Origin of the sequence: Dyella sp. AtDHG13, assembly GCF_003201105.1 — a bacterium.
In the GTDB taxonomy this organism is placed as follows: domain Bacteria; phylum Pseudomonadota; class Gammaproteobacteria; order Xanthomonadales; family Rhodanobacteraceae; genus Dyella; species Dyella jiangningensis_B.
In genome coordinates, this window is record NZ_QICJ01000007.1 from 173,015 (window position 1) to 228,557 (window position 55,543).

Genomic DNA, 55,543 nt, shown 5'->3' on the forward strand with positions numbered 1-55,543 from the left:
CAGCGGACGCAGGAAGGCAAAGTCGCGCCCGATGGCCGAGGGCGATTCCCATTTGAAACCGCCATCGCCGATGGCCACGGCGTAAAGACCCGAACCCGGCCGCGAGAAACTCGGGTCAGGCGGCGTGTCGGGCAGCAGCACCTTGCCGGAGCGACCGACTTCGGTGCCCGCCAGGTAGGCTACGACGAAATTCTGCAGGCGATCCTGCAGCCCCTTGCGCGAACTGTCGGCAGCCGTACGCATGAGCGTAAGGCCGACCACGCCAAGGAATGCCGCCAGCACGAAGCCGGTGGCCAGCGCCGCGCGCGCCGCCAGTGAAAACGGGCGGCGCGGCGGGGGCTGATCATTCGTCTTCGGCTTCGCTGCGAGGGATGGCAAAGCGGTATCCGCGTCCACGTACCGTCTCGATGGGCTTGAGGTTGCCTTCCGGGTCCAGCTTCCTGCGCAGACGGCCGATGAAGACCTCCAGCACGTTGGAATCGCGATCGAAATCCTGCTGGTAGATGTGCTCGGTCAGATCGGCCTTGGAGACCAGCTCGCCGGCGTGCAGCATCAGGTATTCGAGCACCTTGTACTCGTAGCTGGTCAGGTCGACCGGCTTGCCTTCCACGGTCACCGTCTGCGCGGTGGTGTCCAGCTTGATCGGACCGCAGGCCAGCACCGGCTTGGACCAGCCGCTGGCGCGGCGCACCAGCGCGTTGATGCGCGCGAGCAGCTCTTCGACGTGGAACGGCTTGACGAGGTAGTCGTCGGCGCCGTGCTTGAGGCCTTCCACCTTGTCCTGCCAGCCGCCGCGGGCGGTGAGGATCAGGATGGGATAACGCTGGCCGGCCTCGCGCAGGGACTTGATCAGGTCCATGCCCGACATCTTGGGCAGGCCCAGGTCGATGATGGCCAGATCGAACGGCACTTCGCGCCCCAGGTACATGCCTTCCTCGCCGTCCTGGGCCGCATCGACGGCAAAACCATCGCGCTTCAGGCGTGCGGCGAGGGTCTCGCGCAGGGGCGCCTCGTCCTCAACCAAAAGAATGCGCATCAGTGTTTCTCCTTGTTGCTTCCGCCGTCAGTGGACGGGTTCTTGGTCGGATCGCCAGAAGCCGGTGCCTTGCTGGCTTCGGTGGTTACGGTCACCACGCGCACGTGCCCCGTGGGTGTGAGCACCTTGACGCGATGTTCGAACGAACTGCGGCCCCGGCGCACGGTGCTGGCGGACAATACCTTGCCGCCGGTCTCGTGCTGCACCTGGGTAACGGCCTGCTCCAGCGACATGGCCGGCTCGCTGGATTGTGCCGCCCACGCGCCCGCGCCTGTCGAGCAGGCCAGCAGCAGGATCAGGGGGCGCAGGATTGTTTTCATTTTGTTAAACAAGCCTGTAGCACCAGCGGGGCGGTTTCCATCGTCGTTCAGACTATGGACTCGGGGCTGAATATTGACCTGACAAACCTGAACGGTCACGCGGCAACCCGGGCCGGCGCCATGGCCTGCTCGATCAGGCCCCAGCCGGCCCCCGGCAGGTGCGCCCCCTCGCTCAGCCGGCGGCGGAAACCGCGCGCCCCGGGCTCGCCCTGGTACAGGCCCAGCAGGTGACGGCTGATGTGCTTGAGCGCCGTGCCCCGGGCCAGTTCGGCCTCGATGTAAGGCCGCATGTGCATGAGCACGTCTTCGCGGGTCGGCAGCGGCTCACCGTAGAGCGCGGCCTCGACGCGGGCGAGTACATAGGGGTCGTGATACGCCGCGCGCCCCAGCATCACGCCGTCCACCTGCCGCAGATGCGCCTGCACCTGCTCCACCGTGGTGATGCCTCCGTTGATCACCACCACCAGCTGCGGGAATTCGCGCTTGAGGCGGTACACGCGCTCGTAGTCGAGCGGCGGGATTTCCCGGTTTTCCTTGGGGCTCAGGCCCTGCAGCCACGCCTTGCGGGCATGCACGACCAGCACCTCGACGCCGGCGGCGATCATGGTCTCCGTGAAGTGTTGCAGATCGGCGTACTCGTCCTGGTCATCCACGCCGATTCGGCATTTGACCGTGACCGGCACATCCACCGCATTGCGCATCGCCTTCACGCAGTCGCCCACCAGCGCCGGCTCGCGCATCAGGCACGCGCCGAAGCGGCCGGACTGCACGCGGTCCGAGGGGCAACCCACGTTGAGGTTGATCTCGTCATAGCCCGCCTCCGCGCCATAGCGCGCGGCGATGGCCAGCTCCGCCGGCTCGCTGCCGCCCAGCTGCAGCGCCACGGGGTGTTCCTGCTGGCTATGCTCCAGCAGGCGCAGCTGCTTGCCACGCACCAGCGCGGCGCTGGTCACCATCTCGGTATACAGGCGCGCATGCGGGGACAGCAGCCGGTGGAAATAGCGGCAGTGGCGGTCAGTCCAGTCCATCATGGGTGCGACGGACAGGCGGACGTCGGTGGGGGCGAGGCTGTGCATGGAGCGCATTTTAGCCGCTTGTCCATGGCGCACGCCCGATAGGCGGCACCCATCTGCGAAAAGGCCCCCGGGTGGGGGCCTTCGACGTCGCCAGGGTGCAGGCCACTCAATCGGCCTTGGCGATGGGAATCAGCCTGGCGTAGTCGGCCTGGGCCAAGGTCAGTTCGCGCTTCTCGTAGACGCGCATGTCGATGTCGTGGTGATACACCGTCAACACCACCGGTTCGGGCTGCTGCTTCTGCAACTGATCGACCAGCTGGCCCACCCAGCGGATCGGCTGCCCGTTGATCCGCTCGATCTGGTCGGTGCTGTGCAGGCCCATCCAGCCTTGGGGCGTTACCGAATCGACGAAAACGCGCTGGTGGCCATCGGTGGTCAGCTTCAGCTGGCGGGTGCCGTCCTTGACGGTAAGGAAGTTACCGCTATAGGTCAGGTGGCCATCCGGCCCCGGCTCGGCGGTTTGCGCAAGGGCGGGCAGCGCCGCCATCGCCACGAGACCGCTCATCAACAAAGACAATGACTTCATGACACGTTCTCCTCCTGAGTCGTGGGAAATCCAGTATCCAAGCCCTGAACGCCATGGCGTGAGCCGTGAAGCTCCCGAAAGCGCGCCAAGACGGTAGCACCGCAGGACGCGGGGAATGTCAATGGATCGTGTGAAGCCGCGACGCGACAGCGCACCGCACCCGGCCAACGGCATGAACTGGGCACCCGCCGATGGCATAATGGACGCTTGCGCTGCATCCCCGGCAGCACTCGTCAGGCGCAGCGGATTCCGCCTTCCCCACACGAGTCCGGCGTTGGCCCCAGGGCTGGCACCGCGCCTGCAGCATCCCTGAATCCTTAGGACGGTAACCGGCAATGGTGGCATTGGCGACGGAGCACGTGATCGACGTGCACCACTGGAACGACAGTCTCTTCAGCTTCCGCACCACGCGTGATCCCGGCTTCCGCTTCGACAGCGGACAGTTCGTGATGATCGGCCTGGAAGTGGATGGCCGCCCGCTGATGCGCGCGTATTCCATCGCCAGCGCGAACTACGAGGAGCATCTGGAGTTCTTCAGCATCAAGGTGCCCAACGGGCCGCTCACCTCGCGCCTGCAGCACCTCAAGCCCGGTGATCCACTGATCGTCAGCCGCAAGCCGACCGGCACGCTGGTGCTCAACGATCTCAAGCCGGGCAAGCGCCTGTACCTGCTGGGCACGGGCACGGGCCTGGCACCGTTCATGAGCCTGGTGCGCGATCCGGAAACCTACGAGCGCTACGAGAAGATCGTGATCGCGCACGGCGTGCGCAACGTCAACGACCTGGCCTACAGGGATTACCTCGAGAACGAGCTGCCGCAGCACGAATACCTCGGCGAGCTGGTGCGCGAGAAGCTGATCTACTACCCGACGGTGACGCGCGAAGCGTTCCGCAACCAGGGCCGCATCACCGACAACATCGTCAACGGTTCGATGAGCGAGGCCATCGGCCTGCCGCCGCTCGATCCCACGACCGACCGCGTGATGCTGTGCGGCAGCCCCACCATGCTGGACGACACCTGCGCCCTGCTGGACGAACGCGGTTTCCAGGTATCGCCGCGCACGCGCGAGCCGGGCGACTACGTGATCGAGCGCGCCTTCGTCGAGAAGTAAGCGACAGCGTCGTGCTTTTCGCGGGAGCGCAGGCCTGCGCTCCCGCTTTCGTTTCCGACCTGGCGATTACTGCCAGATCGTATACACGCGGCCGGTGCACACGCCTTCCACGCTGCGCCGATAGACCTGCCCCACGCGCTCGCCGGGTACGGCTTCGAATCCCGGAAAATACGGGCCATAAGCCTCCAGCGACTCGGTGAGCAGGGTCGCGCTCACTGCATTGATGCGCAGACCGCGCGGCAGCTCCGTGGCCGCCGAGCGCACGAAGCCTTCGATGGCGGCGTTCACGGTGGTGGCATTCGTGCCCAGCTTGATCGGCTCGACCGCGGTGATGCCGCTGGTCAGCGTGAACGAGCCGCCGTCGCGCAGATGCGGGATGCCCGCGATCACCACGTTCACCTGTCCCATCAGCTTGTCCTGCAGGCCGGACAGGAACTGCGCGGGCGTGGTCTGCGCCAGCTCGCCGAAGTGGACATTGCCTGCCGTGGTGACCACCGCATCGAGCTGACCCACCTCGCGGTACATGCGCTCCACGCTGTCCATGTCGGTCAGGTCGACGCGCACGTCGCCGGACTGGCGGCCCGCGCGGATAAGTTCATGGTGCGGGGCAAGCGCGCCGGCCACCGCCGTGCCGACCGTACCGCTGGCGCCGATAAGCAGAATTCGCATGTGATGGAACCTCGATGGGTGCGTCCCGGTGTGGGTCGCCATGCCGTGAGTCTCCGCCACGCCCATCCTCCAATAAACATGCCATGATTCGACCCATTCCAAACCATGGGTTGTTAAAGCATGGATACGCTGGCGAGCATGGCCATGTTCGTTCGGGTGGTGGACACCGGCAGCTTCGCGGCGGCGGCCGAGGCGAGCGGCGTGTCCCCGACCATGGCCGGCAAGCACATCCGCGCCATCGAGGAACGGCTGGGCGCACGCCTGCTCCATCGCACCACGCGCCGCCAGCAACTCACCGAGGTCGGCAAGCTCTACTACGAGCGCTGCAAGCTGGTGCTGGCGGATGTGGAGCTGGCTGAGCGCAGCGCGCACGAACTGCAGGCCACGCCGCGCGGCAAGCTGCGCATCACTGCACCCATGAGCTTCGGCAGCCGCCGGCTGACGCCCGCGCTCACCGAATACCTGCAGCGCTATCCCGATGTCAGCGTGGAGCTGTCGCTGGACAACCGCGTCTACGACCTGGTCGGCGAAGGCTATGAGCTGGGCATCCGCATCGGCGCCGTGGATGACCCTCAGCTCGTCGCGCGACCCTTGCAGCCCTATCGCATGCTGCTGGCCGCATCGCCGCCCTACCTGGCGAAGCACGGCACGCCGACACGTCCTGAGGAACTGTCCAAGCACGTCTGCCTGGGCCTGACCAACTGGCGCCGCCGCGATCAGTGGCGGTTGCTGGGACCCAACGGTGAGGAATGCGACGTGCCGGTGCAGGGGCGCCTCTCCGTCGACCATGGCGATGCCCTGCGCGTGGCGGCGTTGCATGGGGCGGGCATCGTGCTGCAGCCGGAAGTGCTGCTTGCGGACGATCTCGCCGAAGGTCGCCTGATGGCGGTCTTGCCCGAGTGGGCGCCTCCGGCCACGCCGATGCATCTGCTCTACGCGCAGGATCGCCGGCCGACGGCCAAGTTGCGCAGCATGATCGAGTTTTTGCTGGAGCGCTTTGGGGCCTGAGGGACCATTTCAACGTCCCTCGCAAACGCTCATATCCCCCACCGTCATTCCGGCGTAGGCCGGAATCCAGTGGCCTAGGCGCACGGTTTTCGCGAAAGAGCCAGACGCTTTGACGTCACGCGACAACCGGCCGTTTCCGTCACTGGATTCCGGCCTACGCCGGAATGACGGTGAGGGCATTGAACGTTCGGGCGAGACGTTGAACAGCCTTCAACACACCGCGCACCATCAATCGCGCACGCGCCCCTGCCCTTCATTGTCCCAATAGCCGAACACACGCCGCGCAATGAGCTTGTACAAACGCTTGCCCGTCGCGCGCCATACGCGCGCAGGCGGAGCGGGTGTGGCGAGGATGGCGCGCTGGCGTAGCGTCAACGCCTCCGGGCAATACGTGCGCTTGTGCTTGAGCAGATGGCGCACGTCTTCGCGCGCCAGCAGGCGGAACAGCGTGCCGCGTTTGCCGCGTGTCCAGGCGATCTGGAAATCGACCAGGGCGGGACGGCCATCGGCGCGCACCAGCCAGTTCGGTTCCTTGGCCAGGTCGTTGTGCACGATGCCGCGGCGATGCAGCCGCGCGAGCAAGCGTAGCGCCTCGCGGTAGTACGCCCGGTCATGCGGTCGTGCCTGCTGCATCGGCGCGCCGGCAATGTAGCTGCGCAGCAGCTCCTGCCCGTCCCAGCCCAGCAGCGCGGGCACGCCGTCGATGCCATCGAGCTTCGCCAGCGCGCGTGCTTCGCGTGCGGCGGCGCGGCGTGCGACAGGGCGCGCCCACCAGCGCGCCGCGGTGACATCGCGACGGATCACGCGCACGCCGGCCCGTTCGGTCATTTCGATACGACCGAGTTCATCGGCTTTCAAAAGCATGTCGCGTGAGGTGTCCACAAAAGCATCGGGCATCGACCAGGATCAGCACCTCCATTGTCGCCGAACCGGCCCATGCGCGGCGCATCGCCTAGCCGATATGCTGCGCCGTCGGACACGGAGCACACCATGCTGGAGATCGCGCTGTACGTACTGGCCGCGCTGCTGATGATCGGCGGCCTCGCCGGCAACATCCTGCCCGCGCTGCCGGGCATACCGATGATCTTCGGCGGCATCTGGCTGGTGGCGGCGGTGGATCGGTACCGGCACCTGGGCACGTGGTGGCTGGTGGTGATCGGCGCGCTGGGCGCGTTCGGCGTGCTGATGGATTTCGTGTCGGCCTCGCTGGGCGCCAAGCGGGTGGGCGCCAGCCGGCTGGCCCTGTGGGGCGCGGGGCTGGGCACCGTGGTGGGCATGTTCTTCGGCCTGGTCGGCCTGATCGTGGGACCCTTCCTGGGCGCCCTGCTGGGCGAGCTGGCCTCCGGCACCAGCGTGCTGCACTCAGCGCACGTGGGCGTGGCGACCTGGCTGGGCCTGCTGTTTGGCACCTTGGTCAAACTGGAGATCTCCTTCGTGATGATCGGCCTGTTCGGCTTCGCCATGCTGTTCGGCTGAGCCGGGCGCCGGCGGCGCGACCTTCGGCACATGGCCGGCCCGCGCCCGCCCCTATAGGCTCGGGGCACTTCACTACGGGGAAAAACTCATGTCCAAACGTCTTGCCCTGGCGCTGGCGGTTTCGCTGGCCGCCGTCGGTTCCGCCCAGGCGGAAACCAAGTCGCCCACCTGGATCGAACGCAGCAACGCCGACGCCCAGGTGTTGCTGGACGTGATGGCGAAGTTCAATCCCGAGTTCGCCTCGCAGATCGGCGTGCCGGGTTTCGACGACAAGGTCGTCGACCTGAAGCCGGACGTCGACGCCCGTTCGCGCGCCGCGTTCGTCGACGCCAAGGCGAAGCTGGAGAAGATGCTCGCCGATGAGAAGGACGCCAACGTCCGCCAGGATCTGCAGATCATGATCAAGGCGGTCGACCAGCAGGTCGAAGGCATCGATCTGAACCACAAATACATGCTGCCTTACGTCGACGTGGGCCAGCAGATCTTCCAGGGCGAGTTCGCCCTGCTGAAGGACGACGTGGACGCCAAGCGCCGCCCGTCCGCCGCCAAGCGCCTTGAGTGCTACGTGGGCAAGGCACCGGGCTGCACGCCGCTGATCGATCTGGCCAAGGCGCAGACGCAAGCGCGCATCGGCGAGAAGGGCCTGATTGGTCCGTACAAGAACGAAGTGGAGCAGAAGCTCAGCAACTCGCAGCGCTACGCCCAGGGCATCCGCCAGCTGTTCGCCAAGTACAAGCTGGACGACGCCGACAGCAAGGCCGCGCTCGACGCGCTGGACAGCCAGCTCAAGGATTACGACGCCTGGACGCGCGCCACCATCGTGCCGCGCGCACGCGCGGACTTCCGCCTGCCCGAACCGCTGTACGCCTACAACCTCAAGCAGGTCGGCATCGACATTGCGCCGGAGCAGCTGATCAAGGAAGCCCAGTTCGAGTTCACCGAGCTGCGCTCGATGATGCAGATGATGGCGCCGGTGGTGGCCAAGGCCGAGAACATCCAGGCCACCGACTACCGCGACGTGCTGAAGGCGCTGAAGAAGGAACAGCTCGGCAAGGATGACGTGGTGCCGTGGTACCACGAGATCATCGGCCACATCGAAGACACCATCCGCCGCGAGCACATCATCACCCTGCCCCAGCGCAAGATGCAGATGCGCCTGGCCTCGGAAGCGGAAACCGCCGCCGTGCCCGCGCCGCACATGGACCCGCCGCCGTTCATCAACAACCACGGCGAGCAGGGCACCTTCGTGCTGACCATGGGCAACCCCAGCGGCAGCAAGTCGGACTCGTATGACGACTTCACCTATAAGGCCGCCGCGTGGACGCTCACCGCGCACGAAGGCCGTCCCGGCCACGAGCTGCAGTTCGCGGCGATGGTGGAGCGCGGCGTGTCTCTGGCGCGCAGCCTGTTCGCCTTCAACAGCGTGAACGTGGAAGGCTGGGCGCTGTACGCCGAGTCGGAGATGCTCCCCTACGAGCCGCCGGCTGGCCAGTTCGTGGCCCTGCAGGCCCGCTTGCAGCGCGCCGCCCGCGCCTACCTGGACCCGATGCTCAACCTCGGCCTGATCACCAAGGAGCGTGCGCACGACGTGCTGCGCAACGACGTGGGCTTGTCCGAAGCCATGACGCAGCAGGAACTGGACCGCTACACCTTCAACAGCCCCGGCCAGGCCACTGCGTATTTCTACGGTTACATGCGCCTGCAGCAGACGCGCCTGAACACCGAACTGGCACTGGGCAAGGACTTCAACCGCCAGGCCTTCAACGACTTCGTGATTGGCCAGGGCCTGCTGCCGCCGGAACAGCTGGCCGAAGCGGTGCGCACGCAGTTCATTCCTTCGCAGAAGAAGAAGTAACGCCGCGAACGCTTCGGTTCGCTAACGGGGCCGCGTCTTCGGGCGCGGCCTTTTCTTTGGCGGCGCGGCTGCGTTGCCGCTGCGTTCCAGCCATTCGGCGAAACGGGCCGTATCCTGCCGTAGCGCCGGCGGCACCAGGATGTAATCGCGGCTGGGCGGCTCGTCAGGCCTGTGGCGAAAACGCTGCGCGCCCGCCTGCGCCAACAGGCCGGGTTGGTCCGCTTCCGACAGGCGCAATGCCAGCCCCTGCGTCGACAGCCAGGCGCACGGCTTCTCGCCGAACCAAGCCATCAGGCCGCCGAACATGGGTTTGAAGCGAAGATCGTGCGGACGCCCCAGGTGCGTGGCGGCGTCTTCCAGCTCGACGCGCAAGCGCTGGAGGTCCGGGTTCACGGCCCGTCGGGCAGCACGTAGAGCAGCACGGCCAGATAGTGCAGCACGCTGCCCGCCAGCACGAAGAAATGCCACACCGAGTGGTGGTACGGCAGCTTGCGCCACAGATAGAACGGCACGCCCAGCGTGTACGCCACGCCGCCCGCGAGCAGCAGCACCATGCCGCCGGTCTGCAGGTGCGCCAGCAGGGGCTTGAACGCGATCACGCCCACCCAGCCCATGCCCACGTACATCAGCACCGCCAGCTTGCGGTACTTCTTCAGCATGCCCAGCTCCAGCGCGCTGCCCATCAGGACCAGGCCCCACACCGTGCCGAACAGGCTCCAGCCCCAGGCGCCCGGCAAGGCAATCAGGGTGAAGGGCGTGTAGGTGCCGGCAATGAGCAGGAAGATGGCGATGTGGTCCAGCGTGCGCAGCACGCGCTTGGCCACCGCGCCGGGAATGGAGTGATAGAGCGTGGACGCCGTGTAGCACAGGATCAGCGTGGTGCCAAACACCGCGCTCGCCACCACGGCGCGCGCATCGCCATGAAGCGCAGCGAACGCCACCAGCGTCGCGAGGCCGGCAATGCTGAGCAGGATGCCGATGCCATGGATGACGCTGCTGGCGACTTCGTCGCCGAGGGCGTAGCGGGGCAAAGCCGTGGCGGAGGTGGCGGACATGGGGAGATCCTTGAACGGAGCGTACCTGGGGTACGGCTCCGCCACCTTAGCGGTCCGGCGCTTGAATGCAAGGCCGCGCGGCGTATGAAACACCGCGCGGATCAGCGGCGCGCGCGCCTCATTCGATGATGAAGGCGCCGAAGGCCACGCCCAGGTCCCAGCCCTTGCCCGTGCCGCTGAGCGCCAGCGAGACATTGCCCTTGGTCATCACGCGGGCGCCGGCCGATTTGGACGCGCCCGCATGCACACCAGCATCGGCATAGTGGCCCTTGATCTCGCTGATGCTGTCGACGCCGGAGAACTTGCCGACGCCGTCGTCGATCTGGCTCTTGCCAAAGGTCAGGCCGCCGCCCTTGACGCGGATGCGCACGCCCATGCTCTGGCCGTTGCTGCAGCGAACGGTGCCGCTGCCGGTTGCCGTCTGGTAGAACACCGACCAACCCGAGAGGGTGAAACGCATCTTGCACTCGAGCTCGCCGGCCTGCGCCGAGGCCGAGCCCATCCAGCCGGCCAAGGCCAGCGCCGACACAGCTGCCCACTTCCCGATGCCCATGGCATGTCTCCCTAAGAGCCTGTTCATGATCTCCGCGTGGCCCGCGCCGGGAGCTGTTTGCGCGCAGGCCAAGGAAGAGCGAGGGAGTGTACGTCCGTACACGACCGAGTGATGACGCCGGCCTGCGGGCAAACAGACCCGGCCCGGAGGGTTGTTCCTGAGTGGCTGCCCAACGACACCGCGCGGCTTGACCTGCCCACCAGGCAGGCGCTGCGCCACGCAGCGCCGCCGGGCAGCCACTCAGGAACAACGCGGGCTACGCGGAGATCATGAGCAGGCTCTTAGCGCGCGCCGCCATCAGGCGACAAGCCGACGATTCTGGCAAGCGCTCGCCGTCTGCGGCGTGAATACAGCTTTCACTCGCGATGTACGCCAAAACAAGCCGCAGCGCGAAAAAATGTGACAACCGGGCGTCCCCTCTCTCTCCCCCGACGTCCGGCCTTGCCGCCCCGCCATCCTGTGCGGGGCTTTTTTTGTCTCGCTTCGACAGCCGCGACAACGCGCGCTACACGCCGTCCAATGGCAGGCTCTATGCTGGACACGGATCGGAAACCGGGAGAGCCGCCATGTCAGCGATCGACCTGCTGTTGCATCTGGACCACCTGGACCTTGGCGTCGCCGCGCCGCGCGCGGCCCTGGCCCTCGCGCAGCGACTGGGCGCGCGGCTCGATGCGCTCTACGTCGCCGATCTTCCCGCCACCGCTTTCAGCCTGCCCGAGGCGGTGCCCGTGCAACTGGAAGAAACCCAGCGCCGGGTCGCCGAAGCGCAGACGCATGCCCAGCCATGGCAGCAGACGCTGGCCGCGCATGGGCTGAGCGGACGCTGGCGCGTCACCCAGGGCGACACGGTGCAGACGCTCAGCCAGGCCGCCTCCGGCTACGACATGCTGGTGATGGAGCGAAGCCAGAAGCGCAGCGACGCGCCGGTGGGCTTCGGCTCGGTATCGCGTTGCGTCTTCGCCAGCGGTCGGCCGGTGCTGGTGGTGCCCGATACCTCGCCGGTGCCCACGCTGGGCGCCAAGGTGCTGGTGGCGTGGAACGGCAGCCGCGAATCCGCCCTCGCCCTCGCCGCCGCCGTACCGCTGCTGCAGAAGGCCGACGAGGTACGCGTGCTCGACGGCAGCGAAATGAATGCGGACATGCTGCCGGTGCTGCCGCCGCCCGGCCTGGCCGACTGGCTGCAACGCCACGGCATCCATGCGCAGATCGACACGCTGGATACCGGCCCCAGCCATGCCGCGGGCCCGGCCGTGCTGGACGCGGCGCACGCCCAGGGCGCCGACCTGATCGTCATGGGTGCCTGGAGCCGTTCGCGCCTTGCGCAGATGGTGCTCGGCGGCACCACGCGCCACCTGTTCATGCACGGCGACGTGCCGATGCTGGTGGCCCACTGAAAAATTCCCCTGCGGGGAACCCCGGGGCAATCACCCTAGAATAGCCTTCCATACGGCTACTTGTGCAAGTCCCACAAGTGGGTCTAGCGTGAAATCGCGCCCGCACGATCCCCACTGCTTCCCCAGCAGCGTGCCGGGCGCGACAACCCAACATCGATACGTCAGGAGGTCGCCTTATGTCGTCCGCAAGCCTGGCTGCACCCCGTCACGCCCATCCGGACAGCGCCCGCATTGCCGCGCTGAGTGCCGCGATAGCCCTCAACCTCGCCGCGCTCATCGTGGTCATGCGACCGATGGCCCCGGAGTTCGCCGCGCAGGTGCAACGCATCACCGCCATGCCGATCACGTGGATCACCCCGCCGAAGGAAGTTCCGCCCCCGCCAACCATCGACCTCAAGAAGCTGGTGCAACCCAAGACCGTGCCGCACACCCAGACCGTACCGCGCCCGCAGCCGGTCACGCCGCCGGCGGTGCCGACCACGGACGACGGCAGCATCCCCGCGCCACCGGTGGCACCGACGCTGGCGCCGCCAACCGACACGGGCGTATCGGCCGCGCCGATCGAAGCGACGCTCGCCTATCGCGCGACGCCGCTGAAATATCCGCAGCAGGCCTTGCGCTCGCACCTGCAGGGTCAAGTGATACTCAAGGTGCTGGTCGACGAGAACGGCGTTCCGCAGCAGGTGAGCATCGAAAAGAGCAGCGGCGAACAGGTGCTCGATCGAAGCGCCTGCGACCAGGTATTGAAGGGTTGGCGATTCGAACCCGCCACCGTGAACGGTCACGCCGTGCGCGCATGGGCACGCGTGCCCGTCACTTTCAGCTTGAACGAACTCTAGCCTCGCTCCGCCGTCGCGTAAGCGCATGAAAAAAGGAAGGCCCGGCCTGCATCCAGTGGCAGGTCGGGCCGTTCCACGGCAAGCGACGATGGAATCAACGGGCGCTGGCGGCCACAGGCTGATGCGCAGGGCCTCGGGCCGTGCGCACGATGGCCCACACCACGGCCGCCACCACGATCACGGGCAGGCAGACCGGCAGCAAGGCAAGCGCCACGATAGGTGCGGCAATCAACAAGGCAATGCCGCCGAAGAACAGGCCCAGCACCGCGCCGATCAGGCTGAAAAGGCCGCCGATCAAGCTGAAGACCAGCTTGAACACCAGGCCGATCATCACCGCGCCCAGCCAGATGCCAAGCACCACCATCAAGAGCACGCTCATTGCGATCATGACGTTTCTCCTGCCGGCAGCATCGCCGGCGACCATGCGCATGGACGTGTTGAGGCGCCCGATGCGGTTTTCAAGGCCTTCGCGGGAATCATGCTGCGCTTCTGCGGAAGGCCGCGCATGTCGCGAAAGTCATGCTGGAACGGTAGCGTTCGCTCACGCCGGGTTACGGGACTTTAACGACCCGCATGCTCCACTGCGCGCCGGTTTCCGTCGAGTAACATCGCATGGCCAAACACATGCAACACCTCAAGGCGCTGCGTGAGATCGCGTTTGACTACGGTGTGGGCGAACATCCCGACCTTGCCACCATGGCACGGGAGCTGAGCCGCGCGGTTTATCAGAACAAACAGGCGCTGGATGCGGATCTGGCCGATCTGCGCACGCGCGACCAGGGCTTCGAGCGCTGGTTCGTTGCACAGCGCAGCAAGCCGGAGATCAGCGTGCTGGTGATGGCGTGGCCCGCCAATCACGCCACGCCCATCCATGATCACAATGGCCTGTGGGGCCTGGAACTGGCCCTGCACGGCGCGCTGGAAGTGGAGTCCTGGGATCGCGCCGAGGACGGGAAGATCCTGCGATTGACCGGCCGCGACTGGCTGGGCCCCGGTGACGTCACCTGGTTCGACGCGGACGACCGCTACGCGCACCGCTGCCGCAATCTGTCCCGGCACGAAACCGCGCTGACGCTTCACGTATACGGTGGCGATCTGGCACAGTACTTCACATACGAAGAAGCCGGCGAAGCCGGCCAGTGGACCAGGAACGCGCAGCGCAGCAGCATCGCCGGCCGCCTGTACGCCTGAGCCACGCACGTTCCAACGCTTTTTTAAGGGAGTGGCATGTATCGACGGGTCGCCATCATCGGCGGCGGCGCTGCAGCGGCAGCGCTGCTGAGCGAGCTGCTGGAACGCCAGCCGCCGCAGCCGTTGCATCTGGACTGGTACACTGGCGGCGGTAACTCGCCGCGCGGCGTCGCGTATGGCACGCGGTCCGACAAGCATCTGCTGAACGTGCGTGCCGCCTCGATGAGCATGTTCACCGCCAGGCCGCACGGTTTCCTCGATTTCGCCCAGCGCGGCGACAGCGCCATCGCCGGCACGGATTTCCTGCCGCGCCGTCTCTACGGCGACTATCTCGAGGCGGAAGTGGAGCGCGCGCTCGAACGCGCGCGCGCGGCCGGACACGACGTGCGCGTGCTGCCGTTCGCGGTGGACGCCATCGTGCCGGAGAGCGACGGCGTCACCGTCATTCACGGCGAGGAAAACGCGCATGTGGATGCGGCCGTGCTGGCTATCGGCTCATTGCCGCCGCAGCCCTTGAGCGGCGTCGCGGATGCCGCGCTCGCGAGCGGCCGCTACGTCACCGAGCCTTGGGGTTTTCTTGCGCAGGCCAAGCCGGACGCGCGACCGCTCAAGGTCGTGCTGATCGGCCTGGGCCTTACCGCCGTCGACGTGCTGCTGGAACTGTCCGCGCTGTGGCCCAACGCCACCTTCGAGGCCATTTCGCGTCACGGCCTGCTGCCGGAACCGCACCTGCATCAGGCCTCCGCGCCGGCCGACGACGGCAGCGAGCTGATCGAATCCATGCGCGAGGCGCCGTATATCCGCACGTGGATTCGCCTGCTGCGCGAAGCCGTCGCGCAGAGCGCCGACTGGCGCACGGTGATCGACAGCCTGCGTCCGCATACACCTTCGCTGTGGGCGCTGCTGCCCGAAGCGGAGCGTTCGCGCTTCCTGCGGCATGCACGCTGGGCGTGGGAACGCGTGCGCCATCGCATGCCGCCGCAGGTGATGGCCGCAATGAAGGCATTGGAAGACGCCGGCCGCCTGCACCGCCGCCGTGGCCGCCTGCAGGCGGTGGACGTGGCGGGCGACAAGCTGCATCTGGACATCCGCTTGCCGCACGGCAAGGGCGTGGAAACCATGGACGCCGACCTGGTGATCCAGACGGTGGGCCTCAATACCGACGTGCGCCGCACGCAACACGCGCTGATCCGCCAGCTGACCACCAACGGTCACGTGACCGCCGACCCGCTGGGCCTTGGCGTCACCGCCACCACCGAAGGCCGTGTGAAGCACGGCGAGCAGACCTGGCCGCACTTCTACGCCATCGGCACCCTGCTCCGCGGCGTGCTGTGGGAATCGACGGCCATGCCGGAGATCCGCCAGCAGGCCCGCAATCTTGCGGACCGCCTGGTGAAGAGCGAGAAGTGAGTGAAGAGAAGTGAGTAGTGAGAGAGAGCGTGGCGCTGGCCTGCTCTGTCTTACTCCTCACTTCTCTGATTTCGCTTTCCAGCGCCGAAGGAGGTGAGGGAAAGCGTCACGCAGCAAGCTCTCTCTCACTACTCACTCCTCTTAACTCACTCCTGCCTTCTCACCATCCGCTCAGCACGATTTTCCCGATCGTGCTTGCACTTTCCACCTGCTCATGCGCACGGCGAAGATTGGCCGCGTTGATGACGCCCATGTTCTCGCGCAGCGTGGTGCGCAACACGCCGGCGTCGACCAGATCCGCCGCCTCGTTGAGCAACTGGTGCTGTGCCTGCATGTCCTCGGTGTGGAACAGCGAGCGGGTGTACATGAGCTCCCAGTGCAGCGACAGGCTCTTCTGCTTGAGCAGACGGATGTCGATCGGCGTGGCGGGATCGTCGATCAAGGCGAGCTTGCCTTGCGGCTTGAGCAGCTCGACCAGGGCCGGATAGTGCTGGTCGGTATGCGTAAGGCTGAGCACGTAGTCCACGCCTTGCGGCGCCATCGCCTTCACCGCCGTCACCAGATCGCCGCGATGATCGACCGCATGATGCGCGCCCAGTTCTTTCACCCATGACTGCGTGTCGGCGCGCGACGCCGTGGCGATCACCGTGAAGTTGGTCAGCCGGCGTGCCAGCTGGATGGCCATCGAACCCACGCCGCCCGCGCCGCCGACCACGAGAATCACGCCGCTGCGCGCCGTGCTGCCACGGGGCACGCCCAGGCGGTCGAACAGCATTTCCCATGCCGTGATGGTGGTGAGCGGCAAGGCAGCCGCCTGCGCGAAATCGAGGGTCGACGGCTTGCGCCCCACGATGCGTTCGTCGACCAGCTGGAATTGGGCATTGCTGCCGGCCCGATCGATGGCGCCCGCGTAGTACACGTCGTCACCGGGCTTGAACAAGGTGACGTCGGCGCCCACGGCAACCACGGTGCCCGAGGCATCCCAGCCGAGCACCTTGTCGACGCCCTGCGGATCGGTGCGCAGGCGCACCTTGGTATCGACCGGATTGACCGACACGGCCTCCACCCGCACCAGCACATCGCGTCCTTGCGGCGACGGCTGCGGAAGCTGCACATCGATAAGGCTCTGCACGTCGGTGATGGGCAGGCTGTGCCGATAGGCAACGGCTTTCATGCATGACTCCTTGAGAGGGGAAAACGGTAAAGGGGAAACTCAGGGAATGATTCTGCGCCGGCGAAAGTCGTCAAACAGTCGCGTAAACATCGCCTTGGTTTCCACGTGTTCGTGGAAGCCGTGGCGGCGCGCCTTGGAACCGTCGCCGAACATGTCGTAGTCCCATGAGAACACGAAGTCCGCGAAACGCCAGGACGATACCTGCGACCAGCCATGCGGCGCCAGGCCGTGGCGTTCGCCCATGGCCTTCCACAGCGGCGCCTTGTCCGCCATCACCGTGTCCAGCGACAACGGCAAGGGCGGCGCCACCGGCACGCCGAAATAGTCGGCGATGAAGGGCCACATCTCGCTCCAGCGGAACAGATCGCCGTTGGTGATGTTGAACGCCTGGTTGGCGCAACGCGGCTCGGTGGCGGCCCACACGGTGGCGCGCGCGAGCAGGCCGGCGTCGGTCATTTCCAGCAGACGGTCGTAAGCGCCCGGTTTACCGGGAAAGCGCAGCGGCAGGCCGAGCTCCTTGCTGATCGACGCATAGACGGCTATCGCCAGCGCCAGGTTCATGGGATTACCCAGCGCAAACCCGCCGACCACCGCCGGTCGAATCGCCGACCAGTTCCAGGCCTTGCCCTGCTGGCGCGCCTCGAGGAACCGCTGCTGGTCGTGCATGAATTCCGGCGGCATGAAGGCCGCATCGGTTTCGCGCGCCGGCGTCTTGAACGGACCAAGGTGACCGCCGTAGACCTTGTAGCCCTGCATCAGGCTGATGTGTTGCAGGTGCGCCGCCACCGGTTCGATGGCATCGACCACATTCACCAGCATGGCGAGATTCGGCGGCACCAGTTCCGCCCAGGTGGGGCGATCCTGGTAGGCGGTGTAGAACACGTGCGTCACATCGGTCAGCGCACCGAGTTTCGCGCGCGCATCGTCGATGTCGAGCAGATCGACGGCGATGTGCCGCACGCGCGCCTGGTCTTCACCGCCGCGTCGCGACAGGCCGATCACGCGCCAGTCGTCCAGCGTCGACAGATGATCGATCAGATTGCGGCCGATCACGCCCTGCGCGCCGACGACGAGGGCTACCTTGGGTTGCGTGGTCATGACGTTCCTTCGCTTGGGGAGAGTGCGGCGCGGTCAGGCGCCTGCGGCGCAGGTCGCCACGTTGGCGCCGCGACGGCGCTCCAGCGCGGCGCTGATCAGCGTGGCCAGCAGGCCGAGCAAGGCGACCACAGCGCCCGCGATGCTCACGGAAGACAGGCCCAGATTCATGTCGATCATCGAGCCGCCGATGAACGCGCCGATGGCGTTGCCCAGGTTGAACGCGGCGATATTGAGCGTGGAGGCCAGATGCGGACCTTCGCTTGCCTGCTGCACCACGCGCATCTGCAGCGGCGGCACGGTGGCGAAGGCGGCAATGCCCCAGACGAACACGGTGACGATGGCGGCGACGGTGCTGTGCATGGTCCAGGCGAAGGCGAACATGATCAGCGCCAGCACCACCAGCACGCCGGCCAGCGACGGCATCAGGCGCCAGTCCGCCAGGCGGCCGCCCAGCATGTTGCCGATGGTCGTGCCCACGCCGAACAGGATCAGCACCCAGCCCGTGGCGCCCACGCTCACATGCGACACCTGCTGCAGGATCGGCGCGATGTAGGTGAACACGGTGAACACGCCGCCAAAGCCCAGCACCGTCATCAGCAGCGCCAGCAAAACCTGCGGCTGGCGCAGCACGCCAAGCTCACGCTTCATGTGCGGCGACGGCAGGTCCGGCAGTGCCGGCACCAGACGCCACACGGCGATGGCCGCCACGATGCCCAGCCCCGTGACGGCGGCGAAGGTGGAGCGCCAGCCGGCCCACTGGCCCAGGAAGGTGCCGAACGGCACGCCCAGCACGTTGGCCAGGGTCAGGCCGGTGAACATCAGCGCGATGGCGCGGGCGGCCTGCCCGCGCGGCACCACATGCGAAGCCACCACCGCGCCGATGCCGAAGAACGAGCCATGGCAGAACGCCGCCACCACGCGCGCCACCATCAGCACGCCGTAGTTGGGCGCCACGGCGCAGAGCGCATTGCCCAGGATGAAGAGGCCCAGCAGCAACAGCAGCGCGTTGCGGCGCTCCATGCGCGCGGTAAGCGCCGCCAGCAGCGGCGCGCCGGCCGCCACGCCCAGCGCGTAGCCAGACACCAGCAGGCCGGCAGAGGGGATGCTGACGTGCAGGTCCGAGGCGACCTCGGGCAGCAGCCCCATGATCACGAACTCGGTGGTGCCGATGGCGAAGGCCGCCACCGAGAGGGCCAGCAAGGCCAGCCGGGAGGGTCCGGACGCCGTGGCGCCGGGCGTTGCAAGGGAATCGGGGGCGTTCATGGGAGGATCCCTGACGGAAATGGCCGCCACTTTGCGCCTTGTCGTTTCTTGCGGGAATTGAGCAAACTAGAGATGCATCTTTTCCCAGAAGTTAAAGATGCGCACTTTCCTGGCTAGGGAGCTCATGGTCGATTTCGAAGACATGCGCCTGTTCGTCCGGGCCGTTGGCGAGGGCAGCCTGTCGGCCGCCGGACGGGAACTGGGCCTGTCGCCGGCCGCCGCCAGCAAGCGCCTGACGCGGCTGGAGACCGCGCTGGGCGTGCGGCTGCTGCAGCGCAGCTCGCGCCGCCTGGTGCTCACCGAGGAAGGCACCATCTACTACGAGCGCTGCCAGGCCATCATCGCCGATGTGGACGACGCCAACTCCGCCGTCGGGCTGCGCCAGCTGGAAGTGCGCGGCCAGCTGCACATCTCCGCCTCGGTGGACATGGGGCGCCAATACGTCGGCCCCATCGCCGCCGATTTCGCCGGCCAGCATCCGCAGCTGCACCTGCGCGTGACCAATTCCGACGCCATGCTCGACCTGTTCGAGCACGGCGTGGACGTCGCCGTGCGCGGCGGCAGCATGGCCGATTCGCGGCTGGTGTCGCGCCTGCTGGCCAGCAACTTCCGCGTGCTATGCGCCTCGCCGGGCTACCTGGAACGCCACGGCCATCCGCGCAGCGTCGAGGAGCTGCGGCAGCACCGCTGCCTGATGCTGCACCGCCCCGGCCACGGCGTGCTGCCGTGGATCATGCAGACGCCGGAAGGGCCGCGCCCGCTGCGCGTGGAGGCCGCCATCACCTGCGACAACGGCGACCTGATGCGCGAACTCGCCGTGGCCGGCCACGGCATCGCCTTCAAGTCCGCGTGGGACATCGCCGCGGACGTGCGCGCGGGCCGGCTGGTTCCGCTCAAGGGCGACGTGATCCTGCCGGATGCCCACATCTATGCCATCTATCCGAGCCGCGCCTACCTGCCGGCACGCATCCGCCTGTTCGTGGATCATCTGCAGCAGGAACTGAAGGCGCGCGAGCAGGACGTGCTCGATACCGTGCGCGCCGCCATGCGCTGACCCTACGGACCCGCCATGCCCACCCCACGCCATCCTCGCCACGCCACATGCTGACCACCATCCTCGGCGCCTTGCTGCTCACCCTGCACGTAGCCGGCGTGCTGGCCGCCATGCATGCGGTGATGAACACGCGCACGCCGCAGGGCGCGTTCGCCTGGGCGCTGGGCCTGGTGTTCCTGCCCTACGTCACGCTGGTGCCGTACCTCTATCTCGGACGCAGCCGCTTCCACGGCTACGTGGACCTGCACCGCGCGCGGCGCGGGCAGATCCAGGCGCTGATGACCGGCGAACCACTGGCCGCCCGCGACAGCCCGCCCGTGGTCAGCGAGCGCTACGGCGAAATCGCGCACATGCTGGGCGCGCGTTTCCATGCGGGCCAGCGCCTGCGCCTGCTGGTGGACGGAGACGCCACGTTCGACGCCATCCTCGGCGCCATCGCCCAGTCGCAGCGCTGCGTGCTGGTGCAGTTCTTCATCATCCACGACGACATGCTCGGCAAGCGCATGCAGCAGGCCTTGATCGACCGCGTGCGCGCCGGCGTGGACGTCTGCGTGCTGTACGACGGCATCGGCAGCCACGCACTGCCCCACGGCTACGTGGACACGCTGCGCGCGGCGGGCGTGAGCATCCATCCGTTCGCCACGCAGCGGCGCAGCAACCGTTTCCAGCTGAACTTCCGCAACCACCGCAAGATCGTCGTGGTCGATGGCGTGCGCGGCTACGTCGGCGGGCTCAACGTGGGCGACGAGTATCTCGGGCTCAAGCCGCCGCTGGCGCCATGGCGCGACACGCACCTGGAAATCGAAGGCCCCGCCGTGGCGGACCTGCAGCGCAGTTTCGCCGAAGACTGGCACTGGGTGACCGGCGCCCTGCCGCCCCTGCTCAAGCCGGCGCCGGGCGAAGGCAGCGCGCACACGCTGATCGCCGCCACAGGGCCGGCGGATCGCCAGGAAACCTGCTCGCTGTTCTTCGTCGGCCTGATCCACGCGGCGCGCCGGCGCCTGTGGATCACCACGCCGTACTTCGTGCCCGACCAGGCGGTGATGTCGGCGCTGCGGCTGGCGGTGTTCCGCGGGGTGGATGTGCGCGTGCTCATTCCCTCGCGCCCCGATCACCACACGGTGTTCCTCGCCTCCACGCTGTACGCGCACGACGCGCTGCGCGCGGGCATCCGCATGTTCCGCTACCAGCCGGGTTTCATCCACGAGAAGGTCTTGCTGGTGGACGACGACACCGCGTCGGTGGGCAGCATGAACCTCGACAACCGTTCGTTCCGTCTGAATTTCGAGATCGGCGCCTTGAACGTGGACCGCGCGTTCGCCGCGCAGGTGGAAGCCATGCTGTGCAACGACTTCGCGCATGCGCACGAGGTCACCGAGGCGGAGTACGACAAGGCGCCTTACCTGCGCCGGCTGGCGATGCACATCGCCCGGCTGTTCGACCCCGTGCTCTGAGCGCCGGAACTAGGGCCGGCGGCCGTAGACCACGTACAGGCCGGCCGTGAGCAGCGCGGCGGCCAGCGACAGCGCCGCCGCCACCACGAACATCGGCCCGTAGCGCCCGCCCGAGGCGATCCAGCCGCCCAGTGGGCCGGTGATGCCCAGCGCCACGTCGATGAATACCGAGTACGCCGCCAGCGCCGCGCCGCGGTTGCTCGCGCTCACGCGCTCCACCGCCACCACCCCGAGCGCCGGGAAAATCAGCGAAAAGCCGATGCCGCTCAGCGCCGCTCCCAGCATGGCCACGGCGGCATGGCCGGCGGTGGCGAGCACGATCAGGCCGGCGCATTCCACCAGCAGGGACACCAGGGCCGTGCGATAGCCGCCAAAGTGCGCAATGGTCCAGCCCAGCACCAGGCGCACGCCGACGAAGCACACGCCGAACACGCTGAGCGTGGGCGCCGCGCCGGCCCATCCCTGGCTGGCGTAGTACAGGGTGATGAAGGTGGCGATGACGCCGAAGCCCACCGACCCCAGCGCCAGCCCCATGCCATACGGCGCGACCCGGCCGAACACGTGATGCATCGGCATGCGCTCGCCCGCCTCGCCCCGCACGGCGGGACGGCGCCACGCCAGCAGCAGGCCGCCCGCCATCAGTGCCAGGCTCGCCACGCCGATGCTGGCGAAACCCAGCGCACCGGCCAGCACCACGCCCAGCGGCGCGCCCACCGCCAGTGCGCCGTAGGTGGCAATGCCGTTCCACGAGATCACCTTGGCGGTGTGCTGCGCACCGACGCTGCCGATGCCCCACATGATGCAGCCCGTGGCCACGCAGCTCTCGCCCATGCCCAACGCGAGGCGCGCCACCAGCATCACGCCCACCGAGGCCACGGGCGTGCCGCGCAGCAGGGCCGCGATGCTCATCAGCAGGCCGCTGGCGGCGCAGGCGGTGAGGCCGATCAGCGCGGCGCGCTTGGGGCCGGCCGTGTCGGACGTGCGCCCGGCAAAGCCGCGGCTCAGCAGCGTGGCCACGTACTGGGCGCTGATCACCAGCCCGGCCAGCACCGCGCCAAAACCGAGGTCGTCGTGCACGAACGGCGGCAGCACCGCCAGCTGCATGCCGATCACCAGATACGCCAGGAAGGTGAACAGGACGATCTGGACAATGCGCAGGGTCAGCGGCGTTCCGCTTGCGCCCGGTTCAACGTGAGCATTCATGGGTACAACATCGGAAGAAGGAAAAACGGCCGCGCGTCCCGGCCTGAACCGCGATGGACGCCCGCGGCGTCACTCGGACGGGCGCCGCCGTCGGCTGGCCACCAGCCAGCCGAGGAAAACGCCGATGCACACGCCGATGAACTCGGCCATCACGCGCCCGCCGAGATTGTCCGGGTCGTGCACTTCGGCCAGGCGCACGCGCAGCAATTGCAGCGACTGCACGCGCCCGTAGTTGAAATAGACCAGGTTCCACATGTCGCTGCCGCCCGCCAGCACCATGGCGATCAGCGTGGCCCAACCTATTTCCATCGCCGGGATCCAACCCTGGGTGCGTCCGAACAGGTGCAGCAGGGTGTACACGAGCAAGGCGATGACCAGCGCGATGGCGCCGGCCTCCAGCGAGCCCACGTACCCATACCCCATCCAGGATTGATCGAAGAACATGCCCCTGTTTTCCCGTCGGCTGGCGTGGGCGCCATTATGCCTGTCGCGGCCACCCGGCCGCGCTGCGGGCAAGCCACGCGCAAGAAGTTTTCCACCCTGAACGTTTTGCATCGCCGGCGGATCGCGCGTCGAGCGCATCACACCTCGCCGGCCCGCGGCCGACTAGACTTTACGACGCAACCTTTTGCGAGACCCGACGCGACCATGAACCCGCCCATCAGCCGCCGCGCCGCCCTTGTCCTGGTCGACGTACAACCGGACTTCATGCCCGGCGGCGCGCTGGCCTGCCACGAGGGCGACGCCATCGTGCCGGGCATCGACCAGTTGCTGAAACGCGACGTGTTCCAGCACGTCGTCGCCACGCAGGACTGGCACCCGGCCGATCATGTGTCGTTCGCCACGTCCCACCCGGGCCGCGAGCCGTTCGACCGCATACCGCTCTACGGCCATGCCCAGACGCTGTGGCCGCCGCACTGCGTGCAGCACACGGCCGGGGCGGAACTGCATCCGTCCATCGACTGGTCGCATCTGGATACGGTGATCCGCAAGGGCGATGACCCGCGCGTGGATTCGTACAGCGGCTTTCGCGAGAACCACGGGCCGCACGGCAAGCGCCCCGCCACGCCGCTGCACGACTGGCTGCGCGAACAGGGCGTGGACGAGATCTACCTGTGCGGGCTGGCGCGCGACGTCTGCGTGCTGTGGACCGCGCAGGACGCCGTGGAGCTGGGCTACCGCACGCACGTGCTGTGGGACCTCACACGCCCCGTCACACCGGACACCGATGCGTCGACGCGCCTGCGCTTCGACCAGATGGGCGTGGACGTGATCGATTCGTCCGCGCTGGCCTGAGGCTTCGGGCTGGACAGGCGGTGGAGCCGGTCCAAAATCCCGCGCGGGCACCCATTCGTCATTCCGGCGTAGGCCGGAATCCAGTGACGAAAGGAAACGGTTATCGCGTGCCGTTTAAAGCCTGGGGCGCTTCTGCGACAACCGCGCTATGAGGCCACTGGATTCCGGCCTACGCCGGAATGACGGCAGCGATGGAGCGCGTTGCAGGGAAAGCTTGAACCGACGCTCAGGCGTCGTCCTCGGAACTCACCTCGACCTGCGGCTCGCCGTCCGCGTCGACGCTCACGCGGATGTCGATGGGACGGCAGCAGACCTGGCAGTCCTCGAAATAGCGCTGGCTGCCGGCTGAGCCATCGACGAGGATCTCGATGGCTTCGCCGCAGTAAGGACAATGGATGAGGACGGAGTCGAGCATGCTGCCCTCGTCACCGGCCCTATCGGGCGCGTCGCTCAGCGCTTGGCGAGCGACAGCGACGAACCCCACTTGTTGACCTGCACGATCTGGCTTTCGCCGGCCGCCAGCGTGGTGTCCACGTGCGCGTCGCCGCTCACCTTGTGGCATGCGCCGGAGTTGCGCAGCGACACGGTATGCGCGCCACTGGGCAGGTAGAGCGTCGCCTGCTCGCCGGTTTCGAGCTGCGCGGCGAACTTGTCGTCCACCAGCACCTGGCTGGAGCAGCCGCCGCCAAAGAAGCCATTGGCACGCACGACCTGCAGCGTGGCATTGCCATCGCCCGGCGTCTGGTAGAGGAACTGGCGATTGGACACCACGTCCTTGATGACCTTGTCGTGGTCATTCGTCACGCCGCAGCCGGTCAGGGCCACCATGGCCACCAGCATCGCCGCGCCTGCTGCGCTCTGCCTGATCTTCATCACCGCACTCCATGGAAAGTTATTCGAGCATCGCGAACACGCGATCAACCGGTTGTGAATCGTACGCTCACGGCAGGGGTGGTTCCCATGCCGAAGGGCACAGGATGCGGAACCAGCCTTCGCGCGCCGTGCGCCGGGCCAGCTGCAGCAGCGCCTTGTCCTTGCTGAGCAGGCATTGCGCGCCTGCCGCCAGCGCCAGTTCGAGGAATTTCTGGTCGTCCGGGTCCGCGCAGCGCGGCAGCTTCACCTCCGGGCGAGTCGCCAGCGCCGTGCCAGGCAGCAGCGACACCCAGCGGTCGAACACCGCCCCGGCGTCGGCGCGCGCGGCTTCCGTCAATCCAAACGCCGGATACGCCAGCACCGCCAGCCACTCCGCCCGGCACGGCTCGTCCACCACCGCCACGGCCGCGCCTTGCCGCAACGCGTCCATCAGGCGGGCGCAGGCGGGGTCGCGGAACACGAACAGGTCGAGCGCCACATTAGTATCGAGGACGAGCCGGGGAACGGAAACGGACATGGCGCGCATGGTGGCATACCCGGCCGGCTAAAATGGGCCTCCTGCCCTGCGAACTGAAGCCCATGACCGAACGCCTTTTCGACCGCTACACGGTCCGCGCCACGGCGATCGCCGAAGGCTCGCGCTACACTGCCTGCATGGTGGTCTCGCCGCGCGGGCGCGCCGGTTTTCCGGTGTACTTCGCCATCTGCGAAAACCGCAGCTTCCGCGACAAGGCCCTGGCCGAGGCCGCCGCCGCCAAGGCGCTGGAAGCCATCGAGGCGCTGGAAGAGGACGGCACCCCCGTCTTCCCCGAGGGCTATACCGGCTTCGACGACGCGCCGCCCAGCGCATGAGCGTGCTGAAGTACCTGGGCGGCTATCCGCCCGCCGTGCTCGACAAGGTGCGCCAGCTGATCGACCGCGACGAGCTGGGCGAGTATCTGCACAAGCGCCATCCCGACCGCCACGAGGTACAGAGCGACAAGGCGCTTTACGCCTATGCCGATGCGCTGCGCCAGGAGCATCTGCGCAACGCGCCCGGCATCGACCGCGTGTGGTACGACAGCAAGCTCGACGTGATCAGCAAGGCGCTGGGCATGCACACGGCCATCTCCCACGTGCACGGCGGCCGCCTGAAGGCGCGCAAGGAGATCCGCATCGCCTCGCTGTTCCGCGACACGCCGCCGGAGTTCCTCAAGATGATCGTGGTGCACGAGCTGGCGCACCTGAAAGAGGCCGAGCACAACAAGGCGTTCTACCGGCTGTGCGAGTACATGCAGCCGGATTATCACCAGCAGGAATTCGACCTTCGTCTGTACCTGACCTGGCGCGATCTGGAAGCTGCCCGCGGCGCTTGACGCAAGCCTGGCGCGATAGAATTGGCGCGTTCTCCCCGACCGGTAGCGCCTATGCCCGCATGGTTTCGCCAATGGCTCGATCGCCCCCGCATCATCCAGATCGGCGGGCGGCCGTTCGTCAGCGAGGGGCTCACGCAACGCGTGTGGGACGACATCTACCACTTCGCGCTCACCATTCGCTGGCCGACCTTCTTCGGGCTGGCGGCGACGATATTCGTCATCGTCAACGGCCTGTTCGCCGTGCTTTACCAATTGGGCGACCACGCCATCGCCAACCAGTTTCCCGCCAACTTCGCGGGCGCGTTCTTCTTCAGCGTGGAAACGCTGGCGACGGTTGGCTATGGCGACATGCACCCGCAAACGGTGTATGGCCATGTGGTGGCCACGGCCGAGATCTTCATGGGCATGCTGAGCATCGCGCTGGTCACGGGCCTGGTGTTTGCCCGGTTCTCGCGGCCACGCGCCAAGATCATGTTTGCCAACCATCCCGTGATCCGCTTCGTGCACGGCAAGCGCACGCTGATGATCCGCGTGGCCAACGCCCGCCAGAACGCCATCGTGGAAGCCTCCGCGAAACTGCACCTGCTGGTGCGCGAGACCTCGCCGGAGGGCTTTCGCCTGCGACGCATCCACGACGTCTCCCTGCTCCGCGACCGCCATCCGGTCTTCATGCTGAGCTGGAGCCTGATGCACGTGATCGACGAGAACAGCCCGCTGTACGGCATGGGCGAAGAAGCGCTGGAGACGCTGGAGGCCACGCTGATGCTGAGCATCGAGGGCATCGACGAGACCACGTCGCAATCCATGCTCGCCCGCCACCAGTGGAGCTGGCGCGACTGGCGCTGGAACCATCGCTACATCGACCTGGTGAGCGACGACGAGCAGGGCGTCAGCCACATCGACTACGGGGTTTTCCATCGCGTCCTTCCGATCGAGGAAGGCGAGGACAGCGACCGGCTCTGAAGGCGCCTACAGCGTCAACAGCACCTTGCCGATGGAGGCGCGGCTTTCCAGGAACGCATGCGCGGCCGCGCCCTCGCGCAGCGGAAAGCGCGCGGCCACGCTAGGCACCACCGCGCGCCGCCGGATCTGGTCGAACAACAGCGCCGCCCGTTCGCGCCGCACCTCGGGCCCCGTCAGCACGTTCCACAGGTCGCCACCGGTGAGGGTGAGCGAGCGGTCCATCAGCAGGCGGGGATCGACCGGGTCGGGATCGCCGGCCGCCATGCCGTAGAACACCACGGTGCCGCCGATGCGCGTCGCCGCCAGGCTGTCGGCCAGCGTGCGCCCGACCGAGTCGTACACCACGTTGGCGCCGTGGCCGCCCGTCAGTGAACGGGTCGCCTGTATCCATTCGCCGTAACCCACCGCGGCATCGGCCCCCGCGGTGATCACCGCATCGCGCTTGGCCTCGCTGGAGGCCACGCCCAGCACCACCGCGCCCAGCGACTTGAGCATCTGCACCAGCAGCAGGCCCACCCCGCCCGCCGCGGCATGTACCACGGCGACATCGCCCGGGCGCACCGAAAAACTGTCGGTCACCAGGTATTGCGCCGTCAGGCCCTGCAACAGGACGGCGGCGGCGGTATCGAAGTCGATGTCGTCCGGCAGCGGAATCAGGCGGTCGCGATCCACCGCCACCAGCTCGGCGTTGGCGTGGGGCATGTCGGCAAAGCCCACCCGGGCGCCCACCGGGAACAGGGCATCGCCCTCCGCGGACTGCGCCACCACGCCCGCGCCTTCGTACCCCAGCACCCAGGGCGCAGTGCCGGTGAGGTGATAGTTGCCGTTACGGCGGTAAACGTCGGCGAAGTTGAGGCCAACGCTCCGCATGCGTACCAGGACCTGTCCCGGGCCGGGCACCGGGTCCAGTCGTTCGGTCCAGCGCAGGACGTCGGCGGGCCCAAAGCGGTCGAAGGTCAGTGCGTGCATGGCGTTCATCCCCGGCGAGGGAGGCAAGGATGACAGGTTTAGCGATAGGAACGGCGGCCCGTAGAGGGTGAACGTGACGGCCGGGTAGTTTTTTCCTTACGCAAAGCTGTACTTTTGGTCAACGCGGCGCAAAATCACGCGTTATTCACCTTCACTGGTCGTAAGGCCGCGGCCAATGTTCAGGGAGACAGCGTCTATGCGGCGAACCTTTGTCGTAGGTTGCCCACGTTCCGGCACCACCATTGTCCAGGCGCTGCTGGGCAGGCATCCGGCCATCTACACGCTGCCGGAAACCGCCTTCTTCGAGCAATTGCATGGCGACCTGGGCTGGCGCTGGGGCGATGCGGGCGTGCAGCCGCGGCGACGTCGTTGGCGCCAGTCGCTGGGCCTGACCCGCCGCCACATGCGGGAAACCTTCGCGGCCCTGCAGACGCAGCTGACCGGCTCGCCGCCGGCCATTCCCCGCCCTTACCGCCAGCAGGCGCTGTCCCGCCAGTTCCTTGCCCTGCTGGATCGCTCCGCCGATGCCGCCGGCCGCTCCATGTGGCTGGAGAAGACGCCCAACCACCTGCTCTATATCCCCGAAATCGAAACCCTCGCGCCCGACGCCCGGTTCGTGCACGTGGTGCGCCGGGGCATCGACGTGCTGGCCTCGCTGGCCGACGTGTACCTGCGTTACGAGAACGACGAAGCCTTCGGTGGCGGCACCGTCCATTGGGCGCGACGCTGGAACCGCGCGGTGGAAATCCACCACCAGCACGTCGGCCGCGCCAATCACCATTTCATCTTCCAGGAAGACCTGGTGCGCTACCCCGACAGCGAATGGGCGCGGCTGTGCGCCTTCCTCGACCTGCCCCCGGACGCGCCGCTGGACAGCGCCTGCCAGCAGTCCATCGCCAACCTGAAGGACGAGCCCTGGAAGGTCGCCGCCATCGAGGGCCAGGTGCGCGAAGCCGACCACAAGGTCGACAGCCTGTTCGGTCCCAAGCTGCAGCGCTGGCTGCACGACCACCTGGCCTCCTACGAGGACCTGCACGCCCAGTGCCAGGCCGTCCGGGCGCGACCCGCGCCGCGGATCTTCAAGGTCTACGACGCCCAGGCGGCCAGCGCGGGCTGAACCGCCTTCAGCCGGCGGGCACCGGAACCTCGCTGGCCCGATTGAAATCGCCGATGGCTTCGACCAAGTCGGTCACGGCCAGACGCTCCACCTCGGTGAGATCCGGATTCCAGCTGTCCAGAATCACCACCACGCGCGTGCGGTCGCTGCGGTTCCACGCCTCGTGCTCGAAGGTGTCGTCGAAGGTGACGCAACGGCCTTCCTTCCACTCGTGCAACTCGCCGCCGACGTTGATCGCGCAATCGGGCGGCACGATCAACGGCAGATGCGTCACCAGGCGCGTATTGGTCACGCCGCGATGGGGAAGGATGTGCGTGCCCGGACGCAGCACCGAGAACAGCGTCTCTGGCGCATGATCGCGAATGCGCACCAGCGGCACCCGCTCCAGCACCGCGGACGTGCGCGGACACCGCGCATGGTGATCGTCGAAACGCTCGCCGTGGCGGTAGAAGAAATAGCCGTCCCACTGGGCCGGCTGCGCGCTGGATGAACGCAGATGCCCCTTGAGCTCCTCCTCGGTCTGCCGGCCGAGGAAGGGCTCCAGCGATTCGCTATCGGCCAGTACGTCGAGCAGCTCTTCGCGGATCACGTCGGTGGCGGCTTCCAGCTCGGCCTGCCAGGGAAACCGTTCCCGCCCGTAGTAAGGCTGGCTGGGGATGTCCGGGAAATAGAGGAACTTGGGCTTCTGTCGGGGATCGGGCAGGTTGGCCGGCTGCTCGCCCAGATAGATGGCCAGGCCATGCTCGACGCGGGTCAGCTCACCGCGGCCGTAGCGCTGGCGTAGCGGCTCGAGCACCGCATCGAAGGTGCTGCGCCGGCCCTGGTCGATGACACGCATGGCGTGCTTCACCGGCTCGCGCAACCCAGGGGCTGTCGTCGCATCGCTCATCCAGCGCCCCTGCGCCTGCGCGCTGTTCACGGCACCGAAATAAGTCAGCACGGCGCCGCGCAGATCGCCTTGCCTTTCCAGCGCGATACCCAGGCGCAGCCGCGCCACGAACAAGCCCGGCGCGATGGCGAGGCACCGCCGCAGCGTCTCGATGGCGCCCGCGATATGGCCCGTGGCCATTTCGGCCACGCCCAGCTGATGGAGGATGTCCGGGTTCTCCGGTTGCCCCTGCACCGCCCGCTGCAGCAGCGCCACCGCGCCCAGCGCGTCCCCACGCGCAAGGCGGCTGGCGGCCAGGAATTGCAGCGCCTCGACATCCCCCGGCAGCATTTCGAGCAGTCGCGAAAACGACTGCTCGGCCAGCGCCATGTCCCCCGTTCTGAGCCCGTTGAGCGCCATGTCGCGCAACGCGGCCACGCCCCCTTCCACGCCCTTGCTCATTCTCACCCCGTATTCAAAGGCATTGCTGCCACTCGTCCCCGAAACGCTGCAGTCTTCGCTGCCGTGCGTATATGCATAATAAGCATGTTTGACGGGCCGCACGCGCCCTGGGTGCCGCAGAAAGATGCGCGGCGCAGACATCATTCTCGACCGGGCCACTATGAATCCGCGACTGCAAGGACTGGGACCCACGGCTGCCCAGCAGGTCATGACCGCCGCCCAGGCCATCGAGGCCGGACGCGCCGACGAGGCGGACCGCCAGCTCGAACGCACCCTCGCCGCCTACCCGGACCACCCCGAAGTGCTGCGCATGAAGGCCGGCATCCACAGCCTGCGTGGGCAACACCAGGAGGCCGTGCGACTGATGCAACGCGCCCTGGCGCAGCGGCCGCAGGACCCGCTTTATCACAACACTCTGGGTTCGCTGTTCGGCTCGGCGGGCGACTACGAAGGCGCGATTCGCGCCTTGCGGCGCACCTGCGAACTCGACCCTCGGCTGGCCCTGGCCTGGTACAACCTGGGCGTGATGCTCACCAAATCGGTGCGCAACGAAGAAGCCACGGAAGCGCTGCAGCGCGCGGTGAAACTCGCGCCCGACCTCGTCGCCGCACGCGCACTGCTTGCCGACCTGCTGCGCACGCGCGGCGACATCGACGCGGCAGCCAGCGAATACCGACAGCTCCTCGCCGTGCGCCCCAGCTTCGGCCTGGCATGGTGGGGGCTCGCCGATCTTCGCACGCAGCGCTTCGACGACAAGGACATCGCCAGCATGCAGTCCGCCCTGCGGCGGCCGGATGCCAGCGAAAACGACCGCATCGCCATTGGCTTCGCGCTGGCCAAGGCGTTCGACGAGCAGGGGCAGTACGCCAAAGCCCTTGATGCGCTTGCCACCGCCAACGCCACGGCGCGCCGCTATCAGGCGTGGGATGCGCCACGCTTTTCCGCAGGCGTCCAGTCGATCTCGGATGCCTTTGAACCCGCACCCGCCGGAAGCAAGGAGGCGCTGGGCAGCGAGGTCATCTTCATTGTCAGCCTGCCGCGCTCCGGTTCCACGCTGGTCGAACAGATCCTCGCTTCGCACTCTTCGGTCGAGGGCGCCGGCGAGTTGCCGGACCTCTCACAGGTGCTCGCCGAGGAAACACGCAGGCTGGGCGGCAAACCCATTCCACAGTGGGCTCGCGAAGCCACGCCGGATGACTGGCAGCGCCTCGGCCAGCGCTATCTCGACCGTACCGCACGCTGGCGCAGCGAGCGCCCCATCTTCACCGACAAGCTCCCGAGCAACTGGATCTACATCGGCGCCATTCGCGCGATGCTCCCGGGCGCGCACATCGTCGCCGTGCGGCGCGACCCGTTGGAAACCTGCTTCTCGTGCTATCGCCAGCCACTGGATGGCAGCAACGGCTATAGCCGCAGCTTCGAGGATCTCGCCAGCTTCTGGCGCGACTTCGACCGCAGCGTCTCCCGCAGCGCTGCGCTGCATCCGAGCTTTGTCCGCGAACACAGCTACGAAGCCATGGTGGCTGACCCGGAAACGCAGATTCGCGAGCTGCTGGATTTCTGCGGCCTGCCTTTCGAGGAAGGCGCACTGAACTTCCACGAAAACCAACGCGTCGTGCGCTCGCCCAGCGCCACCCAGGTGCGCCAACCCATGCGCACCGACACGGCGCGCTCGCAGCGCTATGGTGCCTTGCTCGATCCCCTGCGCGCCGCGCTTGGCTTGCCGGCCTTTCACGCGTGACCCTGGCCGTGCCTCCGTCACTGGAAGGAGCACCGGAACACGCATGGCTAAGCCATGGGCGCACGCTCGCCTTGCACGGCGAGTTGGCGGCTGCGCTTGCGCTCTATCGCGATGCCGCCGAGCGTTTTCCCGAGTCCGCCGACATCCGGCTCGGTTGGGCGGGTTTGCATTGGCAATCCGGACAACATGACGCGGCCGAACGATTGCTGCGCGATTGGCTGCAGGCACATCCAGCGGATGAAGGCGCCACCTTCCTGCTCGCGCAACTGCTCCGCGAACAAGGTCGCCTACGGGCCGTTGGCGAGACAGTGCGCGCACTGTTCGAACACGGGACGCACGACATCGACACCATCATCCGTGCCGTGGAAATGCTGGATGACTTTGGCCTTCCAAACGATGCCTTCATTATTTGCGAACACGCCATCGACACAGGCCCGAATGATCCACGCCTCCACGCTTACGCGGGCATGCTGGCCATTCAGCTGGGCAAGTTCGCCCGCACGCGCGAGCATTACGCCTATGCATTGGAGCACGAACCAGCCGCTGTGGACTGGAACATTCCCTTGGGTCTTTCCGGTCTTCAACGCTATACGGACTCCAGCCATCCGGACCTCGCCTTTCTCCAGGGCCTGCTTCAGCGCCCAGCGCTGAGCGCGAGCACCCGTCGCGCCACCTTGTTCGCACTGGGCAAGGCGCATGACGATCTTGGCGACTACGCCGCCGCCACCCATTACCTGCGCGAAGCCAACGCACTTGCGCATGCCGACTCCACCTGGTCTCGCAAGAAGTGGAAGCGCGGCGTCGACGCGCGGCTTGCCAGTTCTTCGAGCGACATCGCTCTGCCACCGCCCGGTGACTGGGCGCCGATCTTTATCGTTGGCGTTCCGCGATCAGGCACGACCTTGCTTGCCGAACGTCTGGCACGCCATCCCGAGGTAAAGAACCGAGGCGAGCTCGGCTGGCTTGAACATGCCGAACAGCGCCTTTCATCCGCAGCCGGCGACACAGAGCGGATGCTGGAACAGATCGCCAGGGATGTCGCCCGCCAACTGCTACAGGACGACGACAGGGCACGCTGGTACATCGACAAGCAACCGATGAACCTGTTGCGCGTGGACCTGGCCATGCGCTTGTGGCCCAACGCACGGATCATCCATTGCGAGCGCGATGCCCGCGATACGGCGCTGTCCTTGTGGATGCAGTCGTTCAACGACGCCGCTCACGACTATGCGTACGACTTTGGCGACATCGCGGCGGTCATCCGCGACTGCAGACGCCTCGCCGCACACTGGGGCAAGCGCTATCCATCCTCATTTCTCAATGTGTCCTATGAGGCGCTGGTCAGCGCACCCGGCGAAACCCTGGACGGCATCGCCCAATGGCTCGGCCTGACTGGTCGTGCGCCCGACGACCACGAGACCGCGCCGCGTGGCATCGCTACCGCCAGCGCATGGCAGGCACGGCAGGCAGTCTTCACAAGCTCGGTGGGTCGGTGGCAACACTATGCCCCTTATCTGCCCGAACTGGCCGCATTCGACCCGCGTTGACAGACGCCGTTCCGAGCCTCAGCCCGAGGTAGCGTCGTAGCCCCAGTGGCGAAGCATGGGCTCGAGGATCGGCAGCAGTGGTTCGAAGTGCTCGCGATACTTTTGCCAGCGACCGACCGCCTTGCGATTGACTGGCTCGATGACCTGCGAGTAGCTCGGCGTCGCGATATACGTCTTGCGCCGCGCATGCTCGTCGAAGCCGAGCATGGCCGATGTGTCTTCAAGTTCAAGGAAATCCGCGATACGCGACACCTGCTGCGGAAAGTCGTCGACCAGGTCCTCGTAGCGGGACACCATCACCGACGGACGCAGTATCTCGACCTCGTCCAGCCAGCATTGCATGGTTTCCACATAGGCGTGAGCGAGACGCTCGAGATTGCTGCACGCCGCCGCCAGCGCGCTGGAACGGAAGCTGTGCATATAACAGCTCAACAGCACATCGCAAGGATGGCGCACGGCAAGGATGAACTTCGCCTCCGGGAACAGTCGGTGCATCATCGGCAGCCAGTGCATGTTCAACGGATTCTTGTCGACCAGCCGCGCATCCCAATTGCGCCGGATGCGCTCGTCCACCATCGCGTGATAACGCTTGCGCAGCTCGTCGGTATCGAACTGACGCAACACGCTCAGATCGTCAAGGATGCGACGGTCGTGATTGCCGAGAATCCCGGCCAGCCGGTTGAAGAACGGATTCTCGTCCATCGACTGCAGGCCCGGATGCGCATCGAGCACCTGCTCCAATAAGGTCGTGCCCGAACGGGGAAAACCCACCACGAAGATCGGCGAATCGCGCATCTCCGGGGCGATCAGCGTGGGCCAGCGCGCATATTGCTCGGCGGTGACGCGTGGCGCATCGACGGGCATGGCAGGGGCGCCGGGCACGAAGAATTCGGGCGAATCGAAGTTTCGATCGGCGGCTTCCAGGCGATGCGCCACCTGCAGCGCCTCCATCGCCTTGGTCGTCTCGCCCAGCTTGTCGTACGTAGCGGCGAGCTGGAAGTAGTGGTTATAACTTGTGTCGGACTCTGGCCCCGTGCGCTCCAGAAGATCACGGGCCGCAGCAGCGTTGCCCGTGCGCAAGGCCAGCGTCGCCATCACATGGCGTGCCTCCTTGACCTGCACATCCGATGCGCCGGACCCGGCACGCAACACCGGTACGAGCACAGCTTCGGCATCGGCGAGTCGATTGAGGCGCTCGTAGTGGCTGGCCAGCAACAAGCGCACATCGAACTGGCCGGGCCATCGCGCCAAGAGATCCTCCAGCACCTCGACAGCGTCAGGGATGTCGTTCTTGAGCGTCAGCACCTGGGCCAGCGACAACTGCAGGTCGTCGTCATTGAACGGCACCCATTGGCGCCAGCGACGCAGCAGATCTGCCGCGCCCTCCACATCCTGGCAATGGCAACAGGCACGCGCTGCATCGACGCGTGCCGCGAGGGAATCGGGCATGGCCGCGACGACGTCAAGCAGAAGTTGGCGTGCCGTCAGGTAATCGCGCATCTCGATCAGGAGCAGACCGAGCTGGCTCTTGGGCGTGATGTTCGACGGATCCAGGTCCACCGCTCTCGCAAAGGCCTTGGCAGCTTCTCCCTTGTTGCCGGTTTCCTGCAGGGCGGTTCCATAGTTGTTCCAGGCCAGGCTGCTGTCCGAGCCCTGCGCCAGTTCGGCATAGAGCGGCAGCGCCTCGTTCACGCGACGCTGCATGTGCAGGCTGATGGCGAGCATCAACGTCAGGTCGGCCTGACCCGGATGCCGCGCCAGGGCAGCGCGACTCAGTTGTTCGGCACGCTCAGGATGACCGCTGTTGATGGCGGCTCCAATCAAGGGAAGTTCGTCGGCAACCATGGCTTCACACATAAAGAAGGGCCGCGTGGACATCCACGCGGCCCTCAAGGTTAACGCTTATATCAACGACTTAGAACTTGACCGTGACGCGAGCCCAGTAGTAGCGGCCCATCAGGTCGAAGTCGCTCGGGTCGGTGTTGGCGTTGAGCGTGTTGTTCGCATACAGCATGGGCGGCTGCTTGTCGAACAGGTTGTTCACGCCGAAGTCCAGACGGGTGTTGATCATGGCCAGGTTGTAGCCGACCGACACGTCGTTGTAGACCGTCGCACCGTACTTGAGGATCGAGCCCGGATTGCCGTTCGGCGCGCTGTCCAGCGGCGAGCCTTCGGCAGCGCCGTTCTGGAAGCGACCGATGTAGCGCATGCGCCACTGGGCGCTCCAGCCGCCGCCCTGCCAATCCACGAAGCCCTGTGCACGCCAGCGCGGGAACAAGCAGACGCCCACGTTGTCCGGGCAGGCCGCTGCGGCCGACGAACCATAGGCCAGCAGATGACCGGCATCCTTGTAGGTGATGCCACCCTCAGCCGCCGAACCGGTGCTCTGGTTATAGTACTTCAGGTAGGTCGCGTTGACGCCGATGTTGATCTGGCCGAACGAGAACTGCGGCAGCTTGTAGTTCGCCGACCAGTCGATGCCCGAGGTGCTCAGGGCACCGATGTTACCCACCGGCTCCACCGTGGACTGCAGCAGCTGGCCAGCATTCGTACCCGTGCTGGGATCACGCTGGATGTACTGGCAGTACACCGTCGAACCCTGGGCACAGAGGTTCAGCAGGCTCTGCAGGCCAACCTGGGTGATAGTGTTGTTGATATTAACGCGCCAGAAGTCGATCGTGGTCGACAGGCCCGGCACGTAGGACGGGCTGTACACCAGGCCGAAGTCATACGACTTGCCATGCTCCGGCCTGACGTTGAAACCCGCCACGCGCGCACCCTGAACGACAGCGCCGCCCTGCGAAGCACCCGGCAAGGTCAGCTGGTTCACGAAGGAACCGTCGGTCGGGACGTTCTTACAGGCCAGGGCCAGCGGCGAACCTGCGGGAGCACCGGTGTAACCGTTACAGGGATCGGTATGGATCAGCGGAGCGTCAGAACCCGAGACGTACAGCTCGCTCAGGCTGGGAGCGCGGAACACGTCTTCCATGGTGCCGCGGAGCAACAGGTCGTCGATCGGCTTCCACTCCAGCGCGAACTTGAAGTTGTTCGTGCTACCGAAGCTGCCGATCTTCGAGTAGCGATCACCGATGGTCAGGTTCAGCGACTGCACACCCGGCAGGCCGGCAAGCACCGGAATGAACGCTTCGGCGTACACATCCTTGGTGGTGTAACCACCCTGCACCGCGCTCAAGCACTGGCTGCCCAGCGTACAGCTACCGGTGGTCGGGTCGATGGTCAGCTGCGGAGCCGGAACGGTGTGCTGGTAGTCCTTGCGATCTTCAACGCCCAGCGCAAGCTGCACGGCGCCCGCCGGCAAGCTGAACAGTTCGCCGCTAAGGCCGGCGTGCCACGTACGCTGGATGACGTAGCTGTTGGACGGAGCAGTGACGCTAGCCGCCTTGATGGCCGCGATGCTGGCCGCGGTCGAGTTGGGCTCGAACGGGTTGAACTGGCAGGCTGCCTGGCTGACGCCTGCGCTCGGCGCGCAGGTGGCGGTACCGTCGGGATTGAGCGTGGAAGCACCGGTGTACAGCTTGGTCTGATCGACTAGGCCGGCAGTGGTGGTGGTCACGCTCTGATGACCGTAGTTGAAGCCGACGTCCCAGTTCCAGTTCTTGTCCCAAACAGTGAAGTCGCCCTTGAAGCCCGTGTTGATCTGGGCGTCGGTACGGCCGGTGAACGCTTCACGCACACCGTTGGAGGTCAGACGCTGGGTGAAGGCAAGGCTGTTGTTCGTGCCATTGCCATAGCCGCCGCCCGGGTTGAAAACGTTGAACGCGTTGCCCGGATCGACCGAGGCTCCGGTGTTGGTCGTGCCATACACGGCCGGAGCCAGCTGGAAGTTGGCGGAGGTCTTCTCATAGACCGCGTTCACGTAGGCCGTGACGTGGTCACCCAGGTGATAGTCACCATTGAGGAAGCCACCCGTGCGTTCCTGCGGGGTCATGATCAGGTTGACCGACGCGTAGTTGTACTTGTCGGTGGCCGGGTTAAAGCAGTGGTAATTGGCCGAGTTGAAGGCCGTCGGGTTACCACCGGCATTCAGCGCGACGCGGTTGACCTGGCCAGGGGTAGTGCAATTGAGGCCGCCCGCCGCAGCGGTTGCCGAGTCGACCTGAATACGGCCCACCGGCGTCGCGGTCGAACCACCGATGTAGACCTGCGAACCGGACAGCGTCAACGCATTCTTGGAGAAGGCGCGGTTGGCCGACAGCACGCCATCCTGCTTGTTGTAGCTGATGCCGGCCATCAAGCTGCCCTTATCGGACGTCTGGCCGAACGTGAAGGTGTAGCCGCTCTGGTCACCGTCGTTGCGGTCGGACTCGCCGACGTTCGCGGTGAAGGTGGCACCCTGGTAGTTCTTGCGGGTGATGAAGTTCACCACGCCGCCGATGGCGTCCGAACCGTAGGTGGCCGACGCACCGGTCGGCAGCACTTCGATGCGCTCGATGGCATCGGCCGGGATGGCGTTCGGATCCTTGCTGAGCAGGCGCTGGCCGTCGATCAGGATCAGCGTGCGCTTGGAACCCAGGCCGCGCAGGTTGATGGACGAACCGCCCGTGCCACCACCGTTGTTGACCTGCGGGTTGACGGCACCGCCGGTCATGGCGGGCAGCTGCTGGACCAGGTCGCCCAGGGTCAGCTTGCCGGTGGCCTGGATGGCGGCGCGGTCAATGGTCACGACCGGGCTGGCCGTCTCGACGTCCACGCGGCGGATCAGCGAACCGGTCACGGTGACCGTTTCGAGCGTCTTGCTCTTGGTCTGGTCGGCCGGTGCCGGCGTATTGGTCTGCGACTGCGCGTCCTGCGCGAAAGCGGCACTGCCGTAGGCGCTCGCGGCGAGCATGCCCAGCGACAGAGCCAGGCGCACGGACGTGCACAGTTTATTTTCCCCGAACTTCATGAGAACACCCTCCCGTTATTTATATTGACTGGGTTTGAAAGATTTCCCCGCCTCAAACCCGCGCCCGATTCACCCAAACATTTCAGGTGCAGACCCCTTGAAGGTATCCACAGCGCTGGGCATTTATCACGCTTTACTTACAGATAGTCAATAAAATCTATACGGCAAGAAATTGCTATGTCGCGACAGTTATCGCACTTATTTGCGAATGAACCTGTTCGGAATTGGAACCCCTCTGATACGCCCGCGTCCCTTGCGGAGCTCCGACCTTCGTTGCATTGCGGTGAAGCCACGGTGAAAGCGGCCTGACGTGGCATCCGGTGCTGCGCCAGACCACTGATTTCCGTGGGATTCAGTCGGCGCCGCCGTCGTCCTCGAAACGCAGGTGTTTGACGCTGCGCCCCCTGCGTCGCACCAATTTCAACGCTTCAATACCAATGCGTATGTGGCGTTCAACAAATTGCGCTGTCACGCTCTTGTCGCTTAATTCCGTCTTAACGCCCTCGGGGATCATGGGCTGGTCGGAAACCAGCAGCAGCGCGCCGCACGGGATCTTGTTGGCGAAGCCCGCCGCGAAGATGGTGGCGGTTTCCATGTCGATCGCCATGCAGCGGGTGCGCCGCAGGTATTCCTTGAAGGTGTCGTCGTGCTCCCACACCCGGCGGTTGGTGGTGTACACGGTCCCTGTCCAGTAGTCGTAGCCGAGGTCGCGGATCATGGTGGATACGCCGCGCTGGAGCTGGAAAGCCGGCAGCGCCGGAACCTCGGGCGGCAGGTAGTCGTTAGAGGTGCCTTCCCCGCGGATGGCGGCGATGGGCAACACCAGGTCGCCGATGGCGTTCTTCTTCTTGAGTCCGCCGCACTTGCCCAGGAACAGGGCGGCCTTGGGACGGATGGCGCTGAGCAGATCCATCACGGTGGCCGCGTTGGGGCTGCCCATGCCGAAGTTGATGAGGGTGATGCCGTCGGCGGTGGCGTTGGGCATGGGACGGTCCCGCCCCTGCACTTCCACCCCGTGCCACTCGGCGAAGAGGTCCACGTAATGCCCGAAATTGGTCAGCAGAATATGCTGGCCGAACTGCTCCACAGGCGTGCCGGTATAGCGCGGCAGCCAGTTGGAGACGATCTCCTGCTTGTCCTTCATTGAGACCCCATGAGGTCGGCGCAGCGAACGACGCCGCTGCGCGTTACCGGCGACGCCACGCCGGCACGATGCCAGATAAGTGCACCCATGATAGCGGGTGAAAGGCGTGTTCTGCGCCTTTGCGCGCCGGATTCACCTTGCGTCGCCGCTATCCACGGCGCCAAGCGGGCTCCACGTCGGGCACCCCGCCAGTCCAACCCGCCCGCACATATTATATGGACTGCCATTTGCGAGCTGCTTGGTTGCACAAGCAACCAATGGCCGCCCGGCTGCACCGTCGACGGCCAGCCCGCTCGCCACGGCCGCCCGCCCCGCGGATCGGCCCGGCACCGAAAAAGCCCGTAGCTTCATGCCCCAAGGGTCAGGGTCGGCACGTGCCGGGGTGCGTGCTATGTTGACCGCGCTAGATCACTGGGGAGTCTTCAACATGCGGATGGGCCTGGCCATCGATGCGGCCTGCGATTTGCCGCAGGCGTTCCTGCAAGAACACAACATCGCGGTGATGCCCATCACCATCCGCATCGATGACGAAGTCTTCATGGACAACCGCAACCAGGTCGAGCTGCATCGCTTCCTGGACCGGAACCTCGGCAACCGCAGCCATTCGGCCGAGACCATTCCCTGCTCCGTCGAGGAAGTGCAGCAGCTGTTCCTGGACAAGCTGGTGCTGGAGCAGGACTGCGTGTTCTGCCTCACCATCACGGCCACGCGCAGCGCCATCAACGACCACGTGGTCAAGGCGAGCTTTGCGGTGCTCAAGCACTACCGCGAGGTGCGCGAGAAGAACAACCAGTCCGGCCCCTTCCTGATGCGCGTCATCGATACGCGCACGCTGTTCGCGGGGTCCGGGCCGGCCATTGTCGAAGCCGTGCGCCTGATCGAGGCGGGCGAGCAACCCGCCGCCATCCGCGAACGGCTCACCTACATCGCCAACAACTCGTACGGCTACATGCTGCCCCGCGACCTGTACTACCTGCGGGCCCGCGCCAAGAAAAAGGGCGACCGCAGCGTGGGCCTGGTCAGCGCCATGCTCGGCTCGGCGCTGGACATCAAGCCGCTGCTGCGCGGCTATCGCGGCGAGACCGGCCCGGTGGGCAAGGTGCGCGGCTTCGAGCACGGCGCGGAAACGCTGTTCAACTACGCGGCGCAACGCGTGCGCGCCGGCCTGCTGGTGCCGGCCGTCTGCGTGAGCTACGGCGGCGATCTGGCCGAACTGGCCAAGCTCCCGGGCTATGCGGGGCTACGCACGGCATGCGACGAAAGCGGCGTGGCGCTGATGGAGGCTCCCATGAGCATCACCGGCATGGTCAACGTGGGCGAAGGCGCGGTGACGCTCGGCTTCGCCGCCGAAGAACACGTCGCCGAGTTCTGAGCCCCGACCTATAGGAAGGCTTGGCATGATCCGCCAGTGCTTTCTCGCCATGCTGCTCCTGCTGAGCCTGCCCACGGTGGCGGGCACGGCGTACCAGTGCACCGATGCCAGCGGCAAGCTGTCCTTCCAGGACAAGCCGTGCGGCGCCCAGCAGCGCCAGCAGGTGCTGCAGCTGGACGACTCTCAGCCCTATACGCCGGCAGCACCCGACACCGCCAGCACGGCCGCGGCCGCATTCACTCCGCCTCCGCCAGCACCGGCGCCGCCCGCATCGCCCTTGCCGACCTTGTACGCCTGCGTGCGCGCCACCGATGGCAAGACCTACACCAGCGAGCAAGGCGATCCCCAGCCTTACCAGGTGCCCTTTGGCATCCTGGGCGCCGGCTCACTGCCGCTTTCCAAGGTGTACGGCGGCCCAGGCGCTGCCGGCGCATCGGCGCCGGAACTCAACCACGGCCGGGTGACGCCCGGGCTTGTCGCCAACTACTACGTCTGGGTGCAGGACCAGTGCCGCGAACTGACGCGGGCGGAAACCTGCCGTTCGCTGCGCGACGCGTATGACGACAACGAGGAAAAGCTCCGGCGCGCCTTCAAGAGCGACCAACCGCCACTGGAACAGCGCGAGCAGCAATTGCGCGCACAACTGCGCAACTGCTGAAGCGCGCTGCGCATATCTTGCGCAATGTCATGCAAGTGCGCGCCACGCAACGCCGATCGCGGGTTTTCCACAGGCTTGCCACCAGGGTTTCCCCAAACGCTGTGGAAAACATCGCGTCCAGGCGTGATGCAAAAGTGCGCACGATGATGAAAACTTCGCGCTGGCGCGCACTTGCATCACCTGTCCACAGGCTTGCCCAGCGCTCGTCCACATTTGCTGTGGAAAACAGCGCACCCATGCGTGTCGCGAAAGTGCGCACGATGATGAAACCCTCGTGCCGGCACGCACTTGCATCACCTGTCCACAGGCTTGCCCCGCCATCATCCACATTCGCTGTGGAAAACAGCACGCGACGCATGGTGCAAAAAATGCGCAAGCTGATGAAAATCCCACACCGGCGCGCACTTGCGTTATCTGTCCACAGGCTTGCCCCTAGCCCATCCACACAGGCTGTGGAAATCCGCGCGCCGACGCTGCCGAAAAGATGCGCAGAATGCTGAAACTGTCGGCAGCACGCGTACTTGCGTCATCTATCCACAGACTTGCCAAAGGGCCATCCACATTCCTTGTGGACAACCGCCCGGCGCTGCCGCTTTTTTGCGCAGGATGCTGAAACTTTCGCGGTGGCGCGCACTTGCGTTACCTATCCACAGGCTTGTCATGGGGACATCCACATTCGCTGTGGAAAACGTCGCGCACAGGCGCTGCCTACCGACCGCCGAAGCTCAGAATCCGTAGTTGAGGAAGCCGCCATCCACCGCCAGCACCTGGCCGGTGACGTAGCTCGCCGCCGGCAGGCAGAGGAAGGCGATGGCGGCGGCCACTTCCTCCGGCTCTCCGATGCGACGCAGCGGCGTGCGGTCGAGCACCTCGTCGAGGTACTCGTCGTTGGCGAGCGCGGGCTCCGAACGCTGGGTGCGGATGTACCAGGGCGCCACCGCGTTGACGCGGATGCCATCGGCCGCCCATTCCGCGGCCAGGTTGCGGGTGAGCTGATGCAAGGCTGCCTTGGTCATGCCATAGGGCGAGCCCGTGCGCACGTGCGTCACGCCCGACACGGAGCCCACGTTCACGATGGCCGCGTTGGCGTGCTGTACCAGCTGCGGGTGCGCCAGGCGACACATCTCGAAGGCCGAGAACAGGTTCTGCTCGAAGATGGCCCGATACTCGTCCTCACGATAGGCCAGCGTCGGCGCTGGGCGGTTGCCGCCGGCATTGTTCACCAGCAACGACAGCGGCGCGCCAAGGTCGGCCACCCAATCGAACACGGCGAGGCGTTCTTCCTGCTCGCTCAAATCCGCGCCGAAGGCCAACACCTCGATGCCGGGGAAATCGTCCAGCAACTCCACGCGCACCTGTTCCAGGTAATCGGCATCGCGCGCCACCAGCAGCAGGTTGGCGCCAAGGCCGGCCAGTTCGCGGGCGGTGGCATAGCCGATGCCCTTGCTCGCACCGGTGATCAGGGCGGTGTGTCCTTGCAGCTGCCAGGCGTCGATGCGTGCATTCATGCGCCGAGCTTAGAGCCTGTCCACGTTCTGCGCCAAGCGCGGGCGGCTACCATGCAGCCGTCCTGACTACGGCGAGGCCCTCGATGAAACGCCTGCTTCCCTTGCTTGGCCTGCTTGCCCTTACCGCCTGTTCCGGCAAGCCGCCCGCGCCCGAATCCGCGCCGGCCTCTGCCAGCACCGCGCGCGTGGCCACGCCATGGGACGACATGAAGAAGGACGAACAACGCGCCGCCAACGTGCAGAAGACCGTGGACGAGCAGGCGAAGAAGCAGCAGGAGCAGATCGACGCCGCACAGCAGTAAAACGCGGCACTTGGCAAATGGACGTCTGGACGTGCATCGTGTCCGGCATGAACGCCCATCACGACGAACTTGCCAACGCACCGCTGCTGGACATTAACGAAGCCAGCGTGATGCGCGGCGACCGGCTGATTCTCGATCGTTTCAGCCTGCGCATCGGCGCTGGCGAGCACACTGCCATTCTCGGTGCGAATGGCGCGGGGAAATCCACCCTGGTGCGCCTGATCACGCGCGAGCTCTACCCGCTGGCGCGCCAGGACGGGCGCGCCTCGATGAAGGTGTTCGGCCGCGACCGCTGGCACGTGTCCGACCTGCGCGGGCTGCTGGGCATCGTTTCGCCCTCCCTGCAGCACGACTGCACCAGCGATGCGTCGCTCGAGGTGTCCGAGGCGGTGCTGTCGAGTTTCTTCGCCGCGCAGCGTTTGGGCCTGAACCATCACGTCACACACGCCATGCGCGAACGCGCGGACGAGGCCCTGGAACAGGCCGGCGCCACGCATCTTCTCGGGCGCACCATGGCCAGCCTGTCCACCGGCGAAGCGCGTCGCGTGCTCATTGCGCGGGCCCTGGTGCATCGTCCGCGGGCGCTCTTGCTCGACGAACCCTGTGCGGGCCTGGACATGGCCAGCCGCCGGCGCTTCCTGGAAAACCTGCGCGGGCTCGCGCGCCACGGCACTACGCTGCTGCTGGTGACGCATCACGTGGAGGAGATTCTCCCCGAAGTCCAGCAGGTGGTGCTGCTGCGTGACGGACAGCTGCTGCGGCAAGGCCCCAAGCACGAGGTGCTCACCAGCGCCCTGCTTTCCGACACCTTCGGCATGCCCGTCTGCGTGGAGCGCCACGGCGACTACTACAACGCGGCGATTGCATAGGCCGCGCCCAAAGAAAAAGCCCCGGCGAATACCGGGGCTTTTTCATGCATGTCGCGACGAGCGTCAGCGCGGCGAGCAGAAGCAGTAGGCGTAGACGTTGGGACGACCCGACTGCGCCGTACGCAACAGCTTCAGCTCCGGCGCGATCGTGTCAATGTGGGCCACCCACGACGGCAGCTGCACGCCATAGGCCTGCGCCATCTGCACCATCGCATCGTTGTTCAGGCTGACCAGGAACTGCGCGAAGCCGCCCATCGGCTCTTCCACGTAACGCACCGGCGCGCCCTTGCCCAGCTTCGCGCGCTGCGTTGCGTCGGCGATGGCTTCGCCGATGCCGCCGAGCTGGTCGACAAGGCCGCGATCGAGTGCCTGCTGTCCCGTCCACACGCGACCCTGCGCGATGGCGTCGACGGCGTCGTAGGGCTTGCCGCGCGCCTTGGCCACCTGGCCGACGAAATCGCGGTAACCCTTCTCGATGGTCGCCTGGATCACCGTGCCGACCTTCGGGTCGAGCGGACGCGTGATGTCGAACGCGCCGGCCAGCGGGCTGGTGCCCACGCCGTCGCTCTTCACGCCCAGCTTGTCCAGCGTGCCCGGCACGGTCATGACCATGCCGAAGATGCCGATGGAACCGGTGATGGTGTTGGGTTCGGCGTAGATGCGATCGGCGTTCATCGAGATCCAGTAGCCACCGCTGGCCGCCACGTTGCCCATGGACACCACGACCGGAATGCCGGCCTCGCGGGTCAGCGCCACTTCGCGGCGGATCTGCTCGGCGGCATACACCTCGCCGCCCGGCGAGTTCACGCGCAGCACCAGCGCCTTGGTGCGCTTGTCTTCGCGCGCGGCGCGGATCAGCGCGGCGGTGGAGTCGCCGCCCACCGTGCCCTGCGGCTGCTTGCCGCCGGTGATTTCGCCTTCGGCCACCACTACGGAAACGCCCGGCGTCTGCGTGGCGTCCTCCGACAGCGTGCCGGCGTACTGCGCCAGCGACACCTGACGGAAGCCCTCGCCCTTCTTGCCGGCGGGCACGCCTTCCTTGCGCATCATGGCGATCACTTCGGCCGGCGTGGCCACGCCGTCGACCAGGTGCTGCTCCAGCGAGAGCTGGCCCAGGTCACCCTTGGCGGTGGCGATCTTCTCCGGCAGCGTGTCGATGTCCGAGCGCAGCGTGGCCGGATCCATCTTGCGCAGCTTGGCCACCTCGTTGATGTAGCTGTCCCACAGCCCACCCATCCAGAAGCTGTCGGCTTCCTTCGCTTCGGGCGAAGCGTGGTCGAGGATGTACGGCTCGGCGGCGCTCTTGAACTGGCCGACACGGAACAGGTGCACGTCCACGCCCAGCTTGTCGAGCAGGTCCTTGTAGAACAGGCGGTAGTTGGCCAGGCCGGTGATCATCACCCCGCCCTGCGGATCCACCAGCACGCGGTCGGCATGCGCCGCCAGGTAGTACTGGCCCTGGTCCAGGCTCGGCGCCCACACGATGACCGGCTTGCCGGCGGCGCGGAAGCGGTCGAGCGCCGCGCCCACCTCGCGCAACGCGGCAAAGCCGCCGCCCTGCAGCTCGCCGGGCTCGAGCAGGATGCGCGTGATGCGCGCGTCCTTCGCGGCCGCGTCGATGGAGCCCACCAGGTCGCGCAGCTGGATCTGCTTTGGCGGGTTGCCCGACAGGCTGGCCAGGGCGCGCTGCATCGGATCGATGCTGTACTGCTCCACCAGGTCGCCCTTGGGCTTGATGACCAGCACGCTGTCGCTCTGGATGGCGTGCTCGGAGCGCGCGCCGGCGAAACCGACCAGCAGCACCAGCAGGAACACGAATAGGAAGGCGAAGAAGATCAGGTTGAGGATGGTCAGCCTGACGATATTGATGCCGCGTCCAAGAACGCAGAGAAAGGCCCAAAAGCCGGTGGTACGGGGCGCCGCCATGCGAGGTTCCTCAAGATGTCCGGAACAGCGTAGCTGTTCGCGCGGCGAAGGTCATGTGGTGCGAACGACGCATGGCCTTCGGCATGGCCGCTCGTTTTCGCAGGCGCTGGAAGCCTGGGCTCAGCCCGGCCGCTGCCAGCGCTCGTGGAAGGCGTTGCGGCAGAAGCGCGTGAACAGCAGGATGGCCGCCATGGTCAGGCCGGCGATCAGGCCGATCCACATGCCGCGCGCGCCCATGTCGTGGCGGAACGCCAGCCACCAGCCCACCGGCATGCCCACACCCCAGTAGGCGAACAGGGTGATCACCATCGGCACGCGGGTGTCCTTGAGGCCGCGCAGCGCGCCGTTGGAGGTGACCTGGATGCCGTCGGAGAACTGAAACAGCCCCGCCAGCACCATCAGCTGCGCCGCCAGCGCGATCACCCCGGCATCGTGCGTGTACGCGCGCGCCAGCACGTGCGGCAGGGTCAGCATCACGGTCGAGGAGACGGTCTGGATGCACAGCGCCAGCCCGACGCCGCACAGGCCGGCGTAGCGCACGCCCTGCGCATCGCCGCGGCCGACCGCGTTGCCCACGCGCACGGTGATCGCCATCGACAGGCCCAGCGGCACCATGAAGGCGATGGTCGCCACGCTCAGCGCCACCTGATGGCTCGCCACCACCGTCTCGCCCAGCGTCGCGATGGCCAGCGCGACGGCCACAAACAGGCCACCTTCGGCCAGCAGGGTGACGGCCATCGGGCCGCCGATCTTCATCAGTTCCAGCATCATCGCCGGCTTGGGCCAGGCCAGGCCGCCGCGCAGGTTGGCGTCGCGATAGGCCGGGTGTTTGATCACGAACCACAGGAAGGCCAGCATCTCCAGCCACAGCACCGTGGCCGTGGCGATGCCGCTGCCCAGCGAGCCCAGCGCCGGCAGGCCGAGCTTGCCGTACATCAGCACATAGCCCAGCGGTGCCAGCACCAGCAGGCCGCCGAAACTGAAATACATCGACGGGCGCGTCATCGACAGGCCTTCGGACAGGCCGCGGATGGCGAAGTAGCTGGTCATGGCCGGCGCGGCCCAGCTGATGGCGTGCAGGAAGTGCATGACGTCGGTGCGCAAGGTGGGCACCACGCCGATCCAGTCGAGCAGGGGCGTGGCATGGCGTACCAGGAACCACAGCACGATGCCCATGCCCCAGGCCAGCCACAGCGCCTGCACGAACACCGCGCCCGCTTCGTGGCGGCGGCCCGCGCCGTCCAGCTGGGCGATCGACGGCGGCACCGCCATCATCATGCCCAGGCCGCTGACCAGTGCCAGCGCCCAGATGCTGACCGCCGTGGTCACGGCCGCCTGCACGTGCGCGCTCAGATGCCCCGCGAGCACGGCATCGACAAAGTTCGGACCCACCGCGGCAAGCTGCGCGGCGATCAGGGGAAGGGCTAGGCGCACCGTGGCGCCGACCTCGCGCGCCACCCTGGCGCGATCGGGGCGGAAAGACAGCATAGAAGCACTCCTGGTCCGCCATTCTAGCGCACCGCTCTCGTACTCCTCCGACAGCGCGCTACGGCAAGACACCACGACAGCTGTCTCCGACATCCTCTTGTGCCAAGATCGCCGGCTGATCATCCCGGGGGAGAGGGCATGAAGAAGGACATCGTCTCGTTCGAAGGCGTGCATTGCGCCAACTGCAGCACGCCGATGCAGGGCGAGTTCTGCCACGACTGCGGACAGTCCATCCACACCGTGCTGCGTCCCATGCACCACATGGTGGAAGACACGCTGGACATGGTGCTGCACGTGGACGGCCGCGTGATCCACACCTTGCCGCCGCTGTTCCTCAAGCCCGGCTTTCTCACGCTGGAATACTTCGCCGGCCGCCGCCAGCGCTACGTGGCGCCGTTCCGACTGATGTTCGTGCTGGCGCTGCTGGCCTTCTTCGTATCCCACCTGGTGGTGGGCGGGGCCGATCTGTTGAAGTTCAGCGTCGAGGCCAGCGCCGGCACCGGCGAGTTCGCCAAGGACACGACGCCGGAGGCCGTGCGCGCGCACTTCGAGCAGATGCGCCAGGACATCGAGAAATCCAAGGGGCAAACCGACCAGAAGGCGAAGCACTTCAACCGGCTGGTCAACATCGAGCGCGACCACGCCAACCACCGCCTGGCCGAGCTGCATGCCGCGCCCCTGCCCAATGTCGTCGTGGATGACATGACCGCCCATACGACGCCCATCGACATTCCCTGGCTGCCGGCGGCCATCAACCACAGCCTCGAACGCTCCCAGGCGCGGGCCGTGTCCAACATCCGCCAGATGCAGGGCGGCGGCGAGCAGGCGGCGGAGGCCGAGGAGCGCGTGATGGCTTCGGCATTCCACGCGCTGCCGCAGACCATGTTCGTGCTGATGCCGCTGTTCGCCCTGCTGCTGAAGTTCACCTACCTGTTCAAGCGCCGGCTCTACATGGAGCACCTGATCGTGGCGCTGCACAGCCACGCCTTCCTGTTCCTGTGCCTGTTGCTGGGCGTGCTGCTGTACGCGCTGCAGGTCTGGCTGACGCCTCATGCCGCCTGGGTGGGCACGCCATTGCGCCTGTTGCTGTGGGCGCTGTGGTTATGGTCGCTGGTCTACCTGCTGCTGATGCAGAAGCGGGTCTACCGGCAGGGCTGGTTCATGACCATCGTGAAGTACCTGTTCGTCGGCTGGTGCTACACCATCATGGCCTGCTTCGCCCTCGCATTCGCGGCGGTACTGGGCATGACCAACTAAGCCCGGCCAACCCGGCAGATTCTGTGACATAAATCACACACAAACCGGGGAACTACGCAATTTCGGCAAGCTGTGAAAGCGCCTCGGGGCGGGGTTTTGCACAGCGTCACACGGCTGTCAAGGCAAGTCCCGTGCCGATGGCAATTGCATGAACCCCAGCCGAGCAAAAAACTCAAGCACCTGTATTTAATGATGTTTTTCAGGTGGCTAAAACTTGAACAGGGCGTAGGGAAGGGCGTTTTCATGCGCCCCAGGGGCCTCCTTCAACGGCCCATCCACAGAGTTATCCACAGCACCTGTGGATAACGTGAAAAGCCCCCTGCCGTTAGTCACTTAGCTGCCCTTTCTAGATGACAGGGGAGCAAAAGTACGCAAGGCAAGGCGCGGCGGCCCATCCGCGGATTTACGCATTTCACCCGGCTGGAATTCCGCCCGGTGCATCGGCCCGGTTACACTGATTCGCCAAGAGGTCTTCATGCCCGCCGTCCTTCGCGTCGCCCTGCCGGTGCCCCTGCCAACCCTGTTCGATTACCTGCCGCCGGCCACCGGCGAGGCGGTCGCGGGCAGCCGGGTGCTGGTGCCGTTCGGCAAGGGCAAGGCGGTGGGCGTGGTGGTCGAGGCGGGGGTGGAATCGGCGGTCGGTAACGCCCGCCTCAAGCGGGTGTTGCGCGTACTGGACGACGGCCCCCTGCTCGACGCCGAACTCATGGCCACCCTCGCCCGCGCCGCCGATTACTGGCTGGGCGCTCCCGGCGAGGCCTACGCCAACGCCCTGCCCCTGGCCCTGCGCGAAGACCGCCCGCTCCCCGACCTGCACGAAGAAGCCTGGGCGCTGACAGCCGCCGGCCGCAGCGCGCTCGACGCCGGCAGTCGGCGCGGCGGCAGCCGTGCCCTGCTCGAAGTGCTGGCGCGCGGCCCGCAGACCGCCGAACTGCTGCACGAGATGCTGCCCGGCTGGCGCGACGCCGCGCGTCGGCTCAGCGAGGCCGGCCTGATCGAACGCACCCGCGCCGACGCCGCCGGGCCGGCGCCTGTGACGGCCGCCCCTTCGCTGAGCGACGAGCAGCGGCAAGCCGTGGAGGTCATCGGGCAAGCGCTGGGCGGCTTCCAGCCCTTCCTGCTCGATGGCGTCACCGGCAGCGGCAAGACCGAGGTCTACCTCGCCCTGATCGAGCAGGTCATCGCGCAAGGCAAGCAGGCCCTGCTGCTGGTGCCGGAAATCGGCCTGGCCCCGCAGACCGTGCGCCGCCTGCGCGACCGCCTGGGCGTCGCCGTGCAGGTGCTGCATTCCAACCTCGCCGAGGGCGACCGCGCGCGCGCCTGGCTGCGCGCGCGTTCCGGCGAAGCCAAGGTGATCCTGGGCACGCGCTCGGCCATCTTCACGCCGCTGCCGAACGCCGGCCTGATCGTGGTGGACGAGGAACACGACAGCGCCTACAAGCAGCAGGAAGGCTTCCGCTACCACGCGCGCGACCTCGCTATCCTGCGCGGGCGCGCGCTCGACGTGCCGGTGGTGCTCGGCTCGGCCACGCCCTCGCTGGAATCGCTGGCCAACGTGCAGGCGGGCCGCTACCGCACCCTGCACCTGCGAGCGCGACCGGGCGCGATCCGTGCGCCGCAGGTGCAGATCGTGGACATGCGCGCGCAACGCCTGGAACACGGCCTTTCGCCCGCCCTGCTCGCCGCGGTGAGCGACACCGTGGCGCGCGGCGAACAGGCGCTGGTGTTCCGCAACCGCCGCGGCTACGCGCCGGTGCTGCTCTGCTACAGCTGCGGCTGGCATGCCGAATGCCCGCGCTGCGAACATCCGATGACCTTGCACGCCGGCCGGCGCGCACTGATCTGCCACCACTGCGACTACACCACGCGCATGCCGGGGCAGTGTCCGTCGTGTTTCTCGCCCGAGCTCAAGCCGCAGGGCCAGGGCACCGAGCGGCTGGAAGAAGCGCTGGCCGCGCATTTCCCCGATGTTCCCGTGATGCGCATCGACCGCGAAACCACGCGCCGGCGCGACGCTTTCGAGCAACTGCTGGAAGGCCTGCACGAGGACCGCCCCGCCATCCTGGTGGGCACGCAGATGCTGGCGAAGGGACACGACCTGCCCAACCTCACCCTGGTCGCCATCGTCGGCGTCGATGAAGGCCTGCACAGCGTGGACTTCCGCGCGAGCGAGCGACTCGCGCAACTGGTGGTGCAAGTAGCCGGGCGCGCGGGGCGCGCGAAGAAACCCGGCCGCGTGCTGCTGCAGACGCATCATCCCGAACATCCGCTGCTGCGCCAGTTGCTCGCGCAAGGCTATGCCGCGGCCGCCGCCACGCTGCTGGAGGAACGCCGCAGCGTGCAGCTGCCGCCCTTCGGCCATCAGGTGCTGCTGCGCGCTGATGCGCACCAGCGCGAACACGTCGACGCCTTCCTGGGCGACGCCGCGAACGCGCTCAGCGGCGCACCGCTGCAACTGGCCGGTCCCATGCCCGCGCCCATGCCGCTGCGCGCCGGCCGTCATCGCGGGCAGTTGCTGATCGAAGCGGAAACACGCGGCGCGCTGCATGGCGCGCTCAGGCCTTGGTACCCCACGCTGTCGACGCTGCCTTCGGCGCGTCGCGTGCGCTGGTCGCTCGACGTCGATCCCATCGATCTCTACTGAGCACGGGACGACGCGGCGAAACCTTCAATGATTCTCTTCACTTCACAAGAGGCATCACATGGAAGGCAACGCATCACCCGACACCCGTCCTCGCGTGGTCATACTCGGCGGCGGCTTCGGCGGCCTCGCCGTGGCGCGCGAGCTGGCTGACACCCGCGCCCGCATCACGCTGGTCGACCGGCGCAACCATCATCTTTTCCAGCCACTGCTCTACCAGGTGGCGACCGCGGGATTGTCCGCGCCGTCCATCGCCGCGCCGCTGCGCCAGATCCTGAGGAAACAAGCCAACGTCACCGTGCTGATGGACGACGCGCGCGAGGTCGATCTCGATCGCAAGCGGGTGACGCTCGCGCGCGGCGACGTGCCCTACGACGCACTCGTCATCGCCACCGGCGCCACGCACGCCTATTTCGGCCACGACGAATGGGAACGCCACGCGCCGGGCCTGAAGACGCTGGAGGACGCGTTCGCCATCCGCCGTCGCGTGCTCGTCGCCTTCGAGCGCGCCGAGCGCGAGGAGGATCCGGCGCTGCGCCAGGCATGGCTCAACTTCGTCATCGTCGGCGGCGGCGCCACCGGCGTGGAGCTGGCCGGTACCGTGGCCGAAATCGCGCGCCACACCTTGCCGCGCGAATTCCGCCGCGCCGACCCGCGCCGCGCCAACGTGCTGCTGGTGGAGGCCGGCCCGCGACTGCTGCCCGCCTTCGACGAGGATCTCTCGGACAAGGCGCGGCGCCAGCTGGAGAAACTCGGTGTGCAGGTGCGCCTTGCCACCTCCGTCACCGCCATCGACGGGGATGGCGTGATGCTGGACGGCACGCCCTACGCCGCGCGCACCGTGCTGTGGGCGGCCGGCGTGGCGGCCTCGCCGCTGGGCCGCAAGCTCGGCGCGCCGGTGGATCGCGCAGGCCGCGTGCTGGTGGAGCCTGACCTCAGCCTGCCCGGCCACCCGGACGTCTTCGTCATCGGCGATCTCGCCGCCGTCACCCAGGTCAACGGCAAGCCCGTGCCTGGCGTCGCGCCCGCCGCCAAGCAGATGGGACGCTACGTCGCCACCGTGCTCAAGGCACGCTGGCGCGGCGAGAAAAGCGTAAAGCCCTTTGCCTATCGCGACGATGGCGCGCTCGCCACCATCGGCCGCATGGCCGCCGTGGCGCAATTTGGACGTCTGAAACTGTCCGGCATCCTGGCTTGGTGGGTGTGGCTGATCGCCCACATCGCCTTCCTGATCGGCTTCCGCAACCGTCTCGTGGTAATGCTGGACTGGGCCTGGGCCTACTGGACCTACCAGCGCCACGCCCGCATCGTCACCGGCATCGACGACCGCGCCGATGCACAAACGTCTTTGCCCAAGGACGCTTAGGGTGGAGAATCAGGGTTTTCCAAGCCGGACAACGCCGTGTCTTCCCAACTCGAACAGCTGCGCCAGTACACCACCGTCGTCGCCGATACCGGCGATATCGAAGCCATCGCCCGCTGGCGCCCGGTGGACGCCACCACCAACCCGTCGCTGCTGCTCAAGGCCATCGAGAACCCCAAGTTCGCGCCGGTCATCGAGGAATCCGTGGCGTGGGCCAAGGGCAAGAGCAACTCGCGCGAGCAGCAGCTGGTGGACGCCAGCGACCACCTCGCCGTGGCCGTGGGCCGCAAGATCGTGGAACTGGTGCCGGGCCGCGTGTCCACCGAAGTGGACGCGCGCCTGTCCTTCGACGTGGACGCCTCCATCGCCAAGGCCGAGCGCCTGGTGCAGCTCTACGCCGACGCCGGCGTGCCGCGCGACCGCATCCTGATCAAGCTGGCCTCCACCTGGGAAGGCATCCGCGCCGCCGAGCAGCTGGAGAAGCGCGGCATCAACTGCAACCTCACCCTGCTGTTCTCGTTCGAACAGGCGGTGGCCTGCGCCGAAGCCGGCGTATTCCTGATCTCGCCGTTCGTCGGCCGCATCATGGACTGGTACGTCGCCAACACCGACACCAAGAGCTATGCGCCGGAAGAAGACCCGGGCGTGAAGTCGGTGCGCCGCATCTACGGCTGGTACAAGGAGCACGGTTTCCCGACCGTGGTGATGGGCGCCAGCTTCCGCAACATCGGCCAGATCCAGGCCCTCGCCGGCTGCGACCGCCTGACCATCAGCCCCGACCTGCTGGAAAAGCTCGACCACGACACCTCGCCGCTGCCGCGCGCACTCAACGACACCGGCGCCACCAAGGCCAGGCCCACGCCGATCACCGAAGCCCAGTTCCGCTGGGGCCACAATGAAGACGCGATGGCCACGGACAAACTCGCCGATGGCATCCGCAAGTTCGCGGCGGATCAGCGCAAGCTGGAAAAGCTGCTGACGGAAAAGCTGTAAGGGCCGCATGGGGCCGCTGCTCTTGCTCCCTCTCCCCGCTGGGGAGAGGGTTGGGGTGAGGGGTCACTCTTGCCTCACCGCTTCATAAGAGCCGTCATCCCAGCGAAAGCTGGGATCCAGTGACGTCACTGGCTCTGCCTCGAAGGATGGCTAACGCAGGACACGGTGGGGCGAGCACCCGCCCCCTCACCCCAACCCTCTCCCCGGAGGGGAGAGGGAGTCAAAGGCAAAAGCACCTCACTTCATCCCACGCGCCTTGGCATCCACCGCCAACTGCTTCACCGCGATATCGTCGCTCTGCCAGCCGCCGCCCAGCGCCCGCACCAGCTGCACGCTCGCGCGCAACTGGTTCGTCTGCAGCGACAGCAGGCCAAGGTGCGCGTTGAGCGAATCCACCTGCGCCGTCACCACGTCGAGATAGCTGTTAGCGCCCTGCTTGTACAGCGCGGTCGACAGCTTCAAGGTGCGATCGGCCGCCGCGGTGGCGTCCTGCTGGTCTACCAGGGCATTGCCGTAGTTCTTCAGCAGCGACTGGTTGTCTTCCACCTGCTGGAACGCCGCCAGCGCCGTGCTCCGGTAGCGCGCGCTGGCCTCGTCGAAGGCCGCGTGCGCCGACGCCACCTGCGCACGGCGACGCCCGCCGTCGAACACATTCAGCAGCAGGTTCGGACCCAGCGCCCACAGCGTGCTCGGCGCATTCAACAGATTGCCCCAGGCGCCGCTGGTGTAGCCGCCGTTCGCGCTCAGCGTGAGTGACGGGAAGAACGCCGAGCGCGCGACGCCGATCTGCGCATTGGCCTCCGCCGTGCGCCGCTCGGCGGCGGCGATGTCCGGTCGACGCTCCAACAGAGTGGAGGGCAGCCCCACCGGGATCACCGGCAGGCTCGGCAGGTCGGTCTTCGCATCCAGCGTGAAGCTGGATGCAGGCTGGCCCACCAGGGAGGCGATGGCATGCAGCAACACGTCGCGCTGTGCCTTGGTCTGCGACAGCTGCGAGCGCGTCGAGGCGAGCTGCGTCTGCGCACGATCCACATCGAGCCCGGACACCGCACCGCCTTCATGCAAGGTCGTCGTCAACTGCAAGGCGCGCTGATACGCATCGACCGTCTTCTGCAGCAGATCGATCTGCCGGTCCACGCCCACCAGCTGCACGTAGCTG

The 55,543-nt window shown here is 66.7% G+C and carries 54 protein-coding genes (2 of these 54 cut by a window edge); 25 read left to right on the plus strand and 29 right to left on the minus strand.

Translation table 11 applies throughout. From position 1 onward, the window contains the following. The 5 genes from BDW41_RS13405 to BDW41_RS13425 form a co-directional block, all read right to left on the minus strand. Positions 1–297: the 5' portion of an ATP-binding protein gene (locus BDW41_RS13405; protein WP_233496875.1), read on the minus strand. It extends 1,035 nt beyond the left edge of the window; the window shows 297 of its 1,332 coding nt (coding positions 1–297); its start codon is at positions 295–297; the stop codon falls past the left edge of the window. A gap of 46 nt (positions 298–343) precedes the next feature. Then, on the minus strand, positions 344–1,036 hold the full coding sequence (locus tag BDW41_RS13410; RefSeq protein WP_019465209.1) for a response regulator transcription factor: 693 nt from the start codon (positions 1,034–1,036) through the stop codon (positions 344–346). Next, on the minus strand, positions 1,036–1,356 hold the full coding sequence (locus tag BDW41_RS13415) for a hypothetical protein (RefSeq protein ID WP_074548769.1): 321 nt from the start codon (positions 1,354–1,356) through the stop codon (positions 1,036–1,038). The genes BDW41_RS13410 and BDW41_RS13415 overlap by 1 nt, the downstream gene beginning before the upstream one ends. Before the next feature lie 95 nt (positions 1,357–1,451). Continuing rightward, entirely contained in the window at positions 1,452–2,432 is a 981-nt protein-coding gene (gene dusA / locus BDW41_RS13420; protein WP_110301608.1) for a tRNA dihydrouridine(20/20a) synthase DusA, read from the minus strand. Between the two features lie 106 nt (positions 2,433–2,538). Further along, positions 2,539–2,958, minus strand: a complete 420-nt coding sequence (locus tag BDW41_RS13425) for a PDZ domain-containing protein (RefSeq protein ID WP_146217348.1) — start codon at positions 2,956–2,958, stop codon at positions 2,539–2,541. A 335-nt stretch (positions 2,959–3,293) separates the two neighbouring features. On the opposite strand from BDW41_RS13425, the gene BDW41_RS13430 reads away from it, so the two are divergent. Then, positions 3,294–4,070 (plus strand): ferredoxin--NADP reductase, encoded by a 777-nt coding sequence (locus BDW41_RS13430; RefSeq protein ID WP_074548775.1) that lies wholly within the window; start codon positions 3,294–3,296, stop codon positions 4,068–4,070. A gap of 66 nt (positions 4,071–4,136) precedes the next feature. Here the strand turns inward: BDW41_RS13430 and BDW41_RS13435 are convergent, their stop codons facing one another. Further along, positions 4,137–4,739: a short chain dehydrogenase gene (locus tag BDW41_RS13435; RefSeq protein WP_074548777.1), complete on the minus strand. Its 603-nt coding sequence runs from the start codon at positions 4,737–4,739 to the stop codon at positions 4,137–4,139. A 120-nt stretch (positions 4,740–4,859) separates the two neighbouring features. Between BDW41_RS13435 and BDW41_RS13440 the strand changes: the two genes are divergently transcribed. Further along, positions 4,860–5,747: a LysR family transcriptional regulator gene (locus BDW41_RS13440; RefSeq protein ID WP_074548779.1), complete on the plus strand. Its 888-nt coding sequence runs from the start codon at positions 4,860–4,862 to the stop codon at positions 5,745–5,747. A gap of 228 nt (positions 5,748–5,975) precedes the next feature. On the opposite strand, the gene BDW41_RS13445 is transcribed toward BDW41_RS13440, so the two are convergent. Further along, positions 5,976–6,611 (minus strand): RIO1 family regulatory kinase/ATPase, encoded by a 636-nt coding sequence (locus BDW41_RS13445; protein WP_083337653.1) that lies wholly within the window; start codon positions 6,609–6,611, stop codon positions 5,976–5,978. A 129-nt stretch (positions 6,612–6,740) separates the two neighbouring features. Here BDW41_RS13445 and BDW41_RS13450 point away from each other — a divergent pair, with 129 nt between their 5' ends. Both BDW41_RS13450 and BDW41_RS13455 read left to right on the plus strand, forming a co-directional pair. Then, the gene (locus tag BDW41_RS13450) at positions 6,741–7,223 is read left to right on the plus strand and encodes a DUF456 domain-containing protein (protein ID WP_074548967.1); all 483 of its coding nucleotides are present in this window, start codon (positions 6,741–6,743) and stop codon (positions 7,221–7,223) included. An 88-nt stretch (positions 7,224–7,311) separates the two neighbouring features. Beyond that, entirely contained in the window at positions 7,312–9,078 is a 1,767-nt protein-coding gene (locus tag BDW41_RS13455) for a DUF885 domain-containing protein (protein WP_074548784.1), read from the plus strand. A 21-nt stretch (positions 9,079–9,099) separates the two neighbouring features. Here BDW41_RS13455 and BDW41_RS13460 read toward each other — a convergent pair whose 3' ends face one another. The 3 genes from BDW41_RS13460 to BDW41_RS13470 all read right to left on the minus strand — a co-directional run bounded on the left by BDW41_RS13460 (position 9,100) and on the right by BDW41_RS13470 (position 10,686). Beyond that, complete coding sequence (locus BDW41_RS13460) at positions 9,100–9,471, minus strand: TfoX/Sxy family protein (protein WP_074548786.1); 372 nt, start codon at positions 9,469–9,471, stop codon at positions 9,100–9,102. Next, on the minus strand, positions 9,468–10,133 hold the full coding sequence (locus BDW41_RS13465; RefSeq protein ID WP_074548788.1) for a hemolysin III family protein: 666 nt from the start codon (positions 10,131–10,133) through the stop codon (positions 9,468–9,470). The genes BDW41_RS13460 and BDW41_RS13465 overlap by 4 nt, the downstream gene beginning before the upstream one ends. Before the next feature lie 118 nt (positions 10,134–10,251). Beyond that, positions 10,252–10,686: a hypothetical protein gene (locus tag BDW41_RS13470; protein ID WP_074548790.1), complete on the minus strand. Its 435-nt coding sequence runs from the start codon at positions 10,684–10,686 to the stop codon at positions 10,252–10,254. Positions 10,687–11,252: 566 nt separating this feature from the next. Here BDW41_RS13470 and BDW41_RS13475 point away from each other — a divergent pair. Then, complete coding sequence (locus BDW41_RS13475; RefSeq protein WP_074548792.1) at positions 11,253–12,080, plus strand: universal stress protein; 828 nt, start codon at positions 11,253–11,255, stop codon at positions 12,078–12,080. Between the two features lie 176 nt (positions 12,081–12,256). Beyond that, positions 12,257–12,919 carry an energy transducer TonB gene (locus tag BDW41_RS13480; RefSeq protein ID WP_074548794.1) on the plus strand — a complete coding sequence of 221 codons (663 nt, stop codon included), beginning with the start codon at positions 12,257–12,259 and terminating at the stop codon, positions 12,917–12,919. 94 nt (positions 12,920–13,013) lie between these two features. Here the strand turns inward: BDW41_RS13480 and BDW41_RS13485 are convergent, their stop codons facing one another. Further along, a complete protein-coding gene (locus tag BDW41_RS13485; RefSeq protein WP_074548796.1) occupies positions 13,014–13,307 on the minus strand; it encodes a hypothetical protein in 294 nt (97 codons plus the stop codon). A gap of 224 nt (positions 13,308–13,531) precedes the next feature. On the opposite strand from BDW41_RS13485, the gene BDW41_RS13490 reads away from it, so the two are divergent. Next, positions 13,532–14,110, plus strand: a complete 579-nt coding sequence (locus BDW41_RS13490) for a cysteine dioxygenase family protein (protein ID WP_074548798.1) — start codon at positions 13,532–13,534, stop codon at positions 14,108–14,110. A 36-nt stretch (positions 14,111–14,146) separates the two neighbouring features. Continuing rightward, complete coding sequence (locus BDW41_RS13495) at positions 14,147–15,520, plus strand: FAD/NAD(P)-binding protein (RefSeq protein WP_074548800.1); 1,374 nt, start codon at positions 14,147–14,149, stop codon at positions 15,518–15,520. A 160-nt stretch (positions 15,521–15,680) separates the two neighbouring features. Here the strand turns inward: BDW41_RS13495 and BDW41_RS13500 are convergent, their stop codons facing one another. Genes BDW41_RS13500 through BDW41_RS13510 form a run of 3 tightly spaced genes read right to left on the minus strand, consistent with a single transcriptional unit; the run spans position 15,681 to position 19,055 of the window. Next, positions 15,681–16,694: a zinc-binding alcohol dehydrogenase family protein gene (locus BDW41_RS13500; RefSeq protein ID WP_074548802.1), complete on the minus strand. Its 1,014-nt coding sequence runs from the start codon at positions 16,692–16,694 to the stop codon at positions 15,681–15,683. A 39-nt stretch (positions 16,695–16,733) separates the two neighbouring features. Further along, a complete protein-coding gene (locus BDW41_RS13505) occupies positions 16,734–17,792 on the minus strand; it encodes an SDR family oxidoreductase (protein WP_074548804.1) in 1,059 nt (352 codons plus the stop codon). 33 nt (positions 17,793–17,825) lie between these two features. Then, entirely contained in the window at positions 17,826–19,055 is a 1,230-nt protein-coding gene (locus tag BDW41_RS13510) for an MFS transporter (protein ID WP_074548806.1), read from the minus strand. Positions 19,056–19,152: 97 nt separating this feature from the next. Here BDW41_RS13510 and BDW41_RS13515 point away from each other — a divergent pair, with 97 nt between their 5' ends. Continuing rightward, entirely contained in the window at positions 19,153–20,109 is a 957-nt protein-coding gene (locus BDW41_RS13515) for a LysR family transcriptional regulator (RefSeq protein ID WP_233496870.1), read from the plus strand. A gap of 47 nt (positions 20,110–20,156) precedes the next feature. Beyond that, positions 20,157–21,563, plus strand: coding sequence for a cardiolipin synthase (cls, locus tag BDW41_RS13520; protein WP_074548810.1), 1,407 nt, complete (start codon positions 20,157–20,159; stop codon positions 21,561–21,563). Between the two features lie 9 nt (positions 21,564–21,572). On the opposite strand, the gene BDW41_RS13525 is transcribed toward cls, so the two are convergent. Both BDW41_RS13525 and BDW41_RS13530 read right to left on the minus strand, forming a co-directional pair. Next, positions 21,573–22,766, minus strand: coding sequence for an MFS transporter (locus BDW41_RS13525; protein ID WP_074548812.1), 1,194 nt, complete (start codon positions 22,764–22,766; stop codon positions 21,573–21,575). Positions 22,767–22,835: 69 nt separating this feature from the next. Then, the gene (locus BDW41_RS13530) at positions 22,836–23,210 is read right to left on the minus strand and encodes a hypothetical protein (RefSeq protein ID WP_074548814.1); all 375 of its coding nucleotides are present in this window, start codon (positions 23,208–23,210) and stop codon (positions 22,836–22,838) included. Positions 23,211–23,414: 204 nt separating this feature from the next. Here BDW41_RS13530 and pncA point away from each other — a divergent pair, with 204 nt between their 5' ends. Then, a complete protein-coding gene (gene pncA / locus BDW41_RS13535; protein WP_074548816.1) occupies positions 23,415–24,062 on the plus strand; it encodes a bifunctional nicotinamidase/pyrazinamidase in 648 nt (215 codons plus the stop codon). A 226-nt stretch (positions 24,063–24,288) separates the two neighbouring features. Here pncA and BDW41_RS13540 read toward each other — a convergent pair whose 3' ends face one another. The 3 genes from BDW41_RS13540 to BDW41_RS13550 all read right to left on the minus strand — a co-directional run bounded on the left by BDW41_RS13540 (position 24,289) and on the right by BDW41_RS13550 (position 25,461). Next, positions 24,289–24,477, minus strand: coding sequence for a CPXCG motif-containing cysteine-rich protein (locus tag BDW41_RS13540; protein ID WP_074548818.1), 189 nt, complete (start codon positions 24,475–24,477; stop codon positions 24,289–24,291). Positions 24,478–24,512: 35 nt separating this feature from the next. Beyond that, complete coding sequence (locus tag BDW41_RS13545; protein ID WP_074548820.1) at positions 24,513–24,935, minus strand: hypothetical protein; 423 nt, start codon at positions 24,933–24,935, stop codon at positions 24,513–24,515. Positions 24,936–25,002: 67 nt separating this feature from the next. Next, positions 25,003–25,461, minus strand: a complete 459-nt coding sequence (locus BDW41_RS13550; RefSeq protein ID WP_074548822.1) for a putative toxin-antitoxin system toxin component, PIN family — start codon at positions 25,459–25,461, stop codon at positions 25,003–25,005. A gap of 53 nt (positions 25,462–25,514) precedes the next feature. On the opposite strand from BDW41_RS13550, the gene BDW41_RS13555 reads away from it, so the two are divergent. From BDW41_RS13555 to BDW41_RS13565, 3 genes are read left to right on the plus strand one after another with little or no spacing between them, the layout of a single operon-like run. Beyond that, complete coding sequence (locus BDW41_RS13555) at positions 25,515–25,787, plus strand: hypothetical protein (RefSeq protein WP_074548969.1); 273 nt, start codon at positions 25,515–25,517, stop codon at positions 25,785–25,787. Continuing rightward, positions 25,784–26,290 (plus strand): YgjP-like metallopeptidase domain-containing protein, encoded by a 507-nt coding sequence (locus BDW41_RS13560; RefSeq protein ID WP_074548824.1) that lies wholly within the window; start codon positions 25,784–25,786, stop codon positions 26,288–26,290. The genes BDW41_RS13555 and BDW41_RS13560 overlap by 4 nt, the downstream gene beginning before the upstream one ends. A gap of 51 nt (positions 26,291–26,341) precedes the next feature. Beyond that, positions 26,342–27,253 carry an ion channel gene (locus tag BDW41_RS13565; RefSeq protein WP_074548828.1) on the plus strand — a complete coding sequence of 304 codons (912 nt, stop codon included), beginning with the start codon at positions 26,342–26,344 and terminating at the stop codon, positions 27,251–27,253. A gap of 6 nt (positions 27,254–27,259) precedes the next feature. Here the strand turns inward: BDW41_RS13565 and BDW41_RS13570 are convergent, their stop codons facing one another. After that, positions 27,260–28,222 (minus strand): quinone oxidoreductase, encoded by a 963-nt coding sequence (locus BDW41_RS13570; protein ID WP_074548971.1) that lies wholly within the window; start codon positions 28,220–28,222, stop codon positions 27,260–27,262. Positions 28,223–28,418: 196 nt separating this feature from the next. Here BDW41_RS13570 and BDW41_RS13575 point away from each other — a divergent pair, with 196 nt between their 5' ends. Then, positions 28,419–29,339, plus strand: a complete 921-nt coding sequence (locus BDW41_RS13575) for a sulfotransferase (protein ID WP_074548830.1) — start codon at positions 28,419–28,421, stop codon at positions 29,337–29,339. Between the two features lie 7 nt (positions 29,340–29,346). Here the strand turns inward: BDW41_RS13575 and BDW41_RS13580 are convergent, their stop codons facing one another. Next, positions 29,347–30,669: an aspartyl/asparaginyl beta-hydroxylase domain-containing protein gene (locus BDW41_RS13580; RefSeq protein ID WP_074548832.1), complete on the minus strand. Its 1,323-nt coding sequence runs from the start codon at positions 30,667–30,669 to the stop codon at positions 29,347–29,349. Positions 30,670–30,877: 208 nt separating this feature from the next. Here BDW41_RS13580 and BDW41_RS13585 point away from each other — a divergent pair, with 208 nt between their 5' ends. Both BDW41_RS13585 and BDW41_RS13590 read left to right on the plus strand, forming a co-directional pair. Then, positions 30,878–32,410 carry a tetratricopeptide repeat-containing sulfotransferase family protein gene (locus tag BDW41_RS13585; RefSeq protein WP_083337643.1) on the plus strand — a complete coding sequence of 511 codons (1,533 nt, stop codon included), beginning with the start codon at positions 30,878–30,880 and terminating at the stop codon, positions 32,408–32,410. Then, on the plus strand, positions 32,407–33,957 hold the full coding sequence (locus tag BDW41_RS13590; RefSeq protein WP_083337644.1) for a sulfotransferase: 1,551 nt from the start codon (positions 32,407–32,409) through the stop codon (positions 33,955–33,957). Before BDW41_RS13585 ends, BDW41_RS13590 begins: the two co-directional genes overlap by 4 nt. 18 nt (positions 33,958–33,975) lie before the next feature. On the opposite strand, the gene BDW41_RS13595 is transcribed toward BDW41_RS13590, so the two are convergent. From BDW41_RS13595 to BDW41_RS13605, 3 genes are all read right to left on the minus strand, one after another. Further along, positions 33,976–35,802, minus strand: a complete 1,827-nt coding sequence (locus BDW41_RS13595) for a tetratricopeptide repeat-containing sulfotransferase family protein (protein WP_074548837.1) — start codon at positions 35,800–35,802, stop codon at positions 33,976–33,978. A gap of 70 nt (positions 35,803–35,872) precedes the next feature. Continuing rightward, positions 35,873–38,863, minus strand: coding sequence for a TonB-dependent receptor (locus BDW41_RS13600; RefSeq protein ID WP_074548839.1), 2,991 nt, complete (start codon positions 38,861–38,863; stop codon positions 35,873–35,875). A 352-nt stretch (positions 38,864–39,215) separates the two neighbouring features. Continuing rightward, a complete protein-coding gene (locus BDW41_RS13605; RefSeq protein ID WP_074548841.1) occupies positions 39,216–40,007 on the minus strand; it encodes an AMP nucleosidase in 792 nt (263 codons plus the stop codon). 427 nt (positions 40,008–40,434) lie between these two features. Here BDW41_RS13605 and BDW41_RS13610 point away from each other — a divergent pair, with 427 nt between their 5' ends. Together BDW41_RS13610 and BDW41_RS13615 are read left to right on the plus strand one after the other, a co-directional pair. Beyond that, on the plus strand, positions 40,435–41,379 hold the full coding sequence (locus tag BDW41_RS13610; protein ID WP_074548843.1) for a DegV family protein: 945 nt from the start codon (positions 40,435–40,437) through the stop codon (positions 41,377–41,379). Between the two features lie 25 nt (positions 41,380–41,404). Next, entirely contained in the window at positions 41,405–42,037 is a 633-nt protein-coding gene (locus BDW41_RS13615; protein ID WP_074548845.1) for a DUF4124 domain-containing protein, read from the plus strand. On the opposite strand, the gene BDW41_RS23035 is transcribed toward BDW41_RS13615, so the two are convergent. Continuing rightward, on the minus strand, positions 41,970–42,395 hold the full coding sequence (locus BDW41_RS23035; protein WP_146217349.1) for a hypothetical protein: 426 nt from the start codon (positions 42,393–42,395) through the stop codon (positions 41,970–41,972). The genes BDW41_RS13615 and BDW41_RS23035 overlap by 68 nt on opposite strands. 367 nt (positions 42,396–42,762) lie before the next feature. Further along, positions 42,763–43,545, minus strand: a complete 783-nt coding sequence (locus BDW41_RS13620; RefSeq protein ID WP_074548847.1) for an SDR family oxidoreductase — start codon at positions 43,543–43,545, stop codon at positions 42,763–42,765. Between the two features lie 83 nt (positions 43,546–43,628). Here BDW41_RS13620 and BDW41_RS13625 point away from each other — a divergent pair, with 83 nt between their 5' ends. Together BDW41_RS13625 and BDW41_RS13630 are read left to right on the plus strand one after the other, a co-directional pair. Continuing rightward, positions 43,629–43,847, plus strand: coding sequence for a hypothetical protein (locus tag BDW41_RS13625; protein WP_074548849.1), 219 nt, complete (start codon positions 43,629–43,631; stop codon positions 43,845–43,847). A gap of 47 nt (positions 43,848–43,894) precedes the next feature. Beyond that, the gene (locus BDW41_RS13630) at positions 43,895–44,716 is read left to right on the plus strand and encodes an ATP-binding cassette domain-containing protein (RefSeq protein ID WP_074548973.1); all 822 of its coding nucleotides are present in this window, start codon (positions 43,895–43,897) and stop codon (positions 44,714–44,716) included. Between the two features lie 63 nt (positions 44,717–44,779). Here the strand turns inward: BDW41_RS13630 and sppA are convergent, their stop codons facing one another. Continuing rightward, positions 44,780–46,642, minus strand: coding sequence for a signal peptide peptidase SppA (gene sppA, locus BDW41_RS13635; protein ID WP_074548850.1), 1,863 nt, complete (start codon positions 46,640–46,642; stop codon positions 44,780–44,782). 120 nt (positions 46,643–46,762) lie between these two features. Beyond that, positions 46,763–48,130, minus strand: coding sequence for an MATE family efflux transporter (locus BDW41_RS13640; RefSeq protein WP_074548852.1), 1,368 nt, complete (start codon positions 48,128–48,130; stop codon positions 46,763–46,765). A gap of 138 nt (positions 48,131–48,268) precedes the next feature. Here BDW41_RS13640 and BDW41_RS13645 point away from each other — a divergent pair, with 138 nt between their 5' ends. From BDW41_RS13645 to tal, 4 genes are all read left to right on the plus strand, one after another. After that, complete coding sequence (locus BDW41_RS13645) at positions 48,269–49,387, plus strand: DUF3667 domain-containing protein (RefSeq protein WP_074548854.1); 1,119 nt, start codon at positions 48,269–48,271, stop codon at positions 49,385–49,387. A 475-nt stretch (positions 49,388–49,862) separates the two neighbouring features. Beyond that, on the plus strand, positions 49,863–52,031 hold the full coding sequence (locus BDW41_RS13650) for a primosomal protein N' (RefSeq protein ID WP_074548856.1): 2,169 nt from the start codon (positions 49,863–49,865) through the stop codon (positions 52,029–52,031). A 58-nt stretch (positions 52,032–52,089) separates the two neighbouring features. Then, on the plus strand, positions 52,090–53,394 hold the full coding sequence (locus tag BDW41_RS13655; protein WP_074548858.1) for an NAD(P)/FAD-dependent oxidoreductase: 1,305 nt from the start codon (positions 52,090–52,092) through the stop codon (positions 53,392–53,394). Positions 53,395–53,430: 36 nt separating this feature from the next. Next, positions 53,431–54,384, plus strand: a complete 954-nt coding sequence (gene tal, locus BDW41_RS13660; RefSeq protein WP_074548860.1) for a transaldolase — start codon at positions 53,431–53,433, stop codon at positions 54,382–54,384. 237 nt (positions 54,385–54,621) lie between these two features. Here tal and BDW41_RS13665 read toward each other — a convergent pair whose 3' ends face one another. Further along, a protein-coding gene (locus tag BDW41_RS13665; RefSeq protein ID WP_074548862.1) for an efflux transporter outer membrane subunit crosses the window boundary here: on the minus strand, positions 54,622–55,543 show its 3' portion. Its footprint extends 542 nt past the window's final position; 922 of the gene's 1,464 nt are visible here — the last part of the coding sequence; the start codon falls outside the window, past its right edge; the stop codon is at positions 54,622–54,624.

Excerpts from the sequence above, each read along its gene's own strand:
- BDW41_RS13510 (WP_074548806.1), bottom strand. The coding sequence starts at position 19,055 with ATGAACGCCCCCGATTCCCTTGCAACGCCCGGCGCCACGGCGTCCGGA.
- BDW41_RS13550 (WP_074548822.1), bottom strand. The coding sequence starts at position 25,461 with ATGCGCGCCATGTCCGTTTCCGTTCCCCGGCTCGTCCTCGATACTAAT.
- sppA (WP_074548850.1), bottom strand. The coding sequence starts at position 46,642 with ATGGCGGCGCCCCGTACCACCGGCTTTTGGGCCTTTCTCTGCGTTCTT.
- BDW41_RS13580 (WP_074548832.1), bottom strand. The coding sequence starts at position 30,669 with ATGAGCAAGGGCGTGGAAGGGGGCGTGGCCGCGTTGCGCGACATGGCG.
- BDW41_RS13490 (WP_074548798.1), top strand. The coding sequence starts at position 13,532 with ATGGCCAAACACATGCAACACCTCAAGGCGCTGCGTGAGATCGCGTTT.
- BDW41_RS13540 (WP_074548818.1), bottom strand. The coding sequence starts at position 24,477 with ATGCTCGACTCCGTCCTCATCCATTGTCCTTACTGCGGCGAAGCCATC.
- BDW41_RS13600 (WP_074548839.1), bottom strand. The coding sequence starts at position 38,863 with ATGAAGTTCGGGGAAAATAAACTGTGCACGTCCGTGCGCCTGGCTCTG.
- BDW41_RS13465 (WP_074548788.1), bottom strand. The coding sequence starts at position 10,133 with ATGTCCGCCACCTCCGCCACGGCTTTGCCCCGCTACGCCCTCGGCGAC.
- BDW41_RS23035 (WP_146217349.1), bottom strand. The coding sequence starts at position 42,395 with ATGCGTCGCGTGCTGTTTTCCACAGCGAATGTGGATGATGGCGGGGCA.
- BDW41_RS13575 (WP_074548830.1), top strand. The coding sequence starts at position 28,419 with ATGCGGCGAACCTTTGTCGTAGGTTGCCCACGTTCCGGCACCACCATT.
- BDW41_RS13485 (WP_074548796.1), bottom strand. The coding sequence starts at position 13,307 with ATGATCGCAATGAGCGTGCTCTTGATGGTGGTGCTTGGCATCTGGCTG.
- BDW41_RS13480 (WP_074548794.1), top strand. The coding sequence starts at position 12,257 with ATGTCGTCCGCAAGCCTGGCTGCACCCCGTCACGCCCATCCGGACAGC.
- BDW41_RS13645 (WP_074548854.1), top strand. The coding sequence starts at position 48,269 with ATGAAGAAGGACATCGTCTCGTTCGAAGGCGTGCATTGCGCCAACTGC.
- BDW41_RS13445 (WP_083337653.1), bottom strand. The coding sequence starts at position 6,611 with ATGCTTTTGAAAGCCGATGAACTCGGTCGTATCGAAATGACCGAACGG.
- cls (WP_074548810.1), top strand. The coding sequence starts at position 20,157 with ATGCTGACCACCATCCTCGGCGCCTTGCTGCTCACCCTGCACGTAGCC.
- BDW41_RS13515 (WP_233496870.1), top strand. The coding sequence starts at position 19,153 with ATGCGCACTTTCCTGGCTAGGGAGCTCATGGTCGATTTCGAAGACATG.
- BDW41_RS13655 (WP_074548858.1), top strand. The coding sequence starts at position 52,090 with ATGGAAGGCAACGCATCACCCGACACCCGTCCTCGCGTGGTCATACTC.
- BDW41_RS13620 (WP_074548847.1), bottom strand. The coding sequence starts at position 43,545 with ATGAATGCACGCATCGACGCCTGGCAGCTGCAAGGACACACCGCCCTG.
- BDW41_RS13415 (WP_074548769.1), bottom strand. The coding sequence starts at position 1,356 with ATGAAAACAATCCTGCGCCCCCTGATCCTGCTGCTGGCCTGCTCGACA.
- BDW41_RS13505 (WP_074548804.1), bottom strand. The coding sequence starts at position 17,792 with ATGACCACGCAACCCAAGGTAGCCCTCGTCGTCGGCGCGCAGGGCGTG.
- BDW41_RS13650 (WP_074548856.1), top strand. The coding sequence starts at position 49,863 with ATGCCCGCCGTCCTTCGCGTCGCCCTGCCGGTGCCCCTGCCAACCCTG.
- BDW41_RS13565 (WP_074548828.1), top strand. The coding sequence starts at position 26,342 with ATGCCCGCATGGTTTCGCCAATGGCTCGATCGCCCCCGCATCATCCAG.
- BDW41_RS13525 (WP_074548812.1), bottom strand. The coding sequence starts at position 22,766 with ATGAATGCTCACGTTGAACCGGGCGCAAGCGGAACGCCGCTGACCCTG.
- BDW41_RS13625 (WP_074548849.1), top strand. The coding sequence starts at position 43,629 with ATGAAACGCCTGCTTCCCTTGCTTGGCCTGCTTGCCCTTACCGCCTGT.
- BDW41_RS13495 (WP_074548800.1), top strand. The coding sequence starts at position 14,147 with ATGTATCGACGGGTCGCCATCATCGGCGGCGGCGCTGCAGCGGCAGCG.
- BDW41_RS13430 (WP_074548775.1), top strand. The coding sequence starts at position 3,294 with ATGGTGGCATTGGCGACGGAGCACGTGATCGACGTGCACCACTGGAAC.
- BDW41_RS13455 (WP_074548784.1), top strand. The coding sequence starts at position 7,312 with ATGTCCAAACGTCTTGCCCTGGCGCTGGCGGTTTCGCTGGCCGCCGTC.
- BDW41_RS13560 (WP_074548824.1), top strand. The coding sequence starts at position 25,784 with ATGAGCGTGCTGAAGTACCTGGGCGGCTATCCGCCCGCCGTGCTCGAC.
- BDW41_RS13500 (WP_074548802.1), bottom strand. The coding sequence starts at position 16,694 with ATGAAAGCCGTTGCCTATCGGCACAGCCTGCCCATCACCGACGTGCAG.
- BDW41_RS13555 (WP_074548969.1), top strand. The coding sequence starts at position 25,515 with ATGACCGAACGCCTTTTCGACCGCTACACGGTCCGCGCCACGGCGATC.
- BDW41_RS13425 (WP_146217348.1), bottom strand. The coding sequence starts at position 2,958 with ATGAAGTCATTGTCTTTGTTGATGAGCGGTCTCGTGGCGATGGCGGCG.
- dusA (WP_110301608.1), bottom strand. The coding sequence starts at position 2,432 with ATGCACAGCCTCGCCCCCACCGACGTCCGCCTGTCCGTCGCACCCATG.
- BDW41_RS13640 (WP_074548852.1), bottom strand. The coding sequence starts at position 48,130 with ATGCTGTCTTTCCGCCCCGATCGCGCCAGGGTGGCGCGCGAGGTCGGC.
- BDW41_RS13615 (WP_074548845.1), top strand. The coding sequence starts at position 41,405 with ATGATCCGCCAGTGCTTTCTCGCCATGCTGCTCCTGCTGAGCCTGCCC.
- BDW41_RS13585 (WP_083337643.1), top strand. The coding sequence starts at position 30,878 with ATGACCGCCGCCCAGGCCATCGAGGCCGGACGCGCCGACGAGGCGGAC.
- BDW41_RS13470 (WP_074548790.1), bottom strand. The coding sequence starts at position 10,686 with ATGGGCATCGGGAAGTGGGCAGCTGTGTCGGCGCTGGCCTTGGCCGGC.
- BDW41_RS13435 (WP_074548777.1), bottom strand. The coding sequence starts at position 4,739 with ATGCGAATTCTGCTTATCGGCGCCAGCGGTACGGTCGGCACGGCGGTG.
- BDW41_RS13410 (WP_019465209.1), bottom strand. The coding sequence starts at position 1,036 with ATGCGCATTCTTTTGGTTGAGGACGAGGCGCCCCTGCGCGAGACCCTC.
- BDW41_RS13610 (WP_074548843.1), top strand. The coding sequence starts at position 40,435 with ATGCGGATGGGCCTGGCCATCGATGCGGCCTGCGATTTGCCGCAGGCG.
- BDW41_RS13630 (WP_074548973.1), top strand. The coding sequence starts at position 43,895 with ATGAACGCCCATCACGACGAACTTGCCAACGCACCGCTGCTGGACATT.
- BDW41_RS13605 (WP_074548841.1), bottom strand. The coding sequence starts at position 40,007 with ATGAAGGACAAGCAGGAGATCGTCTCCAACTGGCTGCCGCGCTATACC.
- BDW41_RS13545 (WP_074548820.1), bottom strand. The coding sequence starts at position 24,935 with ATGAAGATCAGGCAGAGCGCAGCAGGCGCGGCGATGCTGGTGGCCATG.
- BDW41_RS13475 (WP_074548792.1), top strand. The coding sequence starts at position 11,253 with ATGTCAGCGATCGACCTGCTGTTGCATCTGGACCACCTGGACCTTGGC.
- pncA (WP_074548816.1), top strand. The coding sequence starts at position 23,415 with ATGAACCCGCCCATCAGCCGCCGCGCCGCCCTTGTCCTGGTCGACGTA.
- BDW41_RS13530 (WP_074548814.1), bottom strand. The coding sequence starts at position 23,210 with ATGTTCTTCGATCAATCCTGGATGGGGTATGGGTACGTGGGCTCGCTG.
- BDW41_RS13440 (WP_074548779.1), top strand. The coding sequence starts at position 4,860 with ATGGATACGCTGGCGAGCATGGCCATGTTCGTTCGGGTGGTGGACACC.
- BDW41_RS13570 (WP_074548971.1), bottom strand. The coding sequence starts at position 28,222 with ATGCACGCACTGACCTTCGACCGCTTTGGGCCCGCCGACGTCCTGCGC.
- BDW41_RS13595 (WP_074548837.1), bottom strand. The coding sequence starts at position 35,802 with ATGGTTGCCGACGAACTTCCCTTGATTGGAGCCGCCATCAACAGCGGT.